At 68.4% G+C, this 42,187-nt stretch carries 45 protein-coding genes and 1 tRNA gene (1 of these 46 cut by a window edge); 19 read left to right on the plus strand and 27 right to left on the minus strand.

Annotated elements, in window-relative coordinates; genetic code table 11:
• Nucleotides 1-259: the 3' portion of a CcdB family protein gene (locus tag ACF8LI_RS18110; protein WP_043791081.1), read on the plus strand. 71 nt of this gene lie to the left of the window's left edge; only the last 259 of its 330 coding nucleotides appear in the window; its start codon lies beyond the left edge, outside the window; its stop codon occupies nucleotides 257-259.
• A 70-nt stretch (nucleotides 260-329) separates the two neighbouring features.
• Here the strand turns inward: ACF8LI_RS18110 and ACF8LI_RS18115 are convergent, their stop codons facing one another.
• The 3 genes from ACF8LI_RS18115 to ACF8LI_RS18125 are packed head-to-tail and all read right to left on the minus strand — an operon-like array spanning nucleotide 330 to nucleotide 3,221.
• Nucleotides 330-1,754: an NAD(P)(+) transhydrogenase (Re/Si-specific) subunit beta gene (locus ACF8LI_RS18115; RefSeq protein WP_392413653.1), complete on the minus strand. Its 1,425-nt coding sequence runs from the start codon at nucleotides 1,752-1,754 to the stop codon at nucleotides 330-332.
• Nucleotides 1,751-2,095: an NAD(P) transhydrogenase subunit alpha gene (locus ACF8LI_RS18120; RefSeq protein WP_012202276.1), complete on the minus strand. Its 345-nt coding sequence runs from the start codon at nucleotides 2,093-2,095 to the stop codon at nucleotides 1,751-1,753. The genes ACF8LI_RS18115 and ACF8LI_RS18120 overlap by 4 nt, the downstream gene beginning before the upstream one ends.
• Before the next feature lies 1 nt (nucleotide 2,096).
• Nucleotides 2,097-3,221 (minus strand): Re/Si-specific NAD(P)(+) transhydrogenase subunit alpha, encoded by a 1,125-nt coding sequence (locus ACF8LI_RS18125; RefSeq protein WP_016453602.1) that lies wholly within the window; start codon nucleotides 3,219-3,221, stop codon nucleotides 2,097-2,099.
• Between the two features lie 325 nt (nucleotides 3,222-3,546).
• On the opposite strand from ACF8LI_RS18125, the gene ACF8LI_RS18130 reads away from it, so the two are divergent.
• Together ACF8LI_RS18130 and ACF8LI_RS18135 are read left to right on the plus strand one after the other, a co-directional pair.
• The gene (locus ACF8LI_RS18130; protein ID WP_392413655.1) at nucleotides 3,547-3,822 is read left to right on the plus strand and encodes a zinc ribbon domain-containing protein; all 276 of its coding nucleotides are present in this window, start codon (nucleotides 3,547-3,549) and stop codon (nucleotides 3,820-3,822) included.
• An 86-nt stretch (nucleotides 3,823-3,908) separates the two neighbouring features.
• Nucleotides 3,909-4,547, plus strand: coding sequence for an MBL fold metallo-hydrolase (locus ACF8LI_RS18135; RefSeq protein WP_012202273.1), 639 nt, complete (start codon nucleotides 3,909-3,911; stop codon nucleotides 4,545-4,547).
• A 13-nt stretch (nucleotides 4,548-4,560) separates the two neighbouring features.
• On the opposite strand, the gene ACF8LI_RS18140 is transcribed toward ACF8LI_RS18135, so the two are convergent.
• Nucleotides 4,561-5,247, minus strand: coding sequence for a Crp/Fnr family transcriptional regulator (locus tag ACF8LI_RS18140; protein ID WP_013800207.1), 687 nt, complete (start codon nucleotides 5,245-5,247; stop codon nucleotides 4,561-4,563).
• Nucleotides 5,248-5,331: 84 nt separating this feature from the next.
• On the opposite strand from ACF8LI_RS18140, the gene ACF8LI_RS18145 reads away from it, so the two are divergent.
• The 5 genes from ACF8LI_RS18145 to ACF8LI_RS18165 all read left to right on the plus strand — a co-directional run bounded on the left by ACF8LI_RS18145 (nucleotide 5,332) and on the right by ACF8LI_RS18165 (nucleotide 10,312).
• On the plus strand, nucleotides 5,332-6,327 hold the full coding sequence (locus ACF8LI_RS18145) for an ABC transporter substrate-binding protein (protein ID WP_392413657.1): 996 nt from the start codon (nucleotides 5,332-5,334) through the stop codon (nucleotides 6,325-6,327).
• Between the two features lie 14 nt (nucleotides 6,328-6,341).
• Nucleotides 6,342-7,139, plus strand: coding sequence for an ABC transporter ATP-binding protein (locus ACF8LI_RS18150; RefSeq protein WP_392413659.1), 798 nt, complete (start codon nucleotides 6,342-6,344; stop codon nucleotides 7,137-7,139).
• Nucleotides 7,129-7,884: an ABC transporter permease gene (locus tag ACF8LI_RS18155; RefSeq protein WP_392413661.1), complete on the plus strand. Its 756-nt coding sequence runs from the start codon at nucleotides 7,129-7,131 to the stop codon at nucleotides 7,882-7,884. The genes ACF8LI_RS18150 and ACF8LI_RS18155 overlap by 11 nt, the downstream gene beginning before the upstream one ends.
• Nucleotides 7,885-7,955: 71 nt before the next feature.
• The gene (locus ACF8LI_RS18160) at nucleotides 7,956-8,831 is read left to right on the plus strand and encodes a TauD/TfdA family dioxygenase (protein WP_133074246.1); all 876 of its coding nucleotides are present in this window, start codon (nucleotides 7,956-7,958) and stop codon (nucleotides 8,829-8,831) included.
• 23 nt (nucleotides 8,832-8,854) lie between these two features.
• Nucleotides 8,855-10,312, plus strand: a complete 1,458-nt coding sequence (locus tag ACF8LI_RS18165) for an aldehyde dehydrogenase family protein (RefSeq protein WP_016448571.1) — start codon at nucleotides 8,855-8,857, stop codon at nucleotides 10,310-10,312.
• A gap of 10 nt (nucleotides 10,313-10,322) precedes the next feature.
• On the opposite strand, the gene ACF8LI_RS18170 is transcribed toward ACF8LI_RS18165, so the two are convergent.
• From ACF8LI_RS18170 to ACF8LI_RS18180, 3 genes are all read right to left on the minus strand, one after another.
• Nucleotides 10,323-11,225 (minus strand): M48 family metallopeptidase, encoded by a 903-nt coding sequence (locus ACF8LI_RS18170; RefSeq protein ID WP_047218837.1) that lies wholly within the window; start codon nucleotides 11,223-11,225, stop codon nucleotides 10,323-10,325.
• Between the two features lie 60 nt (nucleotides 11,226-11,285).
• Nucleotides 11,286-12,257 carry a DMT family transporter gene (locus ACF8LI_RS18175; protein ID WP_392413664.1) on the minus strand — a complete coding sequence of 324 codons (972 nt, stop codon included), beginning with the start codon at nucleotides 12,255-12,257 and terminating at the stop codon, nucleotides 11,286-11,288.
• Between the two features lie 72 nt (nucleotides 12,258-12,329).
• Nucleotides 12,330-13,058, minus strand: coding sequence for a helix-turn-helix domain-containing protein (locus tag ACF8LI_RS18180; RefSeq protein WP_047326943.1), 729 nt, complete (start codon nucleotides 13,056-13,058; stop codon nucleotides 12,330-12,332).
• 86 nt (nucleotides 13,059-13,144) lie between these two features.
• Between ACF8LI_RS18180 and ACF8LI_RS18185 the strand changes: the two genes are divergently transcribed.
• The 3 genes from ACF8LI_RS18185 to ACF8LI_RS18195 all read left to right on the plus strand — a co-directional run bounded on the left by ACF8LI_RS18185 (nucleotide 13,145) and on the right by ACF8LI_RS18195 (nucleotide 16,615).
• Nucleotides 13,145-14,515, plus strand: a complete 1,371-nt coding sequence (locus ACF8LI_RS18185; RefSeq protein ID WP_392413666.1) for an AmpG family muropeptide MFS transporter — start codon at nucleotides 13,145-13,147, stop codon at nucleotides 14,513-14,515.
• A 104-nt stretch (nucleotides 14,516-14,619) separates the two neighbouring features.
• Nucleotides 14,620-15,381, plus strand: a complete 762-nt coding sequence (locus ACF8LI_RS18190) for a response regulator transcription factor (protein WP_016453613.1) — start codon at nucleotides 14,620-14,622, stop codon at nucleotides 15,379-15,381.
• A gap of 7 nt (nucleotides 15,382-15,388) precedes the next feature.
• Nucleotides 15,389-16,615: an ATP-binding protein gene (locus ACF8LI_RS18195; protein WP_016448576.1), complete on the plus strand. Its 1,227-nt coding sequence runs from the start codon at nucleotides 15,389-15,391 to the stop codon at nucleotides 16,613-16,615.
• 15 nt (nucleotides 16,616-16,630) lie between these two features.
• On the opposite strand, the gene ACF8LI_RS18200 is transcribed toward ACF8LI_RS18195, so the two are convergent.
• A complete protein-coding gene (locus ACF8LI_RS18200; protein WP_392413668.1) occupies nucleotides 16,631-17,068 on the minus strand; it encodes a hypothetical protein in 438 nt (145 codons plus the stop codon).
• A 374-nt stretch (nucleotides 17,069-17,442) separates the two neighbouring features.
• Nucleotides 17,443-18,333, minus strand: coding sequence for a LysR family transcriptional regulator (locus ACF8LI_RS18205; protein WP_233094530.1), 891 nt, complete (start codon nucleotides 18,331-18,333; stop codon nucleotides 17,443-17,445).
• Nucleotides 18,334-18,443: 110 nt separating this feature from the next.
• Between ACF8LI_RS18205 and ACF8LI_RS18210 the strand changes: the two genes are divergently transcribed.
• From ACF8LI_RS18210 to ACF8LI_RS18220, 3 genes are read left to right on the plus strand one after another with little or no spacing between them, the layout of a single operon-like run.
• A complete protein-coding gene (locus tag ACF8LI_RS18210; protein WP_392413670.1) occupies nucleotides 18,444-19,607 on the plus strand; it encodes an MFS transporter in 1,164 nt (387 codons plus the stop codon).
• Between the two features lie 9 nt (nucleotides 19,608-19,616).
• Nucleotides 19,617-19,832 (plus strand): hypothetical protein, encoded by a 216-nt coding sequence (locus ACF8LI_RS18215; protein ID WP_392413672.1) that lies wholly within the window; start codon nucleotides 19,617-19,619, stop codon nucleotides 19,830-19,832.
• On the plus strand, nucleotides 19,804-20,223 hold the full coding sequence (locus ACF8LI_RS18220; protein ID WP_392413674.1) for a DUF4440 domain-containing protein: 420 nt from the start codon (nucleotides 19,804-19,806) through the stop codon (nucleotides 20,221-20,223). The genes ACF8LI_RS18215 and ACF8LI_RS18220 overlap by 29 nt, the downstream gene beginning before the upstream one ends.
• A 22-nt stretch (nucleotides 20,224-20,245) precedes the next feature.
• Here ACF8LI_RS18220 and ACF8LI_RS18225 read toward each other — a convergent pair whose 3' ends face one another.
• Genes ACF8LI_RS18225 through ACF8LI_RS18240 form a run of 4 tightly spaced genes read right to left on the minus strand, consistent with a single transcriptional unit; the run spans nucleotide 20,246 to nucleotide 24,616 of the window.
• A complete protein-coding gene (locus ACF8LI_RS18225; protein ID WP_238001599.1) occupies nucleotides 20,246-21,199 on the minus strand; it encodes a glycosyltransferase family 32 protein in 954 nt (317 codons plus the stop codon).
• Entirely contained in the window at nucleotides 21,196-22,233 is a 1,038-nt protein-coding gene (locus tag ACF8LI_RS18230) for a glycosyltransferase family 2 protein (protein ID WP_392413676.1), read from the minus strand. The genes ACF8LI_RS18225 and ACF8LI_RS18230 overlap by 4 nt, the downstream gene beginning before the upstream one ends.
• Nucleotides 22,230-23,351: a glycosyltransferase gene (locus tag ACF8LI_RS18235; protein WP_154833189.1), complete on the minus strand. Its 1,122-nt coding sequence runs from the start codon at nucleotides 23,349-23,351 to the stop codon at nucleotides 22,230-22,232. The genes ACF8LI_RS18230 and ACF8LI_RS18235 overlap by 4 nt, the downstream gene beginning before the upstream one ends.
• Nucleotides 23,348-24,616, minus strand: coding sequence for an O-antigen ligase family protein (locus tag ACF8LI_RS18240; RefSeq protein WP_392413679.1), 1,269 nt, complete (start codon nucleotides 24,614-24,616; stop codon nucleotides 23,348-23,350). The genes ACF8LI_RS18235 and ACF8LI_RS18240 overlap by 4 nt, the downstream gene beginning before the upstream one ends.
• Before the next feature lie 131 nt (nucleotides 24,617-24,747).
• Here ACF8LI_RS18240 and ACF8LI_RS18245 point away from each other — a divergent pair, with 131 nt between their 5' ends.
• Nucleotides 24,748-25,614: a capsular polysaccharide synthesis protein gene (locus ACF8LI_RS18245; protein ID WP_392413681.1), complete on the plus strand. Its 867-nt coding sequence runs from the start codon at nucleotides 24,748-24,750 to the stop codon at nucleotides 25,612-25,614.
• Nucleotides 25,615-25,645: 31 nt separating this feature from the next.
• On the opposite strand, the gene ACF8LI_RS18250 is transcribed toward ACF8LI_RS18245, so the two are convergent.
• The 4 genes from ACF8LI_RS18250 to radA all read right to left on the minus strand — a co-directional run bounded on the left by ACF8LI_RS18250 (nucleotide 25,646) and on the right by radA (nucleotide 28,874).
• On the minus strand, nucleotides 25,646-25,855 hold the full coding sequence (locus ACF8LI_RS18250; protein WP_012202256.1) for a zinc-finger domain-containing protein: 210 nt from the start codon (nucleotides 25,853-25,855) through the stop codon (nucleotides 25,646-25,648).
• A gap of 121 nt (nucleotides 25,856-25,976) precedes the next feature.
• On the minus strand, nucleotides 25,977-26,915 hold the full coding sequence (locus tag ACF8LI_RS18255) for a branched-chain amino acid transaminase (RefSeq protein WP_016453623.1): 939 nt from the start codon (nucleotides 26,913-26,915) through the stop codon (nucleotides 25,977-25,979).
• A 44-nt stretch (nucleotides 26,916-26,959) separates the two neighbouring features.
• Nucleotides 26,960-27,409: a glycerate kinase gene (locus ACF8LI_RS18260; RefSeq protein WP_212646702.1), complete on the minus strand. Its 450-nt coding sequence runs from the start codon at nucleotides 27,407-27,409 to the stop codon at nucleotides 26,960-26,962.
• 79 nt (nucleotides 27,410-27,488) lie between these two features.
• Nucleotides 27,489-28,874, minus strand: a complete 1,386-nt coding sequence (radA, locus tag ACF8LI_RS18265) for a DNA repair protein RadA (RefSeq protein WP_392413684.1) — start codon at nucleotides 28,872-28,874, stop codon at nucleotides 27,489-27,491.
• Between the two features lie 142 nt (nucleotides 28,875-29,016).
• Between radA and ACF8LI_RS18270 the strand changes: the two genes are divergently transcribed.
• Nucleotides 29,017-29,093 (plus strand) — tRNA-Met (locus tag ACF8LI_RS18270).
• A 68-nt stretch (nucleotides 29,094-29,161) separates the two neighbouring features.
• Here ACF8LI_RS18270 and ACF8LI_RS18275 read toward each other — a convergent pair.
• Entirely contained in the window at nucleotides 29,162-29,977 is an 816-nt protein-coding gene (locus ACF8LI_RS18275; protein ID WP_017407487.1) for a siderophore-interacting protein, read from the minus strand.
• A 96-nt stretch (nucleotides 29,978-30,073) separates the two neighbouring features.
• Here ACF8LI_RS18275 and ACF8LI_RS18280 point away from each other — a divergent pair, with 96 nt between their 5' ends.
• Entirely contained in the window at nucleotides 30,074-30,514 is a 441-nt protein-coding gene (locus tag ACF8LI_RS18280) for a MarR family winged helix-turn-helix transcriptional regulator (RefSeq protein ID WP_016448589.1), read from the plus strand.
• Here ACF8LI_RS18280 and alr read toward each other — a convergent pair whose 3' ends face one another.
• On the minus strand, nucleotides 30,515-31,618 hold the full coding sequence (alr, locus tag ACF8LI_RS18285) for an alanine racemase (protein WP_392413686.1): 1,104 nt from the start codon (nucleotides 31,616-31,618) through the stop codon (nucleotides 30,515-30,517). It abuts the gene before it with no gap.
• 134 nt (nucleotides 31,619-31,752) lie between these two features.
• Between alr and lplT the strand changes: the two genes are divergently transcribed.
• Both lplT and ACF8LI_RS18295 read left to right on the plus strand, forming a co-directional pair.
• The gene (gene lplT / locus ACF8LI_RS18290) at nucleotides 31,753-33,054 is read left to right on the plus strand and encodes a lysophospholipid transporter LplT (RefSeq protein ID WP_016448591.1); all 1,302 of its coding nucleotides are present in this window, start codon (nucleotides 31,753-31,755) and stop codon (nucleotides 33,052-33,054) included.
• Between the two features lie 63 nt (nucleotides 33,055-33,117).
• A complete protein-coding gene (locus ACF8LI_RS18295; protein WP_016448592.1) occupies nucleotides 33,118-34,017 on the plus strand; it encodes a DMT family transporter in 900 nt (299 codons plus the stop codon).
• A gap of 27 nt (nucleotides 34,018-34,044) precedes the next feature.
• Here the strand turns inward: ACF8LI_RS18295 and ACF8LI_RS18300 are convergent, their stop codons facing one another.
• From ACF8LI_RS18300 to ACF8LI_RS18335, 8 genes are all read right to left on the minus strand, one after another.
• Nucleotides 34,045-34,563, minus strand: coding sequence for an AmiS/UreI family transporter (locus ACF8LI_RS18300; RefSeq protein WP_017407488.1), 519 nt, complete (start codon nucleotides 34,561-34,563; stop codon nucleotides 34,045-34,047).
• A gap of 295 nt (nucleotides 34,564-34,858) precedes the next feature.
• Nucleotides 34,859-35,725 (minus strand): ProQ/FinO family protein, encoded by an 867-nt coding sequence (locus tag ACF8LI_RS18305; RefSeq protein WP_047218853.1) that lies wholly within the window; start codon nucleotides 35,723-35,725, stop codon nucleotides 34,859-34,861.
• 84 nt (nucleotides 35,726-35,809) lie between these two features.
• Nucleotides 35,810-37,060, minus strand: coding sequence for a glycolate oxidase subunit GlcF (glcF, locus tag ACF8LI_RS18310; protein ID WP_392413689.1), 1,251 nt, complete (start codon nucleotides 37,058-37,060; stop codon nucleotides 35,810-35,812).
• 61 nt (nucleotides 37,061-37,121) lie between these two features.
• Nucleotides 37,122-37,904 carry a YoaK family protein gene (locus tag ACF8LI_RS18315; protein WP_012202244.1) on the minus strand — a complete coding sequence of 261 codons (783 nt, stop codon included), beginning with the start codon at nucleotides 37,902-37,904 and terminating at the stop codon, nucleotides 37,122-37,124.
• A 25-nt stretch (nucleotides 37,905-37,929) separates the two neighbouring features.
• Nucleotides 37,930-39,069, minus strand: a complete 1,140-nt coding sequence (glcE, locus tag ACF8LI_RS18320) for a glycolate oxidase subunit GlcE (RefSeq protein WP_392413691.1) — start codon at nucleotides 39,067-39,069, stop codon at nucleotides 37,930-37,932.
• Nucleotides 39,070-39,261: 192 nt separating this feature from the next.
• Nucleotides 39,262-40,635 (minus strand): ammonium transporter, encoded by a 1,374-nt coding sequence (amt, locus tag ACF8LI_RS18325; RefSeq protein ID WP_026062912.1) that lies wholly within the window; start codon nucleotides 40,633-40,635, stop codon nucleotides 39,262-39,264.
• Between the two features lie 31 nt (nucleotides 40,636-40,666).
• Nucleotides 40,667-41,005, minus strand: coding sequence for a P-II family nitrogen regulator (locus ACF8LI_RS18330; protein ID WP_012202241.1), 339 nt, complete (start codon nucleotides 41,003-41,005; stop codon nucleotides 40,667-40,669).
• A gap of 23 nt (nucleotides 41,006-41,028) precedes the next feature.
• On the minus strand, nucleotides 41,029-41,760 hold the full coding sequence (locus ACF8LI_RS18335) for a TorF family putative porin (protein WP_016448601.1): 732 nt from the start codon (nucleotides 41,758-41,760) through the stop codon (nucleotides 41,029-41,031).
• Nucleotides 41,761-42,187: the final 427 nt, after the last annotated feature.

The following is a 42,187-nucleotide window of genomic DNA, read 5'->3' on the forward strand; positions in this document are numbered from 1 at the left end:
GTCCTCGCTGTTTGACCGCTACCGCCGTCGCGTCGTGGTTCCACTGGTTCGGCAGAATCTGCTGCCGCGCGGCACTCCAACCGTGGGTGCGAGGATGAATCCCGTGTTTGTCATTGAAGGCGTGCCGGTCGTCCTGCATGCCCTGGACATGGTTTCAGTCGCCCTGGATCAATTGGGTGAAGTGGTGGCCTCACTGGAGCATGAAGGCCAAGCCATCGCCGATGCGCTGGACGAATTGCTGACCCGGTCCGGGGGCTGACCCAAGATCGTTTTCAAGGAGGCCAGGGCTTGGGCCCTGCCCTCCTCGGACTTCAGCCCGGGCGCACGCCTCACTCCAGCGCCTTGCCCATATCCTCCACCACCTTCTTGGCATCGCCGAAGACCATCATGGTCTTGTCCATGTAGAACAGCTCGTTGTCCAGGCCCGCATAGCCGGCCGCCATGGAGCGCTTGTTGACGATCACCGTCTTGGCCTTGTAGGCCTCCAGGATGGGCATGCCGTAGATGGGGCTGCCCTTGACGTGCGCGGCGGGGTTCACCACGTCGTTGGCGCCCAGGATGATGGCCACGTCGGCCTGGCCGAACTCGCTGTTGATGTCCTCCATCTCGAAGACCTGGTCGTAGGGGACCTCGGCCTCGGCCAGCAGCACGTTCATGTGGCCGGGCATGCGGCCGGCCACCGGGTGGATGGCGTACTTCACGGTCACGCCCCGTTCGGTGAGCTTGTCGGCCAGCTCCTTGACCGCGTGCTGGGCACGCGCCACGGCCAGGCCGTAGCCGGGCACGATGACCACGGTCTCGGCATTGCCCAGGACGAAGGCCGCATCGTCGGCGCTGCCGCTTTTCACGTTGCGCTGCTGCTGGGAGCCTGCGGCCGCGCTGGTGGCCTCGCCGCCGAAGCCGCCCAGGATCACGCTGAAGAACGAGCGGTTCATGGCCTTGCACATGATGTAGCTCAGGATGGCGCCCGAGCTGCCCACCAGCGAACCCGCAATGATCAGCATGCTGTTGTTCAGCGAGAAGCCGATGCCCGCCGCCGCCCAGCCCGAGTAGCTGTTGAGCATGGACACGACCACCGGCATGTCCGCGCCGCCGATGGGAATGATCAGCAGCACGCCCAGCAGCAGGCCCAGGGCGATGACCAGCACGATGTCCATCCAGCTTTGGCTGTGCCAGAAGCCGAAGGCGAAGAAGGCTGCTGCCAGCCCCAGCACGGCGTTGAGCGCATGCTGGCCCTTGAACTGCACGGGCGCGCCCTGGAACAGGCGGAACTTGTACTTGCCGCTGAGCTTGCCGAAGGCGATCACCGAGCCCGTGAAGGTCACGGCGCCGATGAAGGCGCCCAGCGCCAGCTCCACGCGGTTGCCGCCCGGGATGGCGCCGCCCTTGGCCGTGATGGCAAAGGCCCAGGGCTCGGCCACGGCGGCCACGGCGATGAACACCGCCGCCAGGCCGATCATGCTGTGCATGAAGGCCACCAGCTCGGGCATCTTGGTCATCTCCACGCGCTGGGCCATGACGGCACCGGCCGTGCCGCCGACCAGCAGGCCCAGCAGCACCCAGCCCAGCCCCAATGCATTGCCGCCGGCCAGCTGCACGATGAGCGCCGCCGTGGTCAGCACGGCGATCACCATGCCGGCCATGCCGAACAGGTTGCCCCGTATGGACGTGGTGGGATGCGACAGCCCCTTGAGCGCCTGGATGAAGCAGACGCTGGCCACCAGGTAGAGCAACGTGACGAGGTTCATGCTCATGACTGGCCCTCCGCCTTGGCATCCTTGCCGTCCTTGGCCGGAGCGCTCTTGCGCTCTTTCTTGCGGAACATCTCCAGCATGCGCCGCGTGACCAGGAAGCCGCCGAACACGTTGACCGCGGCCAGCGCCACGGCCAGCACGCCCATGGTCTTGCCCAGGCCCGTTTCCGTGAGCGCCGCCGCCAGCATGGCGCCGACGATGACGATGGCCGAGATGGCATTGGTCACTGCCATCAGCGGCGTGTGCAGCGCGGGGGTGACGGTCCACACCACGTGGTAGCCCACGTAGATGGCCAGCACGAAGATGATGAGATGGATGATGGTGGGGGATACGGCTTCCATGTCATTTCCTCCGCTGTGCTGCGAGTTGGCCTTCATGGGCCATCAGGCACGCGGCCACGATGTCGTCCTCCATGTCCACATGCAGGGCGCCATCCTTGTTGATGATGAGCTTGAGAAAATCGAGCACATTGCGTGCATACAGGGCCGAGGCATCGGCCGCCACCAGCGCCGCCAGGTTGGTCAGGCCCACGATGGTCACGCCATGCGTGACCACGGTCATGCCGGCCTGGGTCAGCGGGCAGTTGCCGCCGCGCTCGGCCGCCAGGTCCACGATGACGGCGCCTGGCTTCATGGCCTGCACCATCTCGGCCGTGACCAGCACGGGCGCGGGCCGGCCCGGGATCAGCGCCGTGGTGATGACCACGTCGGCCTGGGCCACGCGCTTGGCGACCTCGGCCTTTTGCCGGTCCAGCCAGCTTTGCGGCATGGGGCGGGCGTAGCCCCCCACGCCTTCGGCGGCCTCCTTTTCCTCGGCCGTCTCGTAGGGCACGTCGATGAACTTCGCGCCCAGCGACTCGACCTGCTCGCGCACGCTGGGCCGCACATCGCTGGCCTCGATCACGGCGCCCAGGCGCTTGGCCGTGGCAATGGCCTGCAGGCCGGCCACGCCCACGCCCAGCACCACGACGCGCGCGGCCTTCACCGTGCCGGCCGCCGTCATCAGCATGGGAAAGAAGCGCTGGTACTGGTTGGCCGCGATCATCACGGCCTTGTAGCCGGCGATATTGGCCTGGCTGGACAGCACGTCCATGCTCTGCGCACGCGTGGTGCGCGGAGCCGCCTCCAGCGCATAGGCCGTGATGCCCGCATCGGCCAGGCGCTGCAGGCCTGCGGGCTGGAAGGGGTCCAGCATGCCGACCAGCGTTGCGCCCTTGCGGACCAGGGGCAGCTCATCCTCCGAAGGAATGCGCACCTTGAGCACAAGATCGGCGCCCAGGGCGCCTGCCGCATCGACGATCTCGGCGCCCGCTGCCTCGAACAAGGCATCGGGCACGCTGGCCGCCACTCCCGCTCCCGACTGCACGCGCAGCACATGGCCTTGCGCACGCAGCTTCTTGACGGTCTCGGGGGTCGCGGCCACCCGGGTTTCTCCTGCCATGGTCTCGGCAGGCACGCCAATCAACATACCGGTTCTCCCTCGCGTGATGCCGGTACCCGCCCTGCGCTGCATTGCGCAGGCGGCGGCCCGGCCCATCCTCGAAAAAATCCTTGCGCGCCTGCATGACGGCAGGCTGGCTTGGCGGCACGGCTAGCTTGTATCACGGCCGCGTGGCGGCAGCCACGGGGTCTGCCCGCGAGGATGTCGCCTGTCCGTCACAAGACGTCGGATTGCCGCGAAATGACAGCCACATTAAATGATCGCCATCCACGACCCGGCGCACCGCTGCCGTGTCCCAATGCACCTTTGAGCGACTGCAGCGGCGCAGCCGCGCAGTGCGAAGGAAGGCACCATGGGACTCTTGCAAAGACTGTTCGGACAACACGCGCGCGGCGGCCATCACGGCGACCATCACGGCGGCAATATCGGCGGGCATCACGCCGGCGGCGCATACCCGCCTGCGGCCGTGGCGGCGGTCTGCCCCGGCTGCCATGCATCGATTGCCTCCAGCTCGCGCTTTTGCCCGCAGTGCGGCGGCGCGGTGCTGCCGCAGGCCTGCAGGAGCTGCAACGCCAGCCATCCGGCCGGCGCGCGGTTCTGCGGGCAATGCGGCCAGCCGACCAACTGACGGCGCAAGCGGGGGAGGCCCTGCGCTGCCATCAGGGGAAGGAGCGGGAATAATGGGCGCTTTCGCCAGAAGCACCCACGCCGCCCATGCTCCAGTACCACACCATCCCCGTCACCGCCTTCCAGCAGAACTGCTCGCTGGTCTGGTGCGACCAGACCATGGAAGCCGCCGTCATCGACCCGGGCGGCGACCTGGAGCAGATCGGCTGGGAGATAGAGCGCCTGGGCCTGGCGCTCAAGGCCATCTGGCTCACGCACGCCCACATAGACCACGCGGGCGGCACGCGCGAGCTGGCCGATGCACAGCAGCTGCCCATCATCGGCCCCCATCCCGGAGACCAGTTCTGGATCGATGCCCTGCCCCAGCAGGGCGCCATGTTCGGCTTCCCGCATTCGGACCCCTTCACGCCCACGCGCTGGCTGCACGATGGCGACACGGTGAGCATCGGCCAGGAGACGCTGCAGGTGCGCCACTGCCCCGGCCATACGCCCGGCCACGTGGTGTTCCATGCGCCGCAGATCGACCGCGCCTTCGTGGGCGACGTGCTGTTCGCGGGCAGCATCGGCCGCACCGACTTTCCCCAGGGCAACCACCAGCAGCTGATCGACAGCATCGTCCAGCGCCTGTGGCCCATGGGCGACCAGACCGTGTTCATCCCGGGCCACGGCCCCGAAAGCAGCTTCGGCCGCGAGCGCAAGAGCAATCCCTACGTGGGCGGGACCTGAGCCTGCAGCTGTCTCAGCCCAGCACCTCGATCCACCGATAGCCCAGACGCACGCTGCCGCCCGCCTGCAGCTTGCGCAACTCCTCGTTCACGCGCTGGCGCGAGGCGCCCACCACATGCGACAGATCACCCTGCGATATGCGCAGCAGGGTGCGGCCGCCGGGCAGGGGCTGGCCGTTCTCTGCCGCCAGCACCTGCAAGGTGGCCCAGACCCGGGCATGCAGCGTGTCCTCCGAACTGATGAAGATCGTGTCCAGCAGCCCGTTCACGCGCAGGCTCAGCAGGCGCGCCACAGCCAGGCATGCGGGCGCATCGCGCTCCAGGAAGTCCAGCAGCGGCTGGCGCGGCAGGACCAGCACCTCGACATCACCATCGGCCACCAGGTCCACGGGCACGGGCGCATTGCCCAGCACCGAGCTGATGCCGGTGATCTCCCCGGCCTCCAGCCAGCGCGTCATGCGCTCGGTGCCGCCCACGGTGAAGGCCACGACACGAAAGCGCCCTGACAGCAGCACCAGCGCATGGTCGGCCGCATCGCCGCGCTTTTGCACGAACTGTCCATCGCGGTAGCGGCGCCTGGAGCCTATGGCCCGCAGCCCGCGTGCCGATGCGGCCGGCAATTCGGCCAGCAGGTCCACGCGATAGCGCTCGCTGCGCGCCTGCGCCAAAGAGGTGTTGGGGGAACCGAGCTTGGTGTTCACCCGATCATTGTCCCTTTCGCGGCAATTGGCGCATAGCACCGTCCTTGTAATCGGCCCCATACCCACACGTATGGAGCCCGCCCCATGATCCGCACCACGCTCGCCCTGGTATCCGCCTTCGTGTTCGCCCTGCTCTCGACCCAGGCAGCCCTGGCACAGACGCCCACGCTGCGCATCCAGGACTACCCCGGCATCGGCAATTTCCTGGTGCGCGTGGCCAACGCGCGGGGACTGTGCGAGAAGCACGGCATACGCTGCGAACTGCGCCCCATCCCGCAGGCGCCGCTGGCGCTGCAGACCTTGCTGGCCGGTGACCTCGAAGTGGCGTTTACGCCGCCCGAGGTGCTGCTTCAGGCGGTCAACAAGGGCGCCGACCTCAAGGTGATCGGCAGCGGCGCCAGCGCGCCGACGTTCTTCCTCATGGCCTCGTCGGCCCTGCCCACCCCGCATGCCGGCCAGGGCTATCCCGCCGTGATGCAGGACTTCAAGGGCCGGCGCATCGGCGTGACGGCACGTGGCAGCGCGGCCGAGTTCCAGCTCGTGAGCCTGCTGCAGGGTGCGGGCATGAAGGCGGACGACGTCACCATCGTCGCCGTGGGCTCGCCCAACACCGCCTTTCCGGCGATTGCGCAAAGGCAGGTCGATGGCCTGATGCTGTTCTCGCCCATGGACGGCTTTTGCGAGGTCAGCCAAGCCTGCCGCATCGTGGTCGATCCGCGCAGGGGCCAGGGTCCCGCCGAGGTGTTGGACACCAACGGCGCCGGCGTGCTGCAGGTGGTGCGCGCCGACTTCCTGCGCAAGAACGCCCCGGCCGTGGAGGGCTTGCGCCGCGCCATGAACGAGGCGGCCGACTATGCCCGCGAACCGGCCCATTTCGATGCATTGCTCAAAGTCGCGCAGGACAGCTTCCGCATCAACACGACCGGCGGCGAACGGATCCTGGAAGTGGCGCTGCGCAACGCCATTCCTTCCATGCAGTTTGCGGTGGACCCCAAGGCCCTGCAGCATGCCGCGCGCTACCTGCAGCGCACGGGGCAGATCAGCCGGCTGATCGACACCGCGCCCCTGCTGGCGCAGTGAAGGGGGCGCGCGCCATGACTTCCAATGGATCGCAACTGCCGCCGCAGGCCATTGCCGCCGACGGCCTGCACCTGAGCTTCGACGGCCGCACGCAGGTGCTGGACAACATTGCGCTGCAGGTGGCCGAGGGCGAATTCGTCTCGCTGGTCGGGCCCAGCGGCTGCGGCAAGACCAGCCTGCTCAACCTCTGCGCAGGCCTGGTGGCCCACACCGGCGCCGGCACGCTGCGCGTGCTGGGCGAGGCACCGCGCCTGGGCAGTTCCCGCGTGGGCTACATGCTGGCGCGCGACAGCCTGCTGCCCTGGTGCACGGCGCTGGAGAACGCCGCCTTCGGCGCGCGCGTGCGCGGCGTCGGCACGGCCGACAGCACGGAGCGCGCACTGCGCATGCTGCAGGAGGTGGGCCTGGCCGACCATGCGCAGGCCCTGCCCAAGGCCTTGTCCCACGGCATGCGCCAGCGCACGGCGCTGGCGCGCACCTTTGCGCTGGACGCGCAGCTGCTGCTGATGGACGAGCCCTTCGGCGCCCTGGACGCGCAGACCAAGCTGCAGCTGCAGGACCTGCTGCTGCGCCTGTGCCAGCAGCACCGCCACAGCGTGCTGTTCGTGACCCACGACCTGGCCGAGGCCGTGGCCGTCTCCGACCGCGTGGTGGTGATGTCCTCGCGCCCGGGCCGCATCATCGCCGACCTGGCCATCGACCTGCCGCGCCCGCGCTCCATCCGCGACCTGCAGAAGTCGCCGCGCTTCCATGAACTCTATGCGGCCCTGTGGTCGCAGCTCGAATCGGGATGGGTGCACCATGAAGGCTGACCGTCTGCAATGGCTGGCGCTGCATGCGCTGTTCATCTGTGTCGTGCTGGGACTGGCCGAATGGGCCGCCGCGCGCCGCTGGCTGGACCCCACCTTCTTCGGCCAGCCCAGCGGCGTGGCCGCCTATCTCTGGAACCATGCGGGCACGGCCCGGTTCTGGTCCGACCTGGGCTGGACGCTGGCGGCCGTGGCCTGCTCCTTCGTGCTGGGCAGCGTGGCCGCCTTCGCCACGGGGCTGGCCTTCGTGCGCTGGCCGGCCATCGAGCGCTTTGCGGAGCCCTACTTCAACGCGCTGAACGTGATGCCGCGCATCGCGCTGGCGCCCCTGTTCATCCTGTGGTTCGGGCTGGGGCTGGGCAGCAAGATCGCCGTGGGCTGCTCGCTGACCTTCTTCATCGTGCTGTCGGCCACGGTGGCAGGCATGCGGGGCGTCAGCCAGGACCATGTGACGCTGTGCCGCACGCTGGGCGCCAGCGCCGCCACCACCTTCTTCGAGGTCACGCTGCCCGGCGCCGTCCCGGTGATCTTCTCGGGCCTGCGGCTGGGATTGATCTATGCCCTGCTGGGCGTGGTGGGCACCGAGATCATCGCCAGCGAAAAGGGCCTGGGCCAGACCCTGGCCTACCTGGGCTCCACCTTCGACATCAATGGCGTCATGGCGCTGCTGCTGGTGCTGGCCCTGCTGGGCGTGGGCATGGTGCGCTTCATGTCCTGGGCCGAGAGGCGGCTGCTGCACTGGCAGTGAGCCCGCCAGCCCTCTCTCTCCACCTTCCTTCCTCTTCCTCCCCTTCCATCCGTTCCTCCAAGGAGTACCCCATGGCCAATGCCGCCCCCATGCAGCTGATCGACATCGACGCCCGCTACCACCACATCCGCCCCGTGCCGCGCATGCCCAACTTCGCGGCCTGGATCGAGGGAGTGGACCTGACCCGGCCCCTGTCCCCCGAGGTGCAGGCGGAACTGCGACAGGCCCTGTACGACTTCGAGGTCATCTTCTTCCGGCCCCAGACCATCACGGCCGAGCAGCATGTGGCGCTGGCGCAGGTGTTCGGCCCGCTGTCCAAGGGCTCGTACTTCGAGCGCAAGAGCGGCATGCCCGACGTGGAGATGATCATCTCCGACAAGGACCGCCCGCCCGCCATAGACAACTGGCACACCGACATCAGCTGGAAGCAGCAGCCGCCGCTGGGCACCGTGATCCAGATCGTGACCACGCCGCCGGCCGGCGGCAACACCTGCTGGACCAGCACCAGCAAGGCCTATGACTGGCTCTCGCCCGGCATGCAGCAGTACCTGGAAGGCCTGCAGGCGGTCCATACCTGGGAGGAATCGGGCTTCCGGGAATACCTGGGCCGCAAGGGCGAGGAGGCGCTGTTCGAGGCGCTGCGCCAGTTCAAGCCCGTGACGCATCCCGTGGTGCGCACCAACCCCGATTCAGGCCGCAAGTGCATCTTCGTCAATGCCGATTTCACGCGCCACATCACGGGCGTGGACCGGCACGAGGCGCGCGGCGTGCTCGCCTTCCTGCTGGACTGGCTGAAGAAGCCGGAGTTCATGGTGCATCATCAATGGGACGCGGGCGGCATCGCCATCTGGGACAACCGCAGCACGCAGCACTATGCTGTGGCCGACTACTGGCCCCACTACCGCGTGAACCAGCGCGTCACCTTCGACACCCCTTCCACCCAATGACAACGAGACACGGAGACAGCTTCATGAGCACGCAAGAGCACCTGCAGTTCTATATCGACGGCCAATGGGTTCCCCCGGCCGTGCCGCGCACGCTGGATGTGATCAATCCGTCCACCGAGGAGGTGGCGGCCCGCATCAGCATGGGCTCGGCCGCCGATGTCGATGCAGCCGTGGCCGCCGCACGCCGCGCGTTCGACGGCTTCTCGCAGACCACGCGCGACGAGCGGCTGGCCCTGCTGGACAAGGTGCTGGCGGTCTACATGCGCCGCATCGACGAGGTGGCGCAGACCATCTCGCTGGAGATGGGCGCGCCGCTGTGGCTGTCGCGCGCGGCCCAGGCCACCGTGGGCGCGGGGCACCTGAAGCAGACCCTGCAGGTGCTCAGGGACTTCGAGTTCGAGAGCGTGCGCGGCACCACCGGCATCGTGCATGAGCCCGTGGGCGTGGTGGGCATGATCACGCCCTGGAACTGGCCCATCAACCAGATCATGTGCAAGGTGGCACCGGCCCTGGCGGCGGGCTGCACCATGGTGCTCAAGCCCTCGGAGATCGCGCCGCTGAACGCCATCCTGGTGGCCGAGATCCTGCACGAAGCGGGCGTGCCGGCCGGCGTGTTCAACCTGGTCAACGGCGACGGCCCCTCGGTGGGCGAGGCCATGTCCGTGCACCCCGGCATCGACATGATGACCTTCACCGGCTCCACGCGCGCGGGCATTGCCGTGGCCAAGGCCTCGGCCGATACCGTCAAGCGCGTGACCCAGGAGCTGGGCGGCAAGTCGGCCAACATCGTGCTGGACGACGCCGACATCGAAAAGGCCGTGACCCAGGGCGTGAACGCCTGCTTCACCAACTCCGGTCAGAGCTGCAACGCGCCCACGCGCATGTTCGTGCCGCGCGCCCTGCATGCGCGCGCCGTGGCCGCGGCCAAGGCCGCTGCCGAAGGCATGAAGGTGGGCGATGCACTGGCCGACACGGGCGCCATGCACATGGGCCCCGTGGTCAGCGAGGCGCAGTTCCGCAAGATCCAGGGCCTGATCGAGGCCGGCATCGCCGAAGGCGCCACCCTGGTGGCCGGCGGCACCGGCCGCCCCGAGGGCCTTGCGCGCGGCTACTTCGTGCGGCCCACGGTGTTTGCCGACGTGCGCAACGACATGACCATTGCGCGCGAGGAAATCTTCGGCCCCGTGCTGGTCATCCTGCCCTACGACACGGAGGAGGAGGCCATCGCCCAGGCCAACGACACGCCCTACGGCCTGTCGGGCTACGTGCAGTCCGGCAGCCTGGAGCGCGCACGCCGCGTGGCCTCGCGCCTGCGCACGGGCATGGTCCACCTCAACGGTGCGGGGCCGGACTTCGGCGCGCCGTTCGGTGGCTACAAGCAGTCGGGCACGGGCCGGGAATGGGGCGAGCACGGCTTCAAGGAATACCTTGAAGTGAAAGCCGTGATGGGCTACCAACCCAAGCAAAAAGCCGCCGCCTGAAGGCGTCTGCCTACCCGCGCCGTGCGGCCTCGTAGAGGCCTTCCACGCGCGGGATGTTGCGCTCCAGCTCGCGGATGCGCTCGGGGCCTGCGGGGTGGGTGGACAGGAATTCCAGGCCGCCGCGGTCGCCCGTGGCCTGGCCCATCTTGCGCCACAGCGAGACCGAGGCCTGGGGGTTGTAGCCGGCGCGCGCGGCCAGCTCCAGGCCCACGAGGTCGGCCTCGCTCTCGTCGCCCCGGCTGAATTTCAGCGACAGCAGTTGGCCGCCCAGGCGGGCCGCCGCATTGCCCAGGTCGCCCAGGCCCAGCAATTGGGCGCCCAGCGAGATGCCGATGCTGGTGGCCTGGTTCTTGGCCAGCTGCTCGCGCGAGTGCTCGCGCAGCGCATGGGCCATTTCGTGGCCCATGATCATGGCGATCTCGTCGTCGGTCAGCTGCAGTTGGTCGATGATGCCCGTGTAGAAGGCGATCTTGCCGCCCGGCATGCAAAAGGCATTGATCTCCTTGCTGCCGATCAGATTCACCTCCCAGCGCCAGGCATTGGCGCGCGGATTCCATTGCGCGGTGTAGGGGATCAGCCGCCGGGCGATGGCGCGCAGCCGCAGCAGCTGCGGGTTGCTGTCGCCGGCCAGTGCGCCCTGGGCGCGGGCCTTGGCCAGCAGTTGCTGGTACTGGTCGGTGGCGGCGCCTTCCAGCGTCTCGGCCGGCACCAGCTTGCGCAGGCCCGAGGCACCGCCCACCTGCACCTGGGCCGCCACCGGCGCCGTGGCCAGGCCCAGGGCCGCCGCGCTGCCGGCCAGCAAGAAACCGCGACGCGCGCGCCAGGGCGCGCAGGCACAGCCCCAGGCGGACGGGGCACAGGATTCGGAGGAGAGATGGGATGGCTGCTGCATGCCGCCAAGTCTAGCGGCCATGCATGCCTGCAACATGCGGAGAACAGCGCATCGTGAAGAGCGGCGCCGGCCTACAAAGAGTCACGCCATCTGCGCGGCCATCACGGCCCGCTGCGAGCGCATCTCGGCGCCGATCACCAGCATCAGCCCGGCCAGCACGGCCAGCAGCCCCAGCCACGATTGCAGCGGCTGCCGCTCGCCCACGACCCACACCGCCAGCACGAAGGCCGCCACGGGCTCGATCAGGCTCAGCGTCACGCCCGTGGGGCCGGAGATGCTGCGCAGCCCGATGGAAAACAGCATGTGCGCCAGGCCCGACACCACCACGCCCAGGTAGACCACCACCATCACTGCCGCCAGGCTCCACTGAGGCAGGCCGCTTTGCACCAGCGCAATCGGCACCGCCATGCAGGCTGCCCCGGTGAACACATAGAAATTCACCACGCGCGGCGACATGTGGGTGACCAGGCGCTTGTTGATCAGCGCATAGCCCGCGTACGACAGCCCCGCCAGCAGGCACAGGGCCAGGCCGCTCCAGGACAGCGTGGCGCCGCCCTGGGCCATCACCATGGCCGCGCCTCCCGCCACGCTCACCAGCGTGCCGGCCCACCACAGGGCAGACAGGGGCGCGCGCAGCACAAGCGCCTGCATCAGCCCGGCCCAGATGGGGCCGCTGCCAATGGCCACGGCCGTGCCCACGGCCACGCCCGTGAGCGTCACGCCCTCGTAGAAGAAGATGCTGTAGCCGCCGATTCCCATGGATGCCAGCAGGAACCAGGCCGGGCGCAGGCCCAGGTGCACCGGGTTGGGCAGCAGCGGCTGGACGGGCGCCACGCCCTGCCCGGCCCGCCCGCGCAGCCTCCAATGGGAAACCGCCAGCAGCGCGCCCAGAAACAGGCTGGAAACCGCCAGCTGCGCGGCGCCCACCCAGAACGGCGACAGCCCGCCTGCGCCCAGGCTTTGCGCCGTGCCCGTCGTGCCCCAGAGCACGGCGGCCACGGAGACGAAGGCGATGCCGACGGCGGAGGAAGAAGCGGAAGAATTGCGAACCATGGCGCCATGTTGCGCCTGGCGCGGCCGGGCACTTGTCGAGAAACGCTCGTAGTCCGCAAGACTGTGAACGGGCTAGCCGCGCAGCTGCCGCGCCGTCACGCCCCGGTCGCGCCGCAGCGCATAGGCCAGCGCGCTGGCCGAGGCATAGCCGCATCGCAGCGCCGTGGCCTCCAGCGGCAGGCCCCGCGCCAGCCCGCGCTCGGCCGCATCCAGGCGCAGGCCGCGCAGCCAGGCCTGGGGCGGCTGGCCCGCCAGCTCCACGAAGCGCGCGTGAAAGCGCTGGGCGCTCATATGGCACAGGGCGGCCAGCCGGGCCGTGGGCCAGTCCTCGTGCAATGCGGCCTGTACGCTCGTGGTCAGTTGCTGCAGGTCCAGCCCCCGGCGCGCCAGCAGGCCGGGCGCCTGCAGCACCTGGGCCAGCTGCTCTGTGGCCGGGCCTTCCGACTCCCGGCCGCGCAGGGCGGGCGGCACGGAAAAGCGCCGCATCCGGTCCAGCCCCGGGCCGCTGGGCGCATCGATGACGAACACGCGCGAGCGCGGCGCCGCCAGGTAGCCGTGGTCCACGCCGGCGGGGATGAGCATGCCGCTGACGGCGTCCACAAAGGCGCTGCGCCCGCCCACCTCCAGCTCCATGCGGCCCTGCAGCGCATAGAGGATCTGCGCATGGCCGTGGGCGTGGGCCTGGTGCTCGCCGCTGTAGCTGCGCACCGAGCTGTGCGGCGCGAAGGCGGTATCGGTGGCATCGGCCGCGCCGTCTTGCGCGGCGGCATCGCTGTGGAGGGAAGAGAGGGTGTAGGCCATGGCGGCATCCTGTGCCCGCGATGGTAGCGCGCGCCAGTCCGCGCCACCATGGGCCCGATAATGGCCGCAGCCTGCCGCAGCCCAACATGACCGAGCCGTCCACCACCACCTCCTCCGCCCCTTCCACCCCCACTGAAGCGCCCCGCCGCAGTTGGGCCCAGACCCTGCGCGTCTATGCCGAGCCGGCCAGCCTGCGCATGCTGGCCCTGGGTTTTTCGGCAGGCCTTCCGCTGCTGCTGGTGCTGGGCACGTTGTCGTTCTGGCTGCGCGAGGCCGGCGTGGACCGCACCACCATCGGCTACCTGAGCTGGGTGGGCCTGGCCTATGCCTTCAAGTGGGTCTGGTCGCCGCTGGTGGACCGCATGCCGCTGCCGCTGCTCACGCGCTGGCTGGGGCGGCGGCGCGGCTGGCTGCTGTTCGCGCAGATGCTCATCGTCGCCGGGCTGTGCGGCATGGCGTTCAATGATCCGCGCGTCTCTCTCACGCCGCTGGTGTGGTGCGCGCTGGCCGTGGCCTTCGGCTCGGCCACGCAGGACATTGCGCTGGATGCCTACCGCATCGAATCGGCCGACACCGAGCGCCAGGCCGCGCTGGCCGCCACCTACCAGACCGGCTACCGGCTGGCCATGATATGGGCCGGCGCCGGCGTGCTGTGGCTGGCCGCCCGCGCCGAGGTGGCGGGCACGGCGGGCTACCAGAGCGGTGCCTGGCAGGTGGCCTACCTGGCCATGGCCGCCTCCATGGCCGTGGGCATGCTGACCGTGCTGCTCTCGCCGGAACCGGTGCCGCGCCCGCTGGCGCCTGCCCGCAACGCGGCCGAGTGGCTGCGTGGCGCGCTGGTCGAGCCCTTTGCCGACTTCCTGGGCCGCTACCGCTGGCAGGCGCTGCTGGTGCTGGGCCTGATCGCCATCTACCGCATCAGCGACGTGGTCATGGGCATCATGGCCAACCCCTTCTACGTGGACATGGGCTTCACCAAGGACGAGGTGGCCGCCGTGACCAAGGTGTACGGCGTGATCATGACGCTGGCGGGCGCCTTCCTGGGCGGGGCGCTGGCCATGCGCTGGGGCGTGATGCGCGTGCTGATGCTGGGCGCCGCGCTGTCGGCCGCCACCAACCTGCTGTTCGCCTGGCTGGCCACGCGCGGCCATGACGTGAATGCGCTGGTCTGGGTGGTGAGCGCGGACAACCTGGCCGGCGGCATCGCCTCGGCGGCCTTCATCGCCTACCTGTCGGGGCTGACCAATGTGCAGTACTCGGCCACGCAGTACGCGCTGTTCAGCTCCATGATGCTGCTGGCGCCCAAGTGGCTGGCCGGCTTCTCGGGCGCCTTTGTCGATGCGCATGGCTACGTGAGCTTCTTCCAGGCCACGGCCCTGCTGGGCCTGCCCGTGCTGGTGCTGATCGCGCTGGCCTCGCGCGTGCATGCGGTGCGGCCCGCGCAACGCGGCAGTTGAGCGGCTGGCCGCAGGCTGCGCTGTTTTACCGAACTTTACGCAAGCGACAAGCGCGGCTGACGGGGCGCTGCGAGCATCGTCGCAATACGACGCCAGGCCCCAGCATGAATACACTGCCCTCCATGAGTACGCACCATCTTCTGATGATCGAAGACGACACCCGCCTCGCGCAGATGGTGGGTGACTACCTGGGCAACAACGGCCTGCAGGTCACGCACATGGGCGACGCCCGCAGCGGCCTGGAGCAGCTGCAGCCCGCCGACGGCGTGGCCGGCGCCGACCTGCCCGACCTCGTCATCCTCGACCTCATGCTGCCCGACATGGACGGCCTGGAGGTCTGCCGGCGCATCCGCGCCCTGCCCGGCCCCGCAGCCCAGGTGCCGGTGCTGATGCTCACGGCCAAGGGCGACCCCATGGACCGCATCATCGGCCTGGAGATCGGCGCCGACGACTACCTGCCCAAGCCCTTCGAGCCGCGCGAGCTGCTGGCGCGCATCCGCGCCATCCTGCGCCGGCGCGGCGGCGGCGGCGAGGGCTCGGCCGCAGGCCAGCCGGCCACGGCGCTGCGCTTCGGTAGCCTGGAGATCGACCGCGACGCGCGCAGCGTCACCGTGGCGGGCCAGCCCTGCGAGCTGACCTCCTACCAGTTCGACCTGCTGGTCACGCTGGCCGAGCGCGCGGGCCGCGTGCTCACGCGCGACCAGATCATGGAGGCCGTGCGAGGCCGCGAACTGGAGGCCTTCGACCGCTCCATCGACGTGCACATGGGCCGCATCCGCGCCGCCATCGAGGCCGACCCCAAGGCGCCCAAGCGCATCCTGACCGTGCGCGGCGTGGGCTACGTCTTCGCCAAACAACAAGACTGACCGCTGCATGAAGCTGCTGTCCCTCTTCTCCCAGCGCCTGTACCTGCGCATCTGGCTGGCCGTGGTCGGTGGCGTGGCCGTGCTCACGCTGACGGTGGCCTGGGCATGGCAGATCGCGGCCGAGCAGAACGCGCAGAACGTGCAAAGCGCCAGCTCGCCGCCCTCGCGCGACGTGGCCATGCGCGACGGCCAGGGCAACGTGATCGCCCAGGGCCGTGCGCGGCGCCTGCCCGGCCCGCCCGAAGAGGGCCTGCGCTTCGAGATCGAAGGCACGGACGGCCAGACCTACATGCTGCACATGGCGCCGCGCCCGCCGCGCGGCGACCGCCCGCCGCATGACGGCGCAGCCGCCTTCTGGCTGCGCCCGCCCTTCGGCTTCCTTTGGCTGCTGGGCCTGGTGGGCGTGGCCGTGGCCGTGGGCGTGTTCCCCATCATCCGCCGCCTGCTCAAGCGGCTGGAGAACCTGCAGCGCGGCGTCAAGCGCTTTGGCGAGGGCGACCTGTCGGTGCGCGTGCCCGAGCACGGCAGCGACGAGGTGGCCGACCTGGCCCACCAGTTCAACGCCGCCGCCGCGCGCATAGAGACCCTGGTGACCTCGCACAAATCGCTGCTGGCCAATGCCTCGCACGAGCTGCGCTCGCCGCTGACGCGCATCCGCATGGGCCTGGAATTCATGGGCGACGACCCCGCCAGCGCCCGCGCGCGCGCCGAGATCCAGCGCAACATCAGCGAGCTGGACCAGCTGGTGGACGAGATCCTGCTGGCCAGCCGGCTGGAGACCTATGAGGGTGACGTGGGCACGATCGAGCCCGTGGACCTGATCGGCCTGGCCGCCGAGGAATGCGCGCGCGTGGATGCCGACCTGGACCTGCAGTCCACCGACGCGTTGGAAGTGCCCGGCATCTCCAAGCTGCTGCGCCGTGCCGTGCGCAACCTGCTGGAGAACGCGCGCCGCTACAGCCAGGGCGCCATCACGCTGGAGCTGGCGCGCCAGGACGCCATGGCCGAGATCCGCGTCTGCGACCACGGCCCCGGCGTGGCGCCGGCCCACCGCGAGCGCATCTTCGAGAAGTTCTTCCGCCTGCCCGGCGCCAGCGAGCGCTCGGGCGGCGTGGGCCTGGGCCTGGCCCTGGTGCGCTCCATCGCCCAGCGCCACGGCGGCAGCGTGCACTGCGAAGGCCGCGCCGACGGCCAGCCGGGCGCCTGCTTCGTGCTGCGGCTGCCGCTGGCCTGAGCTGCCGCCTGCGGCTCAGCCGCGCCGGTGCTGCCACTCCACACGTTCCACCAGGTCCCTGAGCAGGTCGAAATGCCAGCGGGTGCGCTTGAGCAGGCGGCCGTAGCGCGAGCGGGGGAAGCGGTAGGCGCCATCGGCCAGTTCGATGGCGCAGGACGCCAGGTGCCACTGCTGCTCGAACGCCTGGTGGCTGTCCGGCGGGTCGGCGCGCATGCGGCGTATGTGCGCCAGCGCCAGCTCCACCGCGCATTCCACGTCGAACTGGCGGGCCTTGCGGTCGGGCTTTTTGCCACAGACCTCGGCCAGGGTGACCAGCCGCCCCTCGATGACGACCAGACAGACATGCATGGCCTGCCAGGCGCTGGGCCAGTCGGAAGGCCTTGCGGCTGGCGGCCGCTTGGGCAAAGGCTGCGCCTGCACTGCCGCGCCGGCAGTGTTTTTGCGGGATGTCATGGGGTCAGCCCTCCTGATAGAGAAGAGGGCTGGAAGGGGCAAGCGCAGCGCTGGGGCTGGCAAGGATGGGGAGGGTCATGGTCTGTTTTCCTACGAGATCACAGAAAACCACCGGTTGAGTTTCTACGCACAACAGGTGGGCGTGGTGGTTAGAAACACGTCCGTAGCCGTGCGGGCGTCCTTGCGGATAGCCCCCACCACGCCCGAAACCATGCGGACAGGCGCAAGCAAATGCGCCAATCCGACGAGATAAGGCATGACAAAGCCCCGCTTTAAGGTGGGGGCTGCAACCTCACGGAAGGTGTTTCTACGCACCGGGCCTTTCGGCTTGCGGGCAGTTTAACGGGGCCAGGGCGGGCCGGCCAGCCGAGCCCTCAATCCCGGCCCAGGTGCTCGCACAGGAAGTCGATGAACACGCGGGTCTTGCGCGGCAGGTGGCTGCTGTCGGGAAAGACCACGCTGATGGGCTGGGGCGGCAGGGCGTGGTCCGGCAGCACGCGCTGCAGCACGCCGCCGGCCAGGTCGTCCTCCACAAACCACGCAGGCAGCACCGCCACACCCAGCGAGGACCGGGCCAGGGCGCGGATGGCGGTGGAGGAGTTGGATTGGTGGGCCGCCCGGCCCACCACGTCCACACCCTGGCCGCCGGCAGTGCGCAGCGTCCAGGCCGTGGGGTGGGCGAGGTTGCTGTTGGCAATCCAGGGCAGGTCTGCCAGGTCTTCGGGCCTGCGCACGGGATGGCTGCGCAGGAAGGCGGCCGAGGCCACCAGCACGATGTCGTAGCCGGCCAGCCTGCGGCTTTTGAAGCTGGAGTCCGCCAAGTGGCCCAGGCGCACGACCAGGTCCAGCTTTTCGGCCACCAGGTCGCTCAGTGAAGAGTTGACGTCATAGGCCACCGAGATGCCCGGGTAGCGCTCCAGGAAGGCCGGGATCAGCGGAAGAATGTACTTCTCCCCGTATTCGCTGGTGGTGCTGATGCGCAGCCGGCCCGCGATGCGGTTGCCGCTGTGCATGGCGTTGTCGAAGGCGCTGCCCACGTCGCGGACGATGCCCTTGAACTCGTCGTAGAACTCCCGCCCGGTTTCCGTCAGGGCGATGCTGCGGGTGTTGCGCACCAGCAGGGCCACCGACAGCGCCTCTTCCAGCGCCTTGACATGCAGGCTGGCCATGGCCTTGCTGATGCCCAGGAAGTCCGCCGCCCTGGTGTACGAGCCGAAATCCACCACGGCCAGAAAGGTCTGCGCGCGGTGGAGCAGCGTGTGCATGGCCGGGCTTGCGGGGGGCATTGTTCAATCCAGTCAAACAAAGAGTCCAGCATAGCCCCATCGACGTGGCCGCCCGCGCTCTTTAGTCTTGCCCCTCCTGAAAGCGCAAGATGACATACCGATACCGCCTGGCCACCGTTTTCCTGATGGGTTTCTTCGTCGACTGCATCAACATCTTCATGCCCGCCGTCGCGCTGCCCACGATTGCGGCCGAATTCCATGTGGGCATCTCGGCCGGGGCCTGGGTGGCCAATGCCTACATGCTGGGACTGACGCTGGCCATTCCCCTCGCCCCCTGGCTGGCCGACCGCTGGGGCGCGCGCGGGCTGATGGCGGGCTCCATGCTGGCATTCGCCGTGGCCGCCTGGGCCTGCGGCGAGGCGGGCAGCTTCGGCCAGCTGGTGGGCTGGCGCTTCATCCAGGGTATGGCGGGCGGCCTGGTGATCCCAGTGGGCCAGGCCCTGGTCTTCAACCGGTTCCAGGGACCGGAGCGCGCGCGAGTCTCCACGCTGGTCATGGCCGTGGCGCTGATTGCACCGGCCCTCTCGCCCTGGCTGGGCGGGCTGATCGTGGACCACGGCTCCTGGCGCTGGGTGTTCCATTCCAATATTGCGCTGGCCCTGGCCGCCGCAGGCCTGGCCTGGCTGTGGGTGCGCGATGCACCGGCCACGGCCCGGCAGCGGCCGGACCTCAAAGGCCTGGTGCTGGTCAGCGCCGCGCTGGCCGCCTGGCTGCTGGGCATGTCGCTCTATGGCGCAGGCCAAGGTTCGGGCCAGGGCCTGGCGCTGGCCTGGCTGGGCATGGCGGCGGGCCTGGCCTTCACGGTGCTGTATGCCATCCATGCCCGCAAGACGGCCCACCCCATTGTGGAACTGCAACTGCTCAAAAGCCCGCGCCTGCGTATGTCGGTGGCCGTCTACCACGCCATTCCCGGCGTGTTCACCGGCGTGAACCTGCTCAACATCTTCTACCTGCAGGACATGCTGCACCTGAGCGCGCAGGCCACAGGCCGATTCATGATGGTCTACGCAGGCGGCGCCCTGGTGTCCATGCTGGTGGGCGGCCGGCTGTACAACCGCGCGGGCGCACGGCCCCTGTTCATCGCCAGCATGGTGCTGCACAGCCTGGGCATTGCGGCGCTGGCCGCCGTGGCGGCCCCCGCCGACCCCTGGCTGCTGGTGGCCGCCTACGGGCTGATGGGCCTGGGCGGCGGCCTGGGTGCCAATACCGCGCAGACGACGGCCCTGCTGGACTTCGATGGCCGGCAGACGTAGCAGGCCAGCGTGATCTGGAACCTCAACCGGCAGATGGCCTTCAGCGTGGGCGCTGCGTTCTTCCTGATGGTTTTCAACATGCTCGCCACCCGCCTGGACGCAGGCCGGGCCTATCACATGACGTTTCTGATCGCATCGCTGGCAGGGCTTGTGCCCCTGCTGCACCTGCGATCGCTGCACACCCTCGAGGACCACCATGCAAGACAACAAGCCCATCGACCGTGACATTGACATCGGCATCGCCGAACGCAGCATCCACCGGGTGCACGAGCTGATCCACACCGTCTTCACCCAACCAGCGGGCGCACAGGCCGCGCTGCAGGCGCTGATGCCGCAGTTCAGCCCGGAGTTCAGCATGGTGACCACCACGGGCAGACTCGTCGGCCTGGACGATGTGGAACAGATGTTCCGGCGCGCGGCCGGCCAGCGGCCAGGGCTGGAGATATGCGTCTGCGACATGCAGCCCATATGGCGGGACGCGGCCGGCCTGGCCATGCGCTACCTGGAAACCCATCGCCTGGACGGCGTGGAGACCTCGCGCCGATCAGTCGTGATCCTCAAACGTGCGGGCCAAGGGGTGCTGTGGCACTACCTGCATGAGACGGCAATGGGCTGATGGTCCAGCGCGCGCTCGCCGCTCAGCCCCGCAGGTATCGGTCGGCGATGCTGCCGGGCACGTAGAGGCCGCGCTCCAGATAGAAGTCCAGCTTCTTGCGGTCGGGGGCGCGCAGCTTGATCAGCGGCACGGGCGCCTGTTCGGCGCGCGAGAACATCAGGCGGATCTTGAGCGGGGTGCGGCCCCAGTTACCCTGCACGTGCAGGAAGAAGGGTCCGTCCTCGGCCTTGGCCAGCCGCAGCCGGTAGCTGCCGCCGGCGCGCAGCACGCGCTGCATGGCCAGGTGCATGCTCAGGTAGGCGGGCATGTCGATGCCCTGGCGCAGTTGCTCGTATTCGCCGGCCTGCTGGAGCTGGGCGATATAGGCCTCGCCCGTCTGCGGCAGGACCTGCTCCACGTATTCCTTGTGCAGGGCCGCGATGAAGGCGCTGCCCGGAGGCGCGGCCATGAGCCAGTTCTCGACCACGGGCACCTGCGGGTCGCGGGTGTAGCGCTCCAGGTAGTAGGCGACGAGGTCGGCGCCGCTGCGCTGCTGCTGCTCCAGCAGCCAGTCCAGCGGCTCGGTGAGGATGGTGCTGGCGTCCAGCCAGATGCCGCCGTGGCGGTGCAGCAATTCCAGGCGCAGCCAGTCCGAGCGCTTGGCCACGGGCAGCTGCTGCAGGTTGCCGGGCAGTTGCGGCACGTATTGCGGCAGTTGCGCGTCGTTGAGGATGCGCAGGCTGTAGCCGGGGTTCAGGCGGGCCCAGTTGTCAAAGCAGCGCTGTATGAGCAGCGGCACCGAGTCGCCGTTCCAGTAGGCCCAGATGATGCGGGGAATGGGCGTGGAGACGGGCACGGGCGCCGCAGGCCCGATGTCATGGCTGCGGAAGTCGGGCGCGGGACCCTGCTCCAGGCGGCGTGGGAAGGTGGCGTAGAAGCGGCGCATGCCGGCCGCCAGCCACAGCTCGCCACGGGTTTTCAGTTTCAGGCCGCTCATGCAGGGGCTCCCGGTGTTCCCAGCTGCTGCGCGCGGCGCTCCCAGCGGCGCAGCTTCCAGGCGCGCAGCCACCAGCCGCGCCGCAGATAGGCCTGGCGCAGGGCCGGCAGGGACAGCGGGGAGATGCGGCCGAAGTCCGCCAGGAACTGTTGCGCCAGCGCCTGCCGCTGCGCGGGCGGCATGTCCCGCTGCCGGTCGAGAAAGCGCAGGGCGCCGATGAGGTTGCGCGCAGCCTGGTGCGCCCAGGCGAACTGCAGGCGCCCGTCGTTGCGCAGCGCATCATCTTGCAGGGCTTGCACGGCCTGCGCCAGCGGCCACAGGGCGGCGGACTGGTCTGCCGCCTTGGCAGGCGTCATGGAGGCAAGGATGGAGTTGGCACGCTGCCGGTAGGCCACCCAGGGCTGGGGGTGGTAGTAGAAGCTGCTGCAGCGCAGCGCCATCTGCGGCATGGTCATCATGTCTTCGAAATAGCGGCCTGCAGGAAAGCGCAGGCCGGCATCCCACAGGCTGCGGCGCGAGATCTTGGACCAGGCATGCAGCTGGCCCGTGCGCAGCAGGCCGGCCAGCAGGGCGCCCCGGTCCTGCGAGCGCTGCAGCGTGGGGCCCTGGAAGCTGTGCCGGTGCGCCTCGCCGCGCAGGCGGTGCTTGAGGCGCGGGGCCTCGCGCCAGACGGAGAAGTCGCAGAGCACGGCATCGGGCGCATGTTGTTTCACGATGGCCGACAGCCCGGTAATCGCGCCGGGCAGCAGCTTGTCGTCGGAGTCCAAAAACCACAGGTAGTCGCCCGTGGCCGCATCGATCATGGTGTTGCGCGCCGCGCTCAGGCCGGCGTTGCGCTCATGCTGCATGAGCTGCAGGCGGCCGGGCCAGCGCTGGTCCAGCTGCTGCATCAGGGCCCAGGAGCCATCGGTGGAGCAGTCGTCCAGCACCAGCACCTGCACGCCGGCATCGGCCTGGTCCATGACGGACTGCAGGCATTCCTCCAGGTAGGGCACCACGTTATAGACGGGCACCAGGATGCTGAGCCAGGTCACGGACGCTCCCCCTGCAGCAGGCGGGCGAACAGGTCTTCGTACTGGCCGGTCATGCGCTGCAGGCTGTAGTGCGAAAGGGCTTCCTGCCGCGCGGTGGCGGCCATGCGCACGGCGGCTTCGTCATCCTGCAGCGCCTGCTGCAGGGCGTCGGCCAGCGATTCAGGGTCGGCGTGCGCGGCCAGCAGGCCGTTGTCGCCGGGCCGCACCACTTCCTGCACGCCCACCACGCGGCTGCCCACCACCACGCAGCCCGCCGCCATGCCTTCCAGCAGGGACAGGGGCATGCCTTCGTAGTGCGTGGACAGCACGCAGACGCGGTGCGCGCGCAGCAGGCCGGGCACGTCGTTGCACATGCCGATGAATTGCACCTGGTCCTGCAGGCCCAGTTCGGCGCTGAGCCGCTGCGCCGCCTGCTGGGCGCGCGCCTTGCCGCCGCCGGCCAGGGTCAGCGTGGGCTTGAGGCCGCGCTGGCGCAGCACGGCCAGCGCGCGCAGCAAGGTGGCATGGTCCTTTTGCCGCGCAAAGCGCGCGGCCATGACGATGTCCGGGCGGCGCTGCAGCAAGGGGGGCGGCTCCTGCAGATAGGGCTCGGGCCGGATGCCGTTGCTGATGGCCATGAGCTTGGCCGCAGGAAATCCACGGTCCTGCAGGCTCTGGCGCACGCCTTCGGAGCAGCCGACGATGGCGGCCGTGCGCTCGGTCAGCCACAGGGCCTGCGCCAGCCGCCAGCGCGTGTAGCGCTCGCGCGAGTTGTGTTCCACATGCACCAGGCAGGGCACGCCGGCCCACAGCGCGGCAAATCGGCCCCACAGGTGGTCGCTGAACCCATGGGCGACGACGATGTCCGGCCGGAAGTCCAGGCAGATGCGGCGCAGCTGCCAGACGGTGGCGGCATGGGACCAGCCGGCCACCACGTCGACATCGATGCCGCCGTCGCGCAGCTTCTGCACGCGTTCATCGGAGGTATTGCGCTTGCGCCGCAGCACCAGCCGGGCGTCGAAGCGGCCCGACGCGCGGTGCGCGGACACCAGGTCCACCGCCACCTGGGTGGCACCCGAGAAGCCGCCCGTCACGAAGTGCAGCACCCGGGGCCGGGCCATGGTGGCGCGGTCCGTCACCGCACGGCTCCGCTGGCCCTTTCCAGGCCATGCAGCGATGACCACAGGGCCACCACGAGGAAGACGAAGAAGACGATGCCGCTGTTGTGCACGAAAAATTGCTGTGACATGCCGAACGCCAGGTACATGGCTGGCATCAGGCTGCCCAGGATACGCAGCAGCAGGGCCTCGCGCCAGGGGGTGCTGTCCGCAGGCCACAGCGCCATGCGCCGCCGCGAGGGCCAGAACAGCCACAGCAGCGAGATGAACAGTGCCGCCTGCAGCAGCACGCCCGGCACGCCGAGCTTGACCCAGATGTCCAGGAAGTCGTTGTGGATGAAGTTGTATTCGCGGATGGAGCGTCCATAGTCACCCGCGTCCACGCGCCGGTGCATCTCGTCCACATAGCCCTGCATGCCCCAGCCCAGCAGGGGCTTCTCGCCGATCATCTGCACGGCCAGCCGGTACTGCTCCAGCCGGGTGCCCAGCGAGGTGTCGGAGTTGCCGGAATGCAGGTAGTTGCTCACATCCAGGTAGACCTCGTCGACGCGCTCGCTGACGCGGGGTATGAAGGCCATCACGGTGGCCAGCGCCACCACGATTGCAGCGCAGCCCAGCAACAGGCGCCCGAAGTACTGCGGGCGGTACATGCGCACCAGCACCATCAGCATGAGGAACATCGGCAGCAGCGCCAGCCAGCCCCCCCGCGAGCCCGACAGCAGCGAAGCCAGCGCACCCATTGCAGCGGCCGCCAGCACCAGCAGGCGCCACAGCAGGGAGCGCTGGTGCCAGAAGGACATGGCATAGATGCAGGAGAAGCAGCCCAGCAGCAAGGCCATGTTGCCCCACTGGATGGCATTGGTGTAGCCCGTGGCCCGTTCCATGCCCAGCACGCAGACCTGCCACAGGGCCATGAAGCCCGCGCCTGCGCTGCCCAGCGGAATGCCCCACAGGAAGATCCGCGCCGTGGGCGGATAGCACATGGCGAACAGCAGGCTGACCGCGCCCAGGATGAATTTCACGGGCCGGTCGAACTGCCCGGTGCCCCCGTCCAGCACGGACAGGAAGTACCACATCACCGCCATGCCCAGGAACAGCGCGACCAGCAGCCAGGTGCCGTTGGACTGCCGGTATCTGACCCAGCGAGGCAGAAAACACAGGGCGCCCAGGACCATGAGGCCGGCGCCATAGGAATAGCCCGAGCGCAGCCACAAGGCCAGCCCGGGCACCAAAATAGCGGCCAGGGTCGTGAGGAGCCCTGGCAGCTTCGACTTGTCAAATCTCATCAAGACCGCAACTTTCTGCCCCAAAATGCGGGCATTCCGCTTTCCATCCGCTCATGAAAAAAATTCCTGCGGTCTTATTCAGGCTGCTCCATCGCTGGGCGGCGCCTTCCAAAATCGGCGCAGATTACACCATGCCTGCGCCCTTGCAGCTGCCCCCATCGCCCCCGGCAGCCGATGGTCTTGCAGCGGACATCCCGAAAACGATCTGGACGTACTGGAACCAGTCCGGCCTGGATCCCTTCGTCCAGCAGTGCGTGGACAGCTGGCGGCGGCAGTGCCCGGATCACCAGGTCATCGTCGTGACGCCAGAGAACCTGGGCCAGTACGTCGCCTGCGGCGACCTTCCTGCGGCGTTTGCCGAACTCCATCCCACCAAGCAATCGGACTGGCTTCGCCTGTACCTGGTGGCACACCACGGCGGCTACTGGTTCGACGCCACCACGCTGCTGACCGCGCCACTGGACTGGATGGGCGCCTGCCCCGGCGCAGGCGCTGCCGAGCTGGCAGGCTTCTACCTTGAGGGCTTCACCAGGGACAGGCGCTACCCCGTGATCGAAAGCTGGTCATTCTGCGCTCCGGCCGGCTCGCGCTTTGTATCGGAATGGCAAAAGGAGTTTCACCAGGCGCTGATCGTGGACGGCCCCGAGGCCTATCTGCAGCGCCTGCAGTCGCGGCCCGACGCCGCCGAGGTGCTGCAGGGCATTCCCGATCCAAATTACCTTCTGATCCATGTGACGGCCCAGCAGGTGATGCGGCGCCTGCCCGATGCCCGGCTCACGCTGTTCAAGGCCGAGGACACGGCCTTCTTCTATCACTCTGCCCTGCGCTGGAAGTGGTACCTGCTCTACCCCCAGCTGTGCCTGGCGAAGGCGCCGCAGGTGGCGGCGCCCATCGTCAAGCTGCGCGGCGGGGAGCGGCGCCATTTCACGGACATGCTGGCTTTGCACGGAGGTGCTGCGCCCGGCAGCATCTGGAGCCGCGCGCTGTCGGCGCGCTGAGACACACAAAGCGGGCCGAGGCCCGCTTTGTTCAATGCCCGCCTGCGAAGACTTCGCCCGCTTTCAGGCGGTACAGCGTGCCGCAGTAGGGGCACTTGGCTTCGCCGGTGTGGGCCACGTCCAGGTAGACCTTGGGATGGCTGTTCCACAGCTTCATGTCGGCCTTGGGGCTGGGGCAGAACACGCCGCCCTGGGCGTTGAGGTCCTTGGCCGCCAGTTCGACGGTGGCATTCGTTGTCATGCTTGCTTATCTCTTTCGTGGGTATCTGTCATTTTCATCGCCGGGCCGCCCCAAGATGAAAAGCACCCCCTCGGGGGGCAGTGGACCTTGCAAAGCAAGGGTAGCGTGGGGGTCATTTTTCTCAGACCCGAGTCAGCCAATGGGCGTACTTGGGGTTGCGGCCGTTGACGATGTCAAAGAAGGCCTGCTGGATCTTTTCGGTCAGGGGGCCGCGGCTGCCCGCGCCGATCTCGATGCGGTCCACCTCGCGGATGGGCGTGACTTCGGCGGCCGTGCCGGTGAAGAAGACTTCATCGGCGATGTACAGCTCGTCGCGCGTGATGCGCTTTTGCACCACCTCCAGGCCGAGGTCCTTGCAGATGTGCATCACGGTATTGCGCGTGATGCCGTTGAGCGCGCCGGCCGACAGGTCGGGCGTGTAGACCACGCCGTCCTTGATGACGAAGATGTTCTCGCCCGAGCCCTCGGAGACGAAGCCCGAGGCGTCCAGCAGGATGGCCTCGTCGTAGCCGTCGTCCAGCGCCTCGGTGTTGGCCAGGATGGAGTTGGTGTAGTTGCTCACCGCCTTGGCCTGGCTCATGGTGATGTTCACATGGTGGCGCGTGAAGCTGGAGATCTTCACGCGGATGCCGCGCTGCATGCCTTCCTCGCCCAGGTAGGCGCCCCAGGCCCAGGCAGCCACCATCAGGTGGATGGTGTTGCCCTTGGGCGAGACGCCCAGCTTGCGGTCGCCGATCCAGGTCAGCGGGCGCAGGTAGCACGATTCCAGCTTGTTGGCACGCACGACCTCCACCTGGGCCTGGTTCACCGCTTCCTGGGTGAACGGGATCTGCATGCGCAGGATCTTGGCGCTGTTGAACAGTCGCTTGGTGTGGTCTTCCAGGCGGAAGATGGCCGGCCCCTGTTCGGTCTTGTAGGCCCGAACGCCCTCGAATGCGCCGCAGCCGTAGTGCAGCGTGTGGGTCAGCACGTGGATCTTGGCATCGCGCCAGTCCACCAGCTGTCCATCCATCCAGATCTTGCCGTCACGATCGGCCATCGAGGGAACAACGGGGCTCATAGAAACATCCTTGGGGGTATTGAACAGAACACCAACCCGCTATTTTAGGGCGCGGGGGCTGCCTCGGGGGCCGCCGCCGCCGTCTCGGGTTGCGGTTCGGGTTCGGGCGTGGGGCGCACCAGGGTCCACTTCACGAGCCGGCCATGCATGAACTCGCAGGTCACATGGGATTGCGTGCCGTCGGTCCAGCGGTAGATCTCGGGATGCTGGCCGTCTTCGGACAGGCGCTCGCCCAGGGAGCGCGTCATGGCCACCACGTGCATCAGCGAGACCTTGGGCTTGAGCTTGACGTTGAGCATCACGGCGCTGCCCACATAGCCCATGGGACGGTCCGAGGCCTTCTTCATGATGGACATCAGCCGCGTGAAATGCAGCAGCAGCCACATCATGATGCCGCCGCCCACGGCAACCACGCCCATCCAGCCATAGGACTGGTGCGCAGCCACCAGCAGTACGAGCAGACCCAGGGGAATCAGGATATTGCGCAAATTCATGGCGCCGATTGTCTTATGGAGGCGCCGCAGGGCCGCTGCGGACAGTGCGTATGCCCCCGCAATGCGCTCGGCAAGAGCGTCAGCCCATCCCTCGGACGATGTTCATGGCCTCGTCCACGCGTTCCACGGCATGAACGGTCAGACCCGGGATGGCCTTCTTGGGCGCATTGGCCTTGGGTACCACGGCCATGGTGAAGCCCAGCTTGGCCGCTTCCTTCAGGCGCTCCTGGCCGCGCGGCGCGGGGCGCACTTCGCCGGCCAGGCCCACTTCGCCAAAGGCGAGGAATCCCTTGGGCAAGGCGCGGCCACGCAGGCTGGAGGTGATGGACAGCATCACGGCCAGGTCGGCCGCAGGCTCGCTGATGCGCACGCCGCCCACGGCGTTGACGAACACATCCTGGTCCGCGCAGGCCACGCCCGCGTGGCGGCTGAGCACGGCCAGCAGCATGGCCAGCCGGTCGCGGTCCAGGCCCACGGACAGGCGCCGGGGCGCGGGGCCGCCCTGGTCGACCAGGGCCTGTATTTCCACCAGCATGGGCCGCGTGCCCTCCAGCGTGACCAGCACGCAGGAGCCCGGCACCGGCTCGCTGTGCTGGGACAGGAAGATGGCGCTGGGGTTGGTGACGCCCTTGAGGCCCTTCTCCGTCATGGCGAAGACGCCGATCTCGTTGACGGCGCCAAAGCGGTTCTTGATGGCGCGCACCAGGCGGAAGTTGCTGTGCGTGTCGCCCTCGAAGTAGAGCACGGTGTCCACCATGTGCTCCAGCACGCGCGGGCCGGCCAGGGCGCCTTCCTTGGTCACATGGCCGACCAGGATCACGGTGATGCCCGTGGTCTTGGCCGCGCGCGTGAGGTGGGCCGCGCATTCGCGCACCTGGGCCACCGAGCCCGGCGCCGAGGACAGCTGGTCCGAGTACACGGTCTGAATGGAGTCGATGACGACCACGGCCGGCTGCGTGGCCTCAATGGTGGCGAGGATCTTCTCCAGCTGGATCTCGGCCAGCACATTGACCTGGCTGGCCTCCAGCCCCAGGCGGCGCGAACGCAGCGCGACCTGGGCACCGCTTTCCTCGCCGGTCACATACAGCGTGGGCAGGCCCACGCGGTGCAGCGCATCCATGGCCTGCAGCAGCAGGGTGGACTTGCCGATGCCGGGGTCGCCACCAATCAGCACCACGCCGCCTTCGACAATGCCGCCGCCCAGCACGCGGTCCAGCTCCTCGATGCCGCTGGGCGTGCGCGCCACGTCCTGGGCCTCGATGGCCGACAGCGGCATCACGGCCTGGGCGTTGGCCAGGCCCGCATAGCCCTGCGGCTGGCTGAGCCGGTTCTTGCCCGCGCCCGCAGGCTCGGCAACGGCCTCGATCAGCGAATTCCAGGCCCCGCAGGCCGGGCACTTGCCCAGCCAGCGCGGGCTGGAGCCGCCGCAGGCATTGCAGATGAACGTGGTTTTGTCTTTGGCCATGGGTTGGGCACTATACCGAGCGGTGGCTGCCGCCCCGCCCGCCTGCCTGTTGTCTAACGCAGTTGCGTGACAAAGAGATATCGGTTATAGTTACCTTCTTCGCTGCACAAAATGCGGTGAAACGAAATTACTGCGGAATTACCGCGCGATGGAGCAGTCTGGTAGCTCGTTGGGCTCATAACCCAAAGGTCGGAGGTTCAAATCCTTCTCGCGCAACCACCACGAAAAAAAGCCCACTTCGGTGGGCTTTTTTTCGTCTGTGCCTTTCTTGCTTTTCTCCACGCAGGTCAGCTGGGATCGTTCAGGTCTTCATGGTGGTCTGCCTGGCCCTGCTTCCAGTACGAGGCCACGCGCATGCGCTTGGGCGCGGCGCCCTTGGCCAGCAGCAGGCGCCGCAGCTCGGCCATGGCGCTATGCTCGCCCGCCGCCCAGATATATCCGTCGTCGTCCTGGGGAAGCTCCAGCGCCTGCACGGCGTCGGCCAGCGATTCGACCCAGGCACAGTCCAGCTGGGCCGTGCTCTTCCACTGGCGGCGGTCGGCAGGGTTGCGCAGCTGCACGCGCACCACGGCGCGGCTGCCGGCGGGCAGCTCGGCCAGGCGCCGCTCGATGGCGGGCATGGCGGTCTCGTCGCCGAACAGCCAATGCCATGGCAGGTTGGCCGAGATCACCAGGCTGCCGCGCGGCCCGGCCAGGCCCACCCACTGGCCCAGGGGCGCGGTCAGCGCCCATTCGGTGGCGGGGCCGGCATCGTGCAGTGCGAAATCCATGATGAGGTTCTGGCGCGCAGCGTCGTAGCGCAGCGGCGTGTAGTCGCGCAAGGTGGGGCGCTCGTCCTCCACGAAGGTGGGGCGGCCATCGAGCAGCACGGGAAGCGCGGGCAGTTCGCGCCCGGCCTGCGGCAGGATGAGCTTGACGTGGTCGTCAAAACCGGCGCTCACGAAGTCCTCCAGCTCGGGTCCGCCCAGGGTCAGGCGCACAAAGCCGGGGCTGGGCTGCTCGCGCGAGAGCAATTGCACATGGCGGGCGCGGAAGGGATGGCGGACACGGTGGACGACGGGGGCAGGCGCCACGGCAGAGTTGGCTGGATTGGGCAAGTTCATTGGCGAGACGGCCTGTGACGGCCTAGAATGTTGATTTAGTCCACCAATTCTCTGTCATCCGTTGACTTTGTCAACATATTTCCACAAGACCCTGCCATGAATGCCTCCCTGCCCGCCGATATCTTCGAGGCCATGCACGAGCTGCTGCACCTGTTCCGCTCGCGCATGCGCGAGGACATGGAGTCCATGGAGCCCGGGCTGACGCCCAACGAGGTGCGCGTGCTGATGTACGTGGGCCGGCACCCGGGCCGCACGCAAAGGGATCTGGTCGACCACAGCCACATGGACAAGGCCCAGCTCGCGCGCATGCTGGCGCAGCTGCAGGAGCAGGGATGGCTGGACCGCGAACCGGACGCCCGCGACCGCCGCGTGCGCTGCCTGAGCCTCAGCCCCCAGGGCCAGGCCCTGTTCGACCGGCTGCGCCAGTCGCGCCAGGCGCTGGCGGCGCGGCTGCTCAAGGATTGGGAGCCTGCCGCGCAACAGCAGATGATGGCGCTGCTGGAGCGGGCCAGGGACAGCGTCCAGGCCGCGCCCTGATCAATCGACGGCCTTGTTCACGCGCGGCGCGACGGCGCACATGAGTTCATAGCCCAGCGTGCCGGCCGCCTCGGCCACCTCGTCGATGGGCAGCACGGCGCCGTTGCTGGCGCGGCCCCACAGCGTGACTTCGCTGCCCATGCAGGCATCGGGCACGGGCGTCAGGTCCACGGCCAGCATGTCCATGCTCACGCGGCCCAGGGTGCGGGTGCGCACGCCGTCGACCAGCACGGGCGTGCCGGTGCCGCAGTGGCGCGGATAGCCGTCGGCATAGCCGCAGGCCACGGTGCCCAGGCGCACGGGAGCTTCGGCCGTGAAGCGCGATCCATAGCCCACGCTCTGCCCCGCAGCCAGCTGCTGCACGCCGATGATGCGCGAGCTCAGGGTCTGCGTGGGCTGCAGGCCCCAATGGGCCGCCGTATGCTGCGGATAGTCGGGCGAGCTGCCGTACAGCACGATGCCAGGCCGCACCCAGTCGCAGCGCACCTGGGCATCGTCGCCATGGCGCAGCGTGGCGGCACTGTTGCCCACGCTGCGCTCGCCGGGCAGGTCGCACGTGGCGTCGTGAAAGCGCTGCAGCTGCGCGGAGATGCCCGACTGGCCAGCGCCTGCGTCGGCATCGCTGAAGTGGGTCATGAACGAGATTTCCTCCACCTGGGGCAAGGCATTGAGCCGGGCCCAGGCCGCGCGAAAGCGCTCGGGCGTGAAGCCCAGGCGGTTCATGCCGGAGTTCATCTTGAGGAAGACGCGGTGGCCGTTCTGCGTCTTGTGCGCGGCCAGCCAGTCGATCTGGGCGTCGCAATGCACGGCATGCCAGATGGACAGGCGCGAGCAAAGCTCCAGGTCGCGCGGCTCGAACACGCCCTCCAGCAGCAGGATGGGGCCGCGCCAGCCCAGCTGGCGCACGCGCTCGGCCTCGGCCAGGTCCAGCATGGCGAAGCCGTCGGCGCCGCGCAGGGCCTCGAACACGTTTTCGATACCGTGGCCATAGGCGTTGGCTTTGACCACGGCCCACAATTTGGCATCGGGGACCGCTTGCCGCACCCGCTCCAGATTGTGGCGAAGCGCGGCGGAATGGATGGTGGCAAGAATGGGACGCGGCATGGTTTTCACTCAGTCAGAAGCTTGGGATTCTGGCACTGCCGGCCAAAGGCCGCGTGATATAACCGCCAGTCACTTGCCACGGGGCCCTTATTTAACCGGTCAGCAGCCCTGCGGCTGACCCCATCTGCCTATCCATGAAGCGCGGTTTCTACACCATCATGTCAGCGCAGTTCTTCAGCTCGCTGGCAGACAACGCCCTGTTCGTGACCGCCGTGGAACTGCTGCGCACCAATGGCGCCCCCGAGTGGCAGCGCGCCGCCCTGGTGCCCATGTTCGCGCTGTTCTACGTGATCCTGGCCCCCTTCGTCGGCGCCTTTGCCGACGCCCTGCCCAAGGGGCGGGTGATGTTCATCAGCAATGCGATCAAGATCGTGGGCTGCCTGATGATGCTGTTCGGCAACCATCCGCTGATCGCCTACGCCGTGGTCGGCCTGGGCGCAGCGGCCTACTCGCCCGCCAAGTACGGCATCCTCACCGAGCTGCTGCCCGCCTCCCAGCTGGTCAAGGCCAATGGCTGGATCGAGGGGCTGACCATCACCTCCATCATCCTGGGCGTGCTCGTGGGCGGGCAGTTGCTGAGCCCGGGCATCTCGACCCATCTGCTGGACTTCGACCTGCCGCTGCTGGACACGGGCGTGGACACTGCGGCCGAGGCGGCGATTGCCGTGCTGGTCGGCGTCTATGCGCTGGCCGCCTGGTTCAACCTGCGCATTCCGCTGACCGACACCATCCTGCGCCCGCTGCGCCAGGACCCCAGCAAGAGCCTGCTGGCCAACACCCTGGCCCTGCTGCCCGACTTCTGGACCTGCAGCCAGCGGCTGTGGGGGGACAAGCTGGGCCAGATCTCGCTGTCCACGACCACGCTGTTCTGGGGCGTGTCGGGCAATCTGCGCTACATCGTGCTGGCCTGGGGCGCGGCGGCCCTGGGCTACGGCACCTCCCAGGCATCGGCCCTGGTGGGCGTGGTGGCCATCGGCACGGCGGCAGGCGCCATCCTCGCATCCATGCGCATGCGGCTGGACAACGCCACGCGCGTCATTCCGCTGGGCATCACCATGGGCCTGCTGGTGATCGCCATGATCTTCATCCACAGCGTGTGGGTGGCCATTCCCTTCCTGATCCTGCTGGGCGGCCTGGGCGGCTTCCTGGTCGTGCCCATGAATGCGCTGCTGCAGCACCGCGGCCACAACCTCATGGGCGCGGGCCGCTCGATTGCCGTGCAGAACTTCAACGAGCAGGCCTGCATCCTGGCGCTGGGCGCCTTCTATGCGCTGTCCACCAAGTTCGGGCTGTCGGCCTTTGGTGCCATCACGGTGTTCGGCCTGGTGGTGGCCGGCATCATGTGGCTGATCGGACGCTGGCACAGGAACAACCTGCGCCAGCATCCCGAGGAAGTCGAGCGCCTGCTGGCGATTGCCCGCAAGGATTGCCACTAGCCTGCCCTTGTCCCCACGGCGTCCGGAGCAGGCCTTGCCTGCCCGGGCGTTTTTCATTGCCCCATGCATAGCCCGCTGCCCGTTCTCGCCCTGCTGTTCAACACCCTGGTCTGGGGCCTGGCCTGGTGGCCGTTCCGCGCCATGCACGAGGCTGGCCTGCATCCGCTGTGGGCCACGGCGCTGATGTATGCCCTGGTGCTGGCGGGGCTGGTGGCGCTGCGCCCGGCCAGCCTGCGCCAGGCGCTGCAGTACCCGGCCCTGATCCTGCTGGGCGCATGCGCGGGCAGCAACAACATCGCCTTCAACTGGGCCGTGACCATTGGCGACGTGGTGCGCGTGGTGCTGCTGTTCTATCTGATGCCCGCATGGTCGGTGCTGCTGGCCTGGAGGCTCCTGGGCGAGCGGCCCACGCCTGCTGCGCTGACGCGGCTGCTGCTGGCCTTCGGCGGGGTGGCGCTGGTGCTCGTGCCCGAGGGCACATTCAGCGGCGGCTCGCCCGGGCTGCTGCGCGGCCTGTCGCTGGCCGACGGCCTGGCACTGTTCGGCGGCTTCACCTTCGCGCTGACCAATGTGCTGCTGCGCCGCCTGCAGGCCGTGCCGGCGCAGGCGCGCATGCTGGCCATGTTCAGCGGCTGCATGGCGATGGGCCTGTTCAGCGCCTTTGCAGGCAGCAGCGTGGGCCTGGTGCCGCCGCTGCCGGCTCCGCAGGCCGGCTGGATGCTGATCGCCGCCGGCCTGGCCGTGCTGCTGATGCTGGGCAACTGGGCGCTGCAGTTCGGCGCCGCGCGCCTGCCGGCCGGCGTGACGGCCGTGGTCATGCTGGCCGAAGTGGTGTTCGCCAGCGTCTCCTCGGTGCTGATTGCAGGCGAGGTGCTGACGCCGCGCACGCTGCTGGGGGGCGCCTGCATCATCGCGGCTGCGCTGCTGTCTGCGCTGGCGCATGCACGACGGCGTGGGGCTTGACGCCCTGCCCGCACCAACGCTGCGCAATCAGCCCGTGAGCTGCCCGGCCAGCAGCAGGTAGCCCGGCAGCCAGCCCGTGAGCACGCCCTGCGCAATGCACAGCGCGCCCGTCATGCGGCCGATGTTGCGGCCCAGGGCCAGCAGCATGAAGAACATGGCCCACAGCACGGCCCAGGCCGCCCAGTTGGCGGCCATCCACCAGTCGATGGCAGTGCGGGCGCCGATCAGCGAATCGATGGCCACCGGCACGGCCGTGATCGCCACGAAGAGGCTGAACCAGCCCAGGCCCCGGCCATCGGCCCCCGTGAAGCGGTTGATGGCCACCCACAGGTAGGTGAAGGCGAACAGCAGGGTGAGCGCGCCGGTCTTGACAGAGGCCGCATCAGGCTCGGGCCCGAAGGCCGAGGCCAGGCCGATGATCAGCGAGACCAGGCCCGCGAACACGTTGATGACCCAGATCTCCCGGTCGGCAATGCGCCCCAGCATCCACAGGCCATTCAGGCACAGCACGGCGCCCACGTAGAACAACGACAAACCCAGCCACATCGCAAGTCTCCTTTTGCTTTTTTGCTTTGAAGTGCCTTGCGCGCCCTTGCCAGACCACGGGAACGAGCGCGCACGGCAAGGCGCCGCCGCCCCGTGGCCGGGTGCAGCGGCGTCCGTGAAACAGTTCATCCCCGGGCCCGCCCCTGGTGGGCATCTGCGTGCTGGCGGAAGGGTCCGCTGCAGAGATGCCGCCTGTGATCCAGGGCGGGTTCACCGGCGCGGCCCTTGCCGGGCACGCGGCGGTGGAGTGTGCCGGCAGGCGGTGCTGCCGGTCCTTGGTGCCGGTCCTTGTGCCTCAGGCCGCCTGCGTCTGCAGGCGGCGGCGGGCGCGTTCCAGCTGCTGCGCCACCTGGCGCGGGTTCATGCCGTACATGTCGGCAAAGCCGGCTTCGGAGGTCTGGCCGCTGGCCTCGAAGGCGCGCAGCAGAGCTTCGTCTCGTGCAGAACGCGCATCGGCTTCGGCCAGGGCCTCGGCCACCAGGGCGTTGGTGGCCTCGTCACGGCCCTGCACGCGCGCCGCATAGTCGTCGCGGGACAGGCCCGAGGCCTCGTAGGCGGCGATGATGCGGTTGCGCAGCTTGGGCGCCAGGTCCTCGGGCGAGCGGTGCTGGCGGCGGCGAAAGACCTCGATCAGCGCATGGTGCACATGCTCGGGCGCCATGGGCTCGACCGATTGGCCCTGCAGGTCATGACGCGCCTGGCCGCTGGCCACCACGGTGAGGTAGCGGCTGGAACGTGTGTGCTGGGACAGGGCCAGCTTGAGCTGGTCGCGGTCGATGGCTTCGGGATGGGCGGCCAGCAGGTCCTCGAAGATGCCGCGCTTGAGCGGCAGGGGCTGCTCGCCGAACAGGTTCGGATGCCATTGGGCTAGTTGCGCCAGCAGCGGGTGCTGGGTGCGCACAGGCCTGGATGCGGGAGCCTCGGCACTGCCGGCCGCGCCGGTTGCGGCGTCGGCGACGGGCTCGGAGGCCTTGCCCTTGTTGCGGCCACGTCCGCCGCGGCGCGAGCGCTTGCGGCCCTGGCCATCGGCGCTGGCGGCAGCCTGCGGCACAGTGCCGGCAGCGGCGTCCGCCGGCAGCGCGGCGTTCTGTTCTTGCGGTTCAGACACGGATTCAGTCATGGCGGAGCACATGGGCTTGGAGAAAACGAAACCCCGCATCATGCCAGCATTGCAAAGGCTTGCGCGGGCATAGTCCCCACGGCGTCGCGCATGCGGCACAGATGCGCGGGTGTTGCCCGGGTGGCATCAGGCCGGCAGGGCCTCGTCCAGCACCTCGATCCAGTGGCGCACCGGCACGTCCGTTCCGTTTTGCAGGTGGACGATGCAGCCCATGTTGGCCGAGAGGATGGCTGCAGGCCGCCGGGCATCGAAGCCTTCGGTCAGTGCGCCGATCTTGCGGTCGCGCAGCTGGTGCGAGAGTTCGGGCTGCAGCACCGAGTAGGTTCCCGCCGAGCCGCAGCACAGGTGCGACTCGGTGCGCGCCACGCGCAGCTCGAAGCCCAGCCTGGCCAGATGGGTTTCCACGCCGCCGCGCAGCTTTTGCCCGTGCTGCAGCGTGCAGGGCGGGTGGTAGGCCATGGGCGCGGCCGGTGCGCGCACCCTGCCCTGCAGGCGCTCGGCCAGCTCGGGCAGGAGCTCAGGCAGCAGCTCGCTCAGGTCGCGCGTGAGGGCGCTGATGCGGGCTGCCTTGTCCGCGTACTGCGTATCATCCTTGAGCAGGTGGCCGTATTCCTTGACGGTGACGCCGCAGCCCGAGGCATTCATGACGATGGCCTCCACCGCGCCGCTGTCCACCTGGGGCCACCAGGCGTCGATGTTGGCGCGCATTTGCGCCTTGCCGCCTTCCTGGTCGTTGAGGTGGAATTTCACGGCACCGCAGCAGCCGGCGTTGGGCGCGATCACGGTCTGTATGCCGGCCGCATCCAGCACGCGCGCGGTGGCGAAGTTGATGCGCGGCATCATGGCCGGCTGCACACATCCGGCCAGCAGCAGCACCTTGCGCACATGCTCGCGCACGGGCCAGGCGCCGGCATCCTGCGGCTGGGGCACTTTCTCGGCCAGGACTTCGGGCAGCAGGCCGCGCACGGCCTGTCCCAGCTTCAGGGCCGGGGCGAACAGCGGCGAGTTCAGCCCCTCCTTGAGCGCCCAGCGCCTGGCGCGCTCGCCGAAGGGGCGCGGCACCTGTTCCTCGACGATCTTGCGGCCTATGTCCACCAGGTGGCCGTACTGCACGCCACTGGGGCAGGTGCTTTCGCAGTTGCGGCAGGTCAGGCAGCGGTCCAGATGCTGCTGGGTGGCGCGCGTGGGGGTCTCGCCCTCCAGCACCTGCTTGATCAGGTAGATGCGGCCACGCGGCCCGTCCAGCTCGTCGCCCAGCAATTGGTAGGTCGGGCAGGTGGCCGTGCAAAAGCCGCAGTGCACGCACTTGCGCAAAATGGCTTCGGCCTCCTGGCCCTCGGGCGTGGCGCGGTACTGGGGTGCGAGTTGGGTCTGCATGGTGGGGCTCTTGTTGTATGGGTATCGGGGAACGGTCAGGCACGGCAGCCGGACACGGCGGTCATGCGCGAGGCGCGGCTCGCCGGCCCAGCAGCAGGGGCAACCGCGCACGGTCGGCCCACAGCGGCGGCAGGGACAGCAGGCACAGCACCACGGCCAGCGGCACGACGAAGACGAAGCCCAGGTGCCTGAAACCCAGCGCGCCCGCAATGCCGCCCAGCAGGAACATGGACAGCAGCCCTGCGAACAGCCGCAGCCGCACATGGTTGGCGTGGACCCGGTGCTCGGGCGGGCTGCCATGGCGATTCCAGTAGAGGGCTCGACCCAGCTCCATGCCCAGGTCGGTGATCACGCCCGTCATGTGCGTGGTGCGGATCTGCGAGGACGACATCTTGGTCACCGTGGCGTTCTGCAATCCCATGATGAAGGACAGCAGCAGCACGGCCAGCGGCACGGCGAACGGCGTGGGCCAGGCCAGCATGGCCGCGCCCAGCACGCCGAAGAGCAGCATCAGCGCGGCTTCCAGCAGCAGCGGCAGCGCATAGCTGCTGCGCAGCCGGTGGTGGCGCGCCCAGTTGACCAGCAGCGATGTCGCGGCCGCGCCGCACAGAAAGGCCAGCAGCGCGCCGCAGGCACTGAGCACCAGCGCCGTATTGCCCAGCACCAGGTTGTCGGCCAGCAGCGAGACAAAGCCCGTCATGTGCGAGGTATAGGAGTGCACCAGCAAAAAGCCGCCCGCATTCACCGCACCCGCGTTGAAGGCCAGCAACAGGCCCAGCGTGCGGTTGCTGGCCACCGTGCGGTGCCGGTCCGTGAGCAGGTGCAGGTGGTGACGCATGCGCATGGGCGGAGCCAGGCGTTGGCCCGACCTACCAGGCGGCGGCCAGCCGGCCGCGGTTGAAGATGCCCGCAGGATCGAAGGCCTGCTTGAGCCGTGCATGCAGCGCGGCCGTGGCATCGGCCGCCTGGGCGTCGAAATCGGGCTCGGCGCCGGGCTGCCCCGTTGCCTCGGAGCGGAACAAGGTGGCCGATCCGCCCGCTGCTTTTGCCAGCGCGCGAAGCGCATGGCCCAGCGCACGCGGCGCCTGTACCCAGCGCAGTGCGCCCTGCCATTCGATCAGGGGCCCCGTGCAGCCGTCAGGCAGCGCAAGCACCGGCGCCGTCTGCGGCACGGACAGGCGCCACAGCGCATGGCCCGGTGCGCGTGCGGTGAACCAGGGCAGCTGGTGCTCCCGGCAGGCCTGCCAGTCGGCCGCAGCGCTGTGCATGCGCTCGCCCCCCAGGCGCCCGCAGGCCGCCTGCACGGCGGCACGCGCACCGCGCAGGCGCAGGTACAGCACGCCCTGGGCCGCGCTGTCTTCCTGCAGCCAGCAACTGGCATTGAGCGGCAGCGGCTGTCCGCCCCAGGCATTGAGCCAGTCCAACGCCTGCTGCTGCGTGCATTCGAAGCGCAGCGTGGCCTCGGCCGGCGCCACGGGCAGCACCTTGAGGCTGACCTCGGTGATCAGGCCCAGCGTGCCCCAGGAGCCCGCCATCAGCCGCGAGACGTCGTAGCCCGCCACGTTCTTCATGACCTGGCCGCCATAGCGCAGCAGCTCGCCTTGGCCGTTGATCATCTCCAGCCCCAGCATGAAGTCGCGCACGGCGCCCACGCTGGCGCGTGAGGGGCCCGACAGGCCGGCGGCCACCATGCCGCCCACGGTGGCGCGGCCATCCGCTCCCTCGAAATGCGGAGGCTCGAAGGCCAGGCACTGGCCCTGTGCGGCCAGCAGGGCCTCGACCTCGGCCAGCGGCGTGCCGGCGCGTACGGTCACGACCAGCTCGCTGGGCTCATAGCTGACCACGCCGGCCAGCGCCCGCGTGTCCAGCAGTTCGCCCTGCAGGGCCAGTCCGTGGAAATCCTTGGTGCCGCCGCCGCGTATGCGCAGCGGCGTGGCGTCGGCCGCCGCGGCGCGCACGCGCTCGGCGATCTGGATGAGTTGGCTTTGGGCTGAATCCATGGCCTGCATGGTAGCGGCTGGGCCCTTTTGCGCCTCGGTGCGGGCCCGTGAATTTTTTGAACGGCGCGCTTGAAGTTCTGCGGGCGGCGCAAAACAGCCGGGACGAAAAGGCAAAGACGCCATCTCTGCAGCGGCTCCAAAGCAAAAAAGGCCCCGGTGCAAGCACCGAGGCCAATCCGCAATGAACTCCCTGGAAACCGATCAGCGGTAGTACGCCACCTCGCCGTGCGTGGTGATGTCCAGGCCCTGGCGCTCGGACTCTTCGCTGACGCGCAGGCCGACGACCAGATCGCAGATCTTGTAGGAGATGCCAGCCACCACGCCGGACCAGACGATGGTCAGCAGCACGCTCTTGACCTGCACCCACACTTGATGGCCCATGTTGAAGTTTGCCGGCTCGATGCCGCCCAGGCTGGAGGCGCAGAACACGCCGGTCAGGATGGCGCCCAGGATGCCGCCCACGCCGTGCACGCCGAACACGTCGCAGACGTCATCGACCTTGAGCAGCTTCTTGAGGCCGGACACACCCCACAGGCAGACGGGACCGGCGATCAGGCCCATGACGATGGCGCCCATGGGGCCCACGAGGCCGGCCGCCGGGGTGATGACCACCAGGCCGCCCACGGCGCCCGAGGCGGCACCCAGCATCGAGGCCTTGCCCTTGTGCAGGGCTTCAGCGGCCAGCCAGGAGATGGTGGCGGCGCCCGTGGCGACGATGGTGTTGATGAAGGCCAGGCCGGCGATGCCGTTGGCAGCACCTGCCGAGCCGGCGTTGAAGCCGAACCAGCCCACCCACAGCAGCGAGGCACCGACCATGGTCAGCGTCAGGCTGTGCGGAGGCAGGGCCTCACGGCCGAAGCCGATGCGCTTGCCCAGCATGTAGGAACCCACCAGTCCGGCGATACCGGCGTTGATGTGCACCACGGTGCCGCCTGCGAAGTCCAGCGCGCCGTCCTTGCCCAGCAGGCCGCCACCCCAGACCATGTGGGCCATGGGGATGTAGCTGAAGGTGAACCACAGCACCGAGAACAGGATCACGGCAGAGAACTTGATGCGCTCGGCGAAGGCGCCGACGATCAGGGCCACGGTGATGGCGGCGAACGTGGACTGGAAGGCCACGAACACGTACTCGGGAATGGTCGGCAGTGCGCCGGCCAGCGTGTCGGGCGCAATGCCCTTGAGGAAGATCTTGCCGAAGCCGCCGAAGAAGTTGCCTTCGCCCGCAAAGGTCAGCGAGTAGCCGTAGACGGCCCACAGCAGCGTGATCAGCGAGAAGATCACGAACACCTGGCACAGCACGGACAGCATGTTCTTGGTGCGCACCAGGCCGCCGTAGAACAGTGCCAGGCCCGGGATCACCATCAGGATCACCAGCATGGTCGAAGTCAGCATCCAAGCCGTGTCACCGGCGCTGAGCGCGGGGGCCGGCGCCTCGGCTGCGGCCGCGGCGGCGGGGGCTGCTGCAGCGGCCGCATCGGCAACGGCTGCAGCGGCGGCGGGCTCCTGTGCCAGGGCAGCGGCGCCTGCGGCCAGCAGGCCCAGCCCCAGGCCCATGGAAAGAAGTCGTTTGGTCATGGCAGTCTTTCGGGAAACGTGGGGTTGAAACTCACAGTGCGCTGTCGCCGGTCTCGCCGGTACGGATGCGGACGGCCTGCTCGATGGGCAGCACGAAGATCTTGCCGTCACCGATCTTGCCGGTGCGCGCAGCGGCCTCGATGGCATCGATCACCTGGTCCACCAGCGCGTCGGGCACGGCGGCCTCCAGGCGCAGCTTGGGCAGGAAATCGACCACGTATTCCGCGCCGCGGTACAGCTCGGTATGGCCCTTTTGGCGGCCGAAGCCCTTGACTTCGGTCACGGTGATGCCCTGCACGCCGATGTCGGAGAGCGCCTCGCGCACCTCGTCCAGCTTGAAGGGCTTGATGATGGCGGTCACCAGTTTCATGATGCTTAGCTCCTCAGGTCCGGTTACAGGGTCTTGGTCAGCGTCACGATCAGGCGGGCCTTGTTGACGTCACCAAAGTAAGACTTCTTGTTCGCACCCGTGACGGCCGCGCCCAGCGACACGCCGTCGCCGAAATCGTAGGCACCGCCCACGCTGTAGTCCATATAGTTGGGCACGCCCAGGCCCTTGATGTCGCTGGCAAAGCGCGTGAAGCCCAGCGAGGCCTTCACGGTCACCTTGGGCATGACTTCCTTGCTGAAGCCCAGCCACAGGTAGCCGGTATTGCGGCCCGACAGGCCCGAGCCGGCTTTCTCGCCCGCCCAGCCGAAGTAGTCCTTGGACACGGTGTGCGAATACTTGGCCGTGAACGGGCCGTACGTGGCCGCGCCATACAGCTCGGTGGTGTTGCCGCTGGAGTTGCCCGAGTACAGGTATTGCAGGGCCCCGAAGTCCAGGTCCACCTCGCCGGCCTTGAACTTGTAGCCACCGTAGAAGTCGGTTTCCAGGGAGTTGCCCGGCAGCCAGTCCACGCTGGAGTTCCAGTTGCCGATGTACCAGCCGCTGTCGCCGAAGGTGTAGTCGAAGCCGCCTTGCAGGGCAGGCTTGACGGCCTTGTTGCGTCCCGTGTCCTGGTCCTGTCCGCGGAACTTGTAGTTCGTCGTCAGGGACACATTGGCCGTGAGCTGGGCATGGGCCCAGAGCGGAGCGATGGCGACACAGGCGATGGCGAGCGACTTGAGGCTGGCACGGGACATGGGATCCTCCGGTTTGAAAAATTTCGTGACAACCGGGTTAAGCACGGACCGTGCCAGTCTTTTCTGCTGGGTGGGGCGCCTTCCGACCTACCAATGCAGCACCGCAGCATCCTCCCATGCACCGGCTTTGTGCAGAAGTTCTGCACCGTTACGGTGATAGCGGTCGCTCACATGGCATCTCACCAAAAATGCACCAAAAAAGTGCAAATGCTTTCATGCCCAGTACAGCACATTCCCAGGTCGCCTGCCACAGCACATGATCAGCCAAGACTGGATTACCTGATTTTGGAACATGCCTGATTGGATAGCCTGCCATTCAAATACATGCCTGTATCCAAGATGGGAAATTGCTTACATTTACAGGATGTATCTGACCCTGCATTTGATTGCCCTATAGCCATCGGCTTGTCTATGATCCCCGCTCACC

The organism is Delftia sp. WSY_12 (assembly GCF_043104645.1).
In the GTDB taxonomy this organism is placed as follows: domain Bacteria; phylum Pseudomonadota; class Gammaproteobacteria; order Burkholderiales; family Burkholderiaceae_C; genus Comamonas; species Comamonas tsuruhatensis.

Coding starts and splice junctions, on each gene's coding strand:
- ACF8LI_RS18130 (WP_392413655.1), top strand. CDS start 3,547: ATGGGACTCTTGCAAAGACTGTTCGGACAACACGCGCGCGGCGGCCAT.
- ACF8LI_RS18300 (WP_017407488.1), bottom strand. CDS start 34,563: ATGTGGCTGGGTTTGTCGTTGTTCTACGTGGGCGCCGTGCTGTGCCTG.
- ACF8LI_RS18255 (WP_016453623.1), bottom strand. CDS start 26,915: ATGAGCCCCGTTGTTCCCTCGATGGCCGATCGTGACGGCAAGATCTGG.
- ACF8LI_RS18240 (WP_392413679.1), bottom strand. CDS start 24,616: ATGAGATTTGACAAGTCGAAGCTGCCAGGGCTCCTCACGACCCTGGCC.
- ACF8LI_RS18330 (WP_012202241.1), bottom strand. CDS start 41,005: ATGAAACTGGTGACCGCCATCATCAAGCCCTTCAAGCTGGACGAGGTG.
- ACF8LI_RS18210 (WP_392413670.1), top strand. CDS start 18,444: ATGACATACCGATACCGCCTGGCCACCGTTTTCCTGATGGGTTTCTTC.
- ACF8LI_RS18185 (WP_392413666.1), top strand. CDS start 13,145: ATGACCGAGCCGTCCACCACCACCTCCTCCGCCCCTTCCACCCCCACT.
- ACF8LI_RS18260 (WP_212646702.1), bottom strand. CDS start 27,409: ATGAATTTGCGCAATATCCTGATTCCCCTGGGTCTGCTCGTACTGCTG.
- ACF8LI_RS18175 (WP_392413664.1), bottom strand. CDS start 12,257: ATGGTTCGCAATTCTTCCGCTTCTTCCTCCGCCGTCGGCATCGCCTTC.
- ACF8LI_RS18335 (WP_016448601.1), bottom strand. CDS start 41,760: ATGTCCCGTGCCAGCCTCAAGTCGCTCGCCATCGCCTGTGTCGCCATC.
- ACF8LI_RS18205 (WP_233094530.1), bottom strand. CDS start 18,333: ATGCACACGCTGCTCCACCGCGCGCAGACCTTTCTGGCCGTGGTGGAT.
- ACF8LI_RS18150 (WP_392413659.1), top strand. CDS start 6,342: ATGACTTCCAATGGATCGCAACTGCCGCCGCAGGCCATTGCCGCCGAC.
- ACF8LI_RS18280 (WP_016448589.1), top strand. CDS start 30,074: ATGAATGCCTCCCTGCCCGCCGATATCTTCGAGGCCATGCACGAGCTG.
- ACF8LI_RS18295 (WP_016448592.1), top strand. CDS start 33,118: ATGCATAGCCCGCTGCCCGTTCTCGCCCTGCTGTTCAACACCCTGGTC.
- ACF8LI_RS18155 (WP_392413661.1), top strand. CDS start 7,129: ATGAAGGCTGACCGTCTGCAATGGCTGGCGCTGCATGCGCTGTTCATC.
- ACF8LI_RS18125 (WP_016453602.1), bottom strand. CDS start 3,221: ATGTTGATTGGCGTGCCTGCCGAGACCATGGCAGGAGAAACCCGGGTG.
- alr (WP_392413686.1), bottom strand. CDS start 31,618: ATGCCGCGTCCCATTCTTGCCACCATCCATTCCGCCGCGCTTCGCCAC.
- ACF8LI_RS18275 (WP_017407487.1), bottom strand. CDS start 29,977: ATGAACTTGCCCAATCCAGCCAACTCTGCCGTGGCGCCTGCCCCCGTC.
- ACF8LI_RS18250 (WP_012202256.1), bottom strand. CDS start 25,855: ATGACAACGAATGCCACCGTCGAACTGGCGGCCAAGGACCTCAACGCC.
- ACF8LI_RS18180 (WP_047326943.1), bottom strand. CDS start 13,058: ATGGCCTACACCCTCTCTTCCCTCCACAGCGATGCCGCCGCGCAAGAC.
- amt (WP_026062912.1), bottom strand. CDS start 40,635: ATGACCAAACGACTTCTTTCCATGGGCCTGGGGCTGGGCCTGCTGGCC.
- ACF8LI_RS18195 (WP_016448576.1), top strand. CDS start 15,389: ATGAAGCTGCTGTCCCTCTTCTCCCAGCGCCTGTACCTGCGCATCTGG.
- glcF (WP_392413689.1), bottom strand. CDS start 37,060: ATGCAGACCCAACTCGCACCCCAGTACCGCGCCACGCCCGAGGGCCAG.
- ACF8LI_RS18160 (WP_133074246.1), top strand. CDS start 7,956: ATGGCCAATGCCGCCCCCATGCAGCTGATCGACATCGACGCCCGCTAC.
- ACF8LI_RS18135 (WP_012202273.1), top strand. CDS start 3,909: ATGCTCCAGTACCACACCATCCCCGTCACCGCCTTCCAGCAGAACTGC.
- ACF8LI_RS18120 (WP_012202276.1), bottom strand. CDS start 2,095: ATGGAAGCCGTATCCCCCACCATCATCCATCTCATCATCTTCGTGCTG.
- lplT (WP_016448591.1), top strand. CDS start 31,753: ATGAAGCGCGGTTTCTACACCATCATGTCAGCGCAGTTCTTCAGCTCG.
- ACF8LI_RS18220 (WP_392413674.1), top strand. CDS start 19,804: ATGCAAGACAACAAGCCCATCGACCGTGACATTGACATCGGCATCGCC.
- ACF8LI_RS18315 (WP_012202244.1), bottom strand. CDS start 37,904: ATGCGCATGCGTCACCACCTGCACCTGCTCACGGACCGGCACCGCACG.
- radA (WP_392413684.1), bottom strand. CDS start 28,874: ATGGCCAAAGACAAAACCACGTTCATCTGCAATGCCTGCGGCGGCTCC.
- ACF8LI_RS18165 (WP_016448571.1), top strand. CDS start 8,855: ATGAGCACGCAAGAGCACCTGCAGTTCTATATCGACGGCCAATGGGTT.
- ACF8LI_RS18200 (WP_392413668.1), bottom strand. CDS start 17,068: ATGACATCCCGCAAAAACACTGCCGGCGCGGCAGTGCAGGCGCAGCCT.
- ACF8LI_RS18225 (WP_238001599.1), bottom strand. CDS start 21,199: ATGAGCGGCCTGAAACTGAAAACCCGTGGCGAGCTGTGGCTGGCGGCC.
- ACF8LI_RS18190 (WP_016453613.1), top strand. CDS start 14,620: ATGAATACACTGCCCTCCATGAGTACGCACCATCTTCTGATGATCGAA.
- ACF8LI_RS18145 (WP_392413657.1), top strand. CDS start 5,332: ATGATCCGCACCACGCTCGCCCTGGTATCCGCCTTCGTGTTCGCCCTG.
- glcE (WP_392413691.1), bottom strand. CDS start 39,069: ATGCAGGCCATGGATTCAGCCCAAAGCCAACTCATCCAGATCGCCGAG.
- ACF8LI_RS18170 (WP_047218837.1), bottom strand. CDS start 11,225: ATGGCCGCTAGACTTGGCGGCATGCAGCAGCCATCCCATCTCTCCTCC.
- ACF8LI_RS18115 (WP_392413653.1), bottom strand. CDS start 1,754: ATGAGCATGAACCTCGTCACGTTGCTCTACCTGGTGGCCAGCGTCTGC.
- ACF8LI_RS18245 (WP_392413681.1), top strand. CDS start 24,748: ATGCCTGCGCCCTTGCAGCTGCCCCCATCGCCCCCGGCAGCCGATGGT.
- ACF8LI_RS18305 (WP_047218853.1), bottom strand. CDS start 35,725: ATGATGCGGGGTTTCGTTTTCTCCAAGCCCATGTGCTCCGCCATGACT.